The organism is Nonomuraea sp. NPDC049378 (genome assembly GCF_055586745.1).
This window is the reverse complement of sequence record NZ_JBVJHP010000006.1, coordinates 141,233-195,795: the sequence shown is the minus strand read 5'-3', so window position 1 is coordinate 195,795 and position 54,563 is coordinate 141,233. Positions and strand designations below refer to the sequence as shown.

General features: G+C 72.2%; 54 protein-coding genes (2 of these 54 running past the window's edge). 31 read left to right on the top strand and 23 right to left on the bottom strand.

The window, feature by feature from the left end:
- Both ACZ6SA_RS15230 and ACZ6SA_RS15225 read left to right on the top strand, forming a co-directional pair.
- Positions 1-153, top strand: partial view of a TIGR02611 family protein gene (locus ACZ6SA_RS15230; protein WP_347642479.1) — the final stretch only. The gene continues 309 nt to the left of window position 1, outside the view; the window shows 153 of its 462 coding nt (coding positions 310-462); its start codon lies beyond the left edge, outside the window; it ends in the stop codon at positions 151-153.
- 47 nt (positions 154-200) lie between these two features.
- Entirely contained in the window at positions 201-1,175 is a 975-nt protein-coding gene (locus tag ACZ6SA_RS15225; RefSeq protein WP_465828374.1) for a hypothetical protein, read from the top strand.
- On the opposite strand, the gene ACZ6SA_RS15220 is transcribed toward ACZ6SA_RS15225, so the two are convergent.
- Entirely contained in the window at positions 1,170-1,490 is a 321-nt protein-coding gene (locus tag ACZ6SA_RS15220; protein WP_181958388.1) for a GroES family chaperonin, read from the bottom strand. The genes ACZ6SA_RS15225 and ACZ6SA_RS15220 overlap by 6 nt on opposite strands.
- Before the next feature lie 85 nt (positions 1,491-1,575).
- Here ACZ6SA_RS15220 and ACZ6SA_RS15215 point away from each other — a divergent pair, with 85 nt between their 5' ends.
- The gene (locus ACZ6SA_RS15215; RefSeq protein ID WP_347642481.1) at positions 1,576-1,980 is read left to right on the top strand and encodes a DUF1349 domain-containing protein; all 405 of its coding nucleotides are present in this window, start codon (positions 1,576-1,578) and stop codon (positions 1,978-1,980) included.
- Between the two features lie 60 nt (positions 1,981-2,040).
- On the top strand, positions 2,041-3,294 hold the full coding sequence (locus tag ACZ6SA_RS15210; protein ID WP_347642482.1) for an ArgE/DapE family deacylase: 1,254 nt from the start codon (positions 2,041-2,043) through the stop codon (positions 3,292-3,294).
- A gap of 12 nt (positions 3,295-3,306) precedes the next feature.
- Here the strand turns inward: ACZ6SA_RS15210 and ACZ6SA_RS15205 are convergent, their stop codons facing one another.
- On the bottom strand, positions 3,307-4,314 hold the full coding sequence (locus ACZ6SA_RS15205) for an ABC transporter substrate-binding protein (protein WP_465828372.1): 1,008 nt from the start codon (positions 4,312-4,314) through the stop codon (positions 3,307-3,309).
- 87 nt (positions 4,315-4,401) lie between these two features.
- Here ACZ6SA_RS15205 and ACZ6SA_RS15200 point away from each other — a divergent pair, with 87 nt between their 5' ends.
- The 3 genes from ACZ6SA_RS15200 to ACZ6SA_RS15190 are packed head-to-tail and all read left to right on the top strand — an operon-like array spanning position 4,402 to position 7,312.
- Positions 4,402-5,475 carry a FecCD family ABC transporter permease gene (locus ACZ6SA_RS15200; RefSeq protein WP_443151957.1) on the top strand — a complete coding sequence of 358 codons (1,074 nt, stop codon included), beginning with the start codon at positions 4,402-4,404 and terminating at the stop codon, positions 5,473-5,475.
- Positions 5,472-6,479, top strand: coding sequence for a FecCD family ABC transporter permease (locus ACZ6SA_RS15195; RefSeq protein ID WP_347642485.1), 1,008 nt, complete (start codon positions 5,472-5,474; stop codon positions 6,477-6,479). Before ACZ6SA_RS15200 ends, ACZ6SA_RS15195 begins: the two co-directional genes overlap by 4 nt.
- Before the next feature lie 32 nt (positions 6,480-6,511).
- Positions 6,512-7,312: an ABC transporter ATP-binding protein gene (locus ACZ6SA_RS15190; protein WP_465828369.1), complete on the top strand. Its 801-nt coding sequence runs from the start codon at positions 6,512-6,514 to the stop codon at positions 7,310-7,312.
- 111 nt (positions 7,313-7,423) lie between these two features.
- Here the strand turns inward: ACZ6SA_RS15190 and ACZ6SA_RS15185 are convergent, their stop codons facing one another.
- Complete coding sequence (locus tag ACZ6SA_RS15185) at positions 7,424-9,853, bottom strand: helicase-associated domain-containing protein (protein ID WP_347642487.1); 2,430 nt, start codon at positions 9,851-9,853, stop codon at positions 7,424-7,426.
- An 80-nt stretch (positions 9,854-9,933) separates the two neighbouring features.
- The gene (locus tag ACZ6SA_RS15180; RefSeq protein ID WP_465828367.1) at positions 9,934-10,437 is read right to left on the bottom strand and encodes an ATP-binding protein; all 504 of its coding nucleotides are present in this window, start codon (positions 10,435-10,437) and stop codon (positions 9,934-9,936) included.
- Between the two features lie 222 nt (positions 10,438-10,659).
- Between ACZ6SA_RS15180 and ACZ6SA_RS15175 the strand changes: the two genes are divergently transcribed.
- The 3 genes from ACZ6SA_RS15175 (at position 10,660) to ACZ6SA_RS15165 (ending at position 12,124) form a co-directional block, all read left to right on the top strand.
- On the top strand, positions 10,660-11,481 hold the full coding sequence (locus ACZ6SA_RS15175; protein WP_347643127.1) for a helix-turn-helix domain-containing protein: 822 nt from the start codon (positions 10,660-10,662) through the stop codon (positions 11,479-11,481).
- Complete coding sequence (locus ACZ6SA_RS15170) at positions 11,482-11,718, top strand: DUF397 domain-containing protein (RefSeq protein ID WP_043632079.1); 237 nt, start codon at positions 11,482-11,484, stop codon at positions 11,716-11,718.
- A gap of 88 nt (positions 11,719-11,806) precedes the next feature.
- Complete coding sequence (locus tag ACZ6SA_RS15165; protein ID WP_347642489.1) at positions 11,807-12,124, top strand: hypothetical protein; 318 nt, start codon at positions 11,807-11,809, stop codon at positions 12,122-12,124.
- On the opposite strand, the gene ACZ6SA_RS15160 is transcribed toward ACZ6SA_RS15165, so the two are convergent.
- Positions 12,081-12,680, bottom strand: a complete 600-nt coding sequence (locus ACZ6SA_RS15160) for a histidine phosphatase family protein (protein ID WP_465828626.1) — start codon at positions 12,678-12,680, stop codon at positions 12,081-12,083. The two genes, ACZ6SA_RS15165 and ACZ6SA_RS15160, sit on opposite strands and share 44 nt — an antisense overlap.
- Before the next feature lie 182 nt (positions 12,681-12,862).
- Between ACZ6SA_RS15160 and ACZ6SA_RS15155 the strand changes: the two genes are divergently transcribed.
- From ACZ6SA_RS15155 to ACZ6SA_RS15130, 6 genes are all read left to right on the top strand, one after another.
- Positions 12,863-13,720, top strand: coding sequence for a Gfo/Idh/MocA family protein (locus ACZ6SA_RS15155; protein ID WP_465828366.1), 858 nt, complete (start codon positions 12,863-12,865; stop codon positions 13,718-13,720).
- 199 nt (positions 13,721-13,919) lie between these two features.
- Complete coding sequence (locus ACZ6SA_RS15150; RefSeq protein WP_465828364.1) at positions 13,920-14,885, top strand: ABC transporter substrate-binding protein; 966 nt, start codon at positions 13,920-13,922, stop codon at positions 14,883-14,885.
- A 2-nt stretch (positions 14,886-14,887) separates the two neighbouring features.
- Entirely contained in the window at positions 14,888-15,922 is a 1,035-nt protein-coding gene (locus ACZ6SA_RS15145) for a FecCD family ABC transporter permease (protein ID WP_347642492.1), read from the top strand.
- Positions 15,919-16,692 (top strand): ABC transporter ATP-binding protein, encoded by a 774-nt coding sequence (locus ACZ6SA_RS15140; protein WP_347642493.1) that lies wholly within the window; start codon positions 15,919-15,921, stop codon positions 16,690-16,692. Before ACZ6SA_RS15145 ends, ACZ6SA_RS15140 begins: the two co-directional genes overlap by 4 nt.
- Positions 16,689-17,327, top strand: a complete 639-nt coding sequence (locus ACZ6SA_RS15135; protein WP_465828363.1) for an adenosylcobinamide amidohydrolase — start codon at positions 16,689-16,691, stop codon at positions 17,325-17,327. The genes ACZ6SA_RS15140 and ACZ6SA_RS15135 overlap by 4 nt, the downstream gene beginning before the upstream one ends.
- Positions 17,328-17,390: 63 nt before the next feature.
- Positions 17,391-17,996 carry a Uma2 family endonuclease gene (locus ACZ6SA_RS15130; RefSeq protein WP_465828361.1) on the top strand — a complete coding sequence of 202 codons (606 nt, stop codon included), beginning with the start codon at positions 17,391-17,393 and terminating at the stop codon, positions 17,994-17,996.
- Here ACZ6SA_RS15130 and ACZ6SA_RS15125 read toward each other — a convergent pair.
- The 3 genes from ACZ6SA_RS15125 to ACZ6SA_RS15115 all read right to left on the bottom strand — a co-directional run bounded on the left by ACZ6SA_RS15125 (position 17,990) and on the right by ACZ6SA_RS15115 (position 20,761).
- A complete protein-coding gene (locus ACZ6SA_RS15125) occupies positions 17,990-18,451 on the bottom strand; it encodes a hydantoinase B/oxoprolinase family protein (RefSeq protein ID WP_465828360.1) in 462 nt (153 codons plus the stop codon). The two genes, ACZ6SA_RS15130 and ACZ6SA_RS15125, sit on opposite strands and share 7 nt — an antisense overlap.
- A 101-nt stretch (positions 18,452-18,552) precedes the next feature.
- Positions 18,553-19,737 carry an RNA-guided endonuclease InsQ/TnpB family protein gene (locus tag ACZ6SA_RS15120; RefSeq protein WP_465828358.1) on the bottom strand — a complete coding sequence of 395 codons (1,185 nt, stop codon included), beginning with the start codon at positions 19,735-19,737 and terminating at the stop codon, positions 18,553-18,555.
- A 97-nt stretch (positions 19,738-19,834) separates the two neighbouring features.
- Positions 19,835-20,761 carry a hydantoinase/oxoprolinase N-terminal domain-containing protein gene (locus tag ACZ6SA_RS15115; RefSeq protein ID WP_465828357.1) on the bottom strand — a complete coding sequence of 309 codons (927 nt, stop codon included), beginning with the start codon at positions 20,759-20,761 and terminating at the stop codon, positions 19,835-19,837.
- A gap of 106 nt (positions 20,762-20,867) precedes the next feature.
- Between ACZ6SA_RS15115 and ACZ6SA_RS15110 the strand changes: the two genes are divergently transcribed.
- The 5 genes from ACZ6SA_RS15110 (at position 20,868) to ACZ6SA_RS15090 (ending at position 27,996) form a co-directional block, all read left to right on the top strand.
- Positions 20,868-22,331, top strand: a complete 1,464-nt coding sequence (locus ACZ6SA_RS15110; RefSeq protein ID WP_347642496.1) for a zinc ribbon domain-containing protein — start codon at positions 20,868-20,870, stop codon at positions 22,329-22,331.
- Positions 22,331-24,112 (top strand): serine/threonine protein kinase, encoded by a 1,782-nt coding sequence (locus ACZ6SA_RS15105; RefSeq protein ID WP_465828356.1) that lies wholly within the window; start codon positions 22,331-22,333, stop codon positions 24,110-24,112. The genes ACZ6SA_RS15110 and ACZ6SA_RS15105 overlap by 1 nt, the downstream gene beginning before the upstream one ends.
- 97 nt (positions 24,113-24,209) lie before the next feature.
- On the top strand, positions 24,210-26,300 hold the full coding sequence (locus tag ACZ6SA_RS15100) for a DUF6421 family protein (RefSeq protein WP_347642498.1): 2,091 nt from the start codon (positions 24,210-24,212) through the stop codon (positions 26,298-26,300).
- Positions 26,297-26,926: an SDR family NAD(P)-dependent oxidoreductase gene (locus ACZ6SA_RS15095; protein WP_347642499.1), complete on the top strand. Its 630-nt coding sequence runs from the start codon at positions 26,297-26,299 to the stop codon at positions 26,924-26,926. Before ACZ6SA_RS15100 ends, ACZ6SA_RS15095 begins: the two co-directional genes overlap by 4 nt.
- On the top strand, positions 26,908-27,996 hold the full coding sequence (locus ACZ6SA_RS15090) for a threonine aldolase family protein (RefSeq protein ID WP_347642500.1): 1,089 nt from the start codon (positions 26,908-26,910) through the stop codon (positions 27,994-27,996). Before ACZ6SA_RS15095 ends, ACZ6SA_RS15090 begins: the two co-directional genes overlap by 19 nt.
- Positions 27,997-28,071: 75 nt before the next feature.
- Here ACZ6SA_RS15090 and ACZ6SA_RS15085 read toward each other — a convergent pair whose 3' ends face one another.
- Together ACZ6SA_RS15085 and ACZ6SA_RS15080 are read right to left on the bottom strand one after the other, a co-directional pair.
- The gene (locus ACZ6SA_RS15085) at positions 28,072-29,469 is read right to left on the bottom strand and encodes a phytoene desaturase family protein (protein ID WP_347642501.1); all 1,398 of its coding nucleotides are present in this window, start codon (positions 29,467-29,469) and stop codon (positions 28,072-28,074) included.
- A gap of 4 nt (positions 29,470-29,473) precedes the next feature.
- Positions 29,474-30,115: a DUF305 domain-containing protein gene (locus tag ACZ6SA_RS15080; protein ID WP_347642502.1), complete on the bottom strand. Its 642-nt coding sequence runs from the start codon at positions 30,113-30,115 to the stop codon at positions 29,474-29,476.
- 121 nt (positions 30,116-30,236) lie between these two features.
- Between ACZ6SA_RS15080 and ACZ6SA_RS15075 the strand changes: the two genes are divergently transcribed.
- Positions 30,237-30,947, top strand: coding sequence for a DUF3105 domain-containing protein (locus tag ACZ6SA_RS15075; RefSeq protein ID WP_465828353.1), 711 nt, complete (start codon positions 30,237-30,239; stop codon positions 30,945-30,947).
- A gap of 6 nt (positions 30,948-30,953) precedes the next feature.
- Here the strand turns inward: ACZ6SA_RS15075 and ald are convergent, their stop codons facing one another.
- Complete coding sequence (gene ald, locus ACZ6SA_RS15070; protein ID WP_465828352.1) at positions 30,954-32,069, bottom strand: alanine dehydrogenase; 1,116 nt, start codon at positions 32,067-32,069, stop codon at positions 30,954-30,956.
- A 149-nt stretch (positions 32,070-32,218) separates the two neighbouring features.
- On the opposite strand from ald, the gene ACZ6SA_RS15065 reads away from it, so the two are divergent.
- Positions 32,219-33,154, top strand: coding sequence for an excalibur calcium-binding domain-containing protein (locus ACZ6SA_RS15065; protein ID WP_465828350.1), 936 nt, complete (start codon positions 32,219-32,221; stop codon positions 33,152-33,154).
- Here ACZ6SA_RS15065 and ACZ6SA_RS15060 read toward each other — a convergent pair.
- The 3 genes from ACZ6SA_RS15060 to ACZ6SA_RS15050 are packed head-to-tail and all read right to left on the bottom strand — an operon-like array spanning position 33,151 to position 37,002.
- The gene (locus ACZ6SA_RS15060; RefSeq protein WP_347642506.1) at positions 33,151-34,557 is read right to left on the bottom strand and encodes an NCS2 family permease; all 1,407 of its coding nucleotides are present in this window, start codon (positions 34,555-34,557) and stop codon (positions 33,151-33,153) included. The two genes, ACZ6SA_RS15065 and ACZ6SA_RS15060, sit on opposite strands and share 4 nt — an antisense overlap.
- 29 nt (positions 34,558-34,586) lie before the next feature.
- Positions 34,587-34,820 carry an EF-hand domain-containing protein gene (locus tag ACZ6SA_RS15055; RefSeq protein WP_347642507.1) on the bottom strand — a complete coding sequence of 78 codons (234 nt, stop codon included), beginning with the start codon at positions 34,818-34,820 and terminating at the stop codon, positions 34,587-34,589.
- A complete protein-coding gene (locus ACZ6SA_RS15050; RefSeq protein WP_465828348.1) occupies positions 34,804-37,002 on the bottom strand; it encodes a molybdopterin cofactor-binding domain-containing protein in 2,199 nt (732 codons plus the stop codon). Before ACZ6SA_RS15050 ends, ACZ6SA_RS15055 begins: the two co-directional genes overlap by 17 nt.
- Positions 37,003-37,096: 94 nt before the next feature.
- Here ACZ6SA_RS15050 and ACZ6SA_RS15045 point away from each other — a divergent pair, with 94 nt between their 5' ends.
- On the top strand, positions 37,097-38,665 hold the full coding sequence (locus ACZ6SA_RS15045) for a helix-turn-helix domain-containing protein (protein WP_347642509.1): 1,569 nt from the start codon (positions 37,097-37,099) through the stop codon (positions 38,663-38,665).
- A gap of 4 nt (positions 38,666-38,669) precedes the next feature.
- Here ACZ6SA_RS15045 and ACZ6SA_RS15040 read toward each other — a convergent pair whose 3' ends face one another.
- A complete protein-coding gene (locus ACZ6SA_RS15040; protein WP_465828346.1) occupies positions 38,670-41,468 on the bottom strand; it encodes an AfsR/SARP family transcriptional regulator in 2,799 nt (932 codons plus the stop codon).
- Between the two features lie 435 nt (positions 41,469-41,903).
- On the opposite strand from ACZ6SA_RS15040, the gene ACZ6SA_RS15035 reads away from it, so the two are divergent.
- From ACZ6SA_RS15035 to ACZ6SA_RS15020, 4 genes are all read left to right on the top strand, one after another.
- Positions 41,904-43,187, top strand: a complete 1,284-nt coding sequence (locus ACZ6SA_RS15035) for a helix-turn-helix domain-containing protein (RefSeq protein WP_347642512.1) — start codon at positions 41,904-41,906, stop codon at positions 43,185-43,187.
- 76 nt (positions 43,188-43,263) lie between these two features.
- On the top strand, positions 43,264-43,860 hold the full coding sequence (locus ACZ6SA_RS15030; protein ID WP_465828344.1) for a copper resistance CopC family protein: 597 nt from the start codon (positions 43,264-43,266) through the stop codon (positions 43,858-43,860).
- The gene (locus ACZ6SA_RS15025; protein ID WP_347642514.1) at positions 43,857-45,833 is read left to right on the top strand and encodes a bifunctional copper resistance protein CopD/cytochrome c oxidase assembly protein; all 1,977 of its coding nucleotides are present in this window, start codon (positions 43,857-43,859) and stop codon (positions 45,831-45,833) included. The genes ACZ6SA_RS15030 and ACZ6SA_RS15025 overlap by 4 nt, the downstream gene beginning before the upstream one ends.
- A 208-nt stretch (positions 45,834-46,041) precedes the next feature.
- Positions 46,042-46,431, top strand: a complete 390-nt coding sequence (locus ACZ6SA_RS15020) for a sensor histidine kinase (RefSeq protein ID WP_347642515.1) — start codon at positions 46,042-46,044, stop codon at positions 46,429-46,431.
- 18 nt (positions 46,432-46,449) lie between these two features.
- Here the strand turns inward: ACZ6SA_RS15020 and map are convergent, their stop codons facing one another.
- The gene (gene map / locus ACZ6SA_RS15015) at positions 46,450-47,298 is read right to left on the bottom strand and encodes a type I methionyl aminopeptidase (protein WP_347642516.1); all 849 of its coding nucleotides are present in this window, start codon (positions 47,296-47,298) and stop codon (positions 46,450-46,452) included.
- Between the two features lie 32 nt (positions 47,299-47,330).
- Between map and ACZ6SA_RS15010 the strand changes: the two genes are divergently transcribed.
- Positions 47,331-47,507 carry a hypothetical protein gene (locus ACZ6SA_RS15010; RefSeq protein ID WP_347642517.1) on the top strand — a complete coding sequence of 59 codons (177 nt, stop codon included), beginning with the start codon at positions 47,331-47,333 and terminating at the stop codon, positions 47,505-47,507.
- Here ACZ6SA_RS15010 and ACZ6SA_RS15005 read toward each other — a convergent pair.
- Both ACZ6SA_RS15005 and ACZ6SA_RS15000 read right to left on the bottom strand, forming a co-directional pair.
- Positions 47,504-48,148 carry a cyclase family protein gene (locus tag ACZ6SA_RS15005; protein WP_465828341.1) on the bottom strand — a complete coding sequence of 215 codons (645 nt, stop codon included), beginning with the start codon at positions 48,146-48,148 and terminating at the stop codon, positions 47,504-47,506. The two genes, ACZ6SA_RS15010 and ACZ6SA_RS15005, sit on opposite strands and share 4 nt — an antisense overlap.
- Before the next feature lie 13 nt (positions 48,149-48,161).
- A complete protein-coding gene (locus tag ACZ6SA_RS15000; protein ID WP_347642519.1) occupies positions 48,162-48,740 on the bottom strand; it encodes a hypothetical protein in 579 nt (192 codons plus the stop codon).
- Between the two features lie 175 nt (positions 48,741-48,915).
- Here ACZ6SA_RS15000 and ACZ6SA_RS14995 point away from each other — a divergent pair, with 175 nt between their 5' ends.
- Both ACZ6SA_RS14995 and npdG read left to right on the top strand, forming a co-directional pair.
- Complete coding sequence (locus ACZ6SA_RS14995) at positions 48,916-50,058, top strand: lipase family protein (protein ID WP_465828339.1); 1,143 nt, start codon at positions 48,916-48,918, stop codon at positions 50,056-50,058.
- Positions 50,059-50,155: 97 nt separating this feature from the next.
- Positions 50,156-50,809: an NADPH-dependent F420 reductase gene (gene npdG, locus ACZ6SA_RS14990; RefSeq protein WP_347642521.1), complete on the top strand. Its 654-nt coding sequence runs from the start codon at positions 50,156-50,158 to the stop codon at positions 50,807-50,809.
- A gap of 29 nt (positions 50,810-50,838) precedes the next feature.
- Here the strand turns inward: npdG and ACZ6SA_RS14985 are convergent, their stop codons facing one another.
- The 5 genes in view from ACZ6SA_RS14985 to ACZ6SA_RS14965 are tightly spaced (at most 45 nt apart) and all read right to left on the bottom strand, a layout consistent with a single transcriptional unit that may run on beyond the window.
- Positions 50,839-51,444: a response regulator transcription factor gene (locus tag ACZ6SA_RS14985; RefSeq protein WP_443151926.1), complete on the bottom strand. Its 606-nt coding sequence runs from the start codon at positions 51,442-51,444 to the stop codon at positions 50,839-50,841.
- Positions 51,441-52,523, bottom strand: a complete 1,083-nt coding sequence (locus ACZ6SA_RS14980) for a sensor histidine kinase (protein ID WP_347642523.1) — start codon at positions 52,521-52,523, stop codon at positions 51,441-51,443. Before ACZ6SA_RS14980 ends, ACZ6SA_RS14985 begins: the two co-directional genes overlap by 4 nt.
- Positions 52,524-52,531: 8 nt before the next feature.
- Positions 52,532-53,251 carry an ABC transporter permease gene (locus ACZ6SA_RS14975; protein WP_465828337.1) on the bottom strand — a complete coding sequence of 240 codons (720 nt, stop codon included), beginning with the start codon at positions 53,249-53,251 and terminating at the stop codon, positions 52,532-52,534.
- Positions 53,248-54,135 (bottom strand): ABC transporter ATP-binding protein, encoded by an 888-nt coding sequence (locus ACZ6SA_RS14970; protein ID WP_347642525.1) that lies wholly within the window; start codon positions 54,133-54,135, stop codon positions 53,248-53,250. Before ACZ6SA_RS14970 ends, ACZ6SA_RS14975 begins: the two co-directional genes overlap by 4 nt.
- A gap of 45 nt (positions 54,136-54,180) precedes the next feature.
- A protein-coding gene (locus ACZ6SA_RS14965) for an alpha/beta fold hydrolase (RefSeq protein WP_347642526.1) crosses the window boundary here: on the bottom strand, positions 54,181-54,563 show its 3' portion. It continues 307 nt past the right edge of the window; the window shows 383 of its 690 coding nt (coding positions 308-690); its start codon lies off the right edge, out of view — the gene reads right to left on this strand; the stop codon is at positions 54,181-54,183.

Here is a 54,563-nt window from a genome sequence, read left to right as displayed (position 1 = left end):
GCCTGGACGGAGTGGTACAAACGGCAGGGCTGGACGGTGCGCATCGTGGTGCTCGCCGTGACCCTGGCCGCAGCGGGTCTGATCGTCTATCTCGGCCTGCGCACGGTCGGCTTCGACGTCATCGGGTTCGCGCTGAACTACGTGCATACCTAGTCGGCATCACGCCGGAATTCCCGCGGATTCGTGCCTATTCTGCGGGCGTGATCGCCACCATCGCCATCGCGCTGTCCCTGACGCTTCCCACCCCCATCGCGGCGCCGCCCACGCCGGCCGCGTCCCTGCCCGCACCGGCAGCCGTACGGGCAGACCTGGAGCTTCCCGGCACAGGCGGCATGAATTATCGCGAAAAAGCGGGCGATCCCGTACGGCTCACCGCCTACGGCCTCGGCACCCGGGACACCTATCTGAAATCCGCCACCGGCAACGCCTTCGCCCGGCAGAAGACCCTCTCCGAGGTGTCGGTCTCGCCCGGCGGACGGCTGGCGGCGGGGGTGCCCAGGGCGTACCGATCCGGCCACGACGCGCTCCTCGTCACCGACCGCGCCACCGGCGAGACCACCACGATCCGCACGGTCAAGAAACCCATGACCGCCTCCTACGCCTCCTGGTCCCGCGACGGCAGGCAGGTCGCGCTCACGGTCGAGCAGAAGGTGAGCGGCACGTGGCGGGTGCTCGGCTTCGCGGTCGTGGACGTGGCCGCCAAGACCGCCCGCACGGTCAGGATCGCGGGCCTGAGCGCGAACGCCGGCTTCTGGTGGAGCCCCGACGGCCGGCTCGTGTCCAGGCACGGCGCCGGCCTGCGCGTCTATCGGGCGTCCGACGGCGCGGTCATGCGCACGTACGCGGACGCGGGCCCGCCGACCGGCCCTGAGGACGCCTTCTCCCCATCCGGCAAGCGGCTGGCCACGTGGTGCCCCGAGCGTTTCCGGGAGCAGCTCTGCCTGATCGACTCCGCCACGGGAAAGGTCGCCGCACGGGTCGGCGCGGCGCCGCGCGCGGTGTGGGGCTGGTGGGACGACGAGCATGTCATCGCCGTCCTCGCGCACGAGGACGCCTATCGCCTGGCGGTGCTCGACCTCAAGGGCAAGGTCACCCGCGTGCTGGCCGACGTGCCCGCGAGGACGTGGGACGCCGACCTCTGGCTCTCCTTCGTCAGGACGTCGCCGGCGTCATAGATAGAGGCCGGTGCCGTGGTCGGTCTCCTGGGTGGCCACCGCGTGCAGGTCGCGCTCGCGCATCACCAGGTAGACCCGCGCGTGCACCTCGACCTCGGACTGGTCCTCCGGGTTGAACAGCACCTTGTCGCCGACCTTGACCGAGCGCACGTTCGTGCCGACGCCGCAGACCTCGCCCCAGGCCAGGCGGTTGGCCATCTTGACCGTCGCGGGGATGACGATCCCGGAGCCGCTGCGCCGCTCCCCGGCCTCCTGCTCCATGCTGATCATGACCCGGTCGTGCAGCATCTGAATCTCGAACTTGGGCTCTTCCACAGGCCCAAGTTTACGATCCGCCGGACGCCCGATTTCCAGGTCGGCCGCCGCCCGCCACGGGGGCGCTTACCGGGGCGCCCGGATCGTGGCGCCCGGCGACCTGCTGCTCTCCGTCACGTTCACCGGTGACTACGCCGAGCAGTACGACCAGGCGGGCGCCGTGCTGCGGATCGACGAGCAGCACTGGATCAAGGCCGGCGTGGAATACGTCGACGGCGGCTTCCACCTCAGCACGGTCGTGACCAGGGAGTTCTCCGACTGGTCGGTGCTCCCGCTCGGACGCGCGGCGCAGCGGGTGACGGTCACGCTCGAGCGCGCAGGCGACGCGGTCACCGTGCGTTACGGTCTCGACGGCGACCCGCCGGAGACCATGCTCCGCCTGGCGCACTTCCCGCCCGGCCGGCCCGCGATGGCCGGCGCCATGGCCGCCGCCCCCGCGGGCGAGGGCTTCGCCGTGCGCTTCAGCGACGTGCGGGCCGAGGGCTGCTGAACGCCGCCCGCAGACGAACACCCCGAACGAGACAACACGGGCGGCATGCGACAATGCAGCGTGCACGACGTAGAAGCCCGCGTACTCGACGCCATCGACACGGCGGAGACGGTCAACCTGCTGGCTGAAGCCGTCAGGGTCCCCAGCGTCACCGGCACCGACGCCGAGTCGGACCTGCAGCACCACTACGCCCGCCTGCTCGCCGGCACGGGCATGGACGTGGACGTGTGGAAGCTGGACCTCGCCGAGCTCGGCGACCGCCCCGGTTTCCCCGGCACCGAGGCCCCGCGAACCGAGGGGTACGGCGTCGTGGCCGTGACCGAGGGGGAGGGCGTCCCCGCGCTGGCGCTCCAAGGTCACGTCGACGTGGTCCCCACCGGCGACCTCGCCAAGTGGGAGGGCAGCGACCCGTTCGCCGCCAGGATCAGCGGTGACGTGCTGCACGGCAGGGGCGCGTGCGACATGAAGGCCGGGCTCGTCGCCAACCTGGCCGTGGCCAGGGCGATCCACCGGGCCGGGATCCGGCTGGTCAGGCCGCTGGCCGTGCACTGCGTGATCAGCGAGGAGGACGGCGGGCTGGGCGCGTTCGCCACCCTGGCCAGGGGTCACACGGCCGAGGCCGCGGTCATCAGCGAGCCGACCAGCGGCGCGGTCATCACCGCCAACGCGGGCGCGCTGACGTTCCGGCTGGAGATCGCCGGGCTGGCCGCCCACGGCGCCACCCGCCAGGAGGGCGTCAACGCGGTCGAGGTGTTCTGGCCGGTGTTCGAGGCGATCAGGCGGCTGGAGGCGGCGCGCAACAACGACGTGCCCGGGCTGTTCCGCGGCACCGCGCTGCCGTACCCGATCGAGATCGGCACCGTGCGCGCGGGAGACTGGGCCAGCACCGTGCCCGACCTGCTGGTCGCGGAGGGGCGGCTCGGGGTGCGGCTGGACGAGGACCCGGCCGCGGCGCGGGCGGTGTTCGAGGAGACGGTCGCGCGGGTCGCGCACCCCTGGCTGCGGGCCAACCCGCCGGTGGTGACGTGGCCGGGCGGGCAGTTCGCCAGCGGCCGGCTGCCCGCGGGGCACGAGCTGCTCGGCGAGGTGAGCCGGGCGGTCGCCGACACGACGGGCGCCGTGCCGGTGGAGTCGGCGGCGCCGTACGGCAGCGACCTGCGTCTCTACGCGGCGGGCGGCATCCCGACGCTGCACTACGGCCCCGGAGACGTGCGGTTCGCGCACGCCCCCAGGGAGCAGGTCGCGCTGGGCGAGCTGCTGGACGTCACGCGCGCGCTGGCCCTGCTCGCGGTGCGCCGCTGCGGAGCGCGCTGACCCCCGGCGGGGCTAGCCGAGCGGGCGGGCCTTCTTCAGGTTGGCCACCAGCTCCTCGAGGAACGCCGCATAGCCCTGGTAGCTGAAGGGCACCTCCGCGCGCCACGGGTAGAACTGGCCCGCCTTGACCGCGGGCAGCTTGGCGAAGGTGGGCTTCTTCAGCATCTCCTCCGGCTTGAGCGACTGGGTGCGCGTGTCGTAGAGGATCACGTCGGCGTCGTAGGTGTCGGCGTTCTCCCAGCTCAAGGTCTGGAAGAAGCCGCCGTCGTCCACCTTCGACGGCGTGACGACGTCGAGCCCGGCCGCGGTGAGGTGCACGATGTCCGGATATTCGGGCGGGTTGACCACCCACATCTGGTCGGGGCCGCCGGACATCATGAGGATCTTGAGGTCCCTGAACCGCGCGAGCTCCTCGGTGGCGGCCTCCATGCGGGCCTTGGCCTCGGGCACGCCCGACATGTCCGCGCCGAGCGACGTGGCCAGCTCCTCGTACGTGCCGATCACCTCGGTGGCGCTCCTGCCGGTGAGCATGATGCCCGCGGTCGGGGCGACCTGCTCGACGGTGTCCTTGGACTTCTCGGGCACGTACCAGAGGGTGCCCTTGACGTACATGCTGCTGACCAGGAGTTCGGGCTGGAGGGAGATGTACTTCTCGACGTTGAACTCGTCCCACACGTTGCCCAGGCCCTCGACCTTGGTGATGTCGACGTTGCCGACCTGCGGGTCCTTGGTGCCGTCCTTGAGCTTGTGCGGGCCGAAGACGGCGATGGGGCGCACGCCGAAGTCCCACAGAGCCGCGGCCGAGCCCACCTGGGCGACGATCCTGGCAGGTGGCCGGGCCAGCTCCAGCTTCTTGCCGCGGTCGTCGGTGAACGACCAGCCCTGGCCGGACGGCGCGGAGGAGCCCGCCGCGGTGGGGGCCGTCTCCGTGCCGCCTCCGCACGCCGCGAGTGTCAGGGCCGCCGCGAGGCCTGCCGTGGCCGACAGGAAACCCCTGCGCGGCAGTACGGGTCCCGACATCTGCATCTCCTCCGTGGTTAGGCTTGCCTTGTTTACAGGCCATTAGATTAGCCTTGCCTAAGTTTGACCGCTACGAGAGGGGGCCGGGTGCGTCCGGCTGAAGACACGGCCGTACCGGTCGCCGGGGCCGGTGAGGAGGCGAGCGCCGCCCGCGACCGCAAAGGGCGGCCCGCGATCCTGGCCACCGGGCTGGTCGTCGCGGTGGGGGTGCTCGCACTGATGGCGATGGCCAGCGTGGCGCTGGGAGCGCGCGGCGTGTCGTTCGGCACCGTGATAGACGCCTTCCTGGCCCCCGACGGTTCCAACGACCACACGGTCATCCGCGAGCTGCGCGTCCCGCGCACGCTGCTCGGCATCGGCGTGGGCGCCACCCTGGGGCTGGCGGGCGCGCTCATGCAGAGCCTGACCCGCAACCCGCTCGCCGACCCCGGGCTCCTGGGCATCAACGAAGGCGCCGCGCTCGGCGTCACGCTGGCGCTCGGCCTGTTCGGGCTCTCCGACCCCGCCGTCTACGTGTGGTTCGCGTTCGGCGGGGCGGCGCTGGCCTCCGCCGCCGTCTACGCCCTCGCCTCCTCCGGCCGCTCGGGCTCCAGCCCGGTACGCCTGACGCTCGCGGGCGTCGCGTTCGGCATGGTGTGCACGGCGATCGCCTCGGCCATCCTGCGCATGGACTCCCAGACCTTCGACCGCATGCGCTTCTGGCTGACCGGCTCGCTGGCCGGGCAGACGGCCGACACGCTGGCGCGGCTGGCGCCGTTTATGGCCGCCGGCCTGGTGCTCGGCCTGATGCTGGCCCGGCCGCTCAACACGCTCGCCCTCGGCGACGACGCGGGCAGGGCGCTCGGCGTCGCCGTCAACCGCACCAGGATCCTCACCGGGGTCGCCGTCACGCTGCTGTGCGGCGCGGCCACCGCCGCCGCGGGGCCGCTGTGGTTCGTCGGGCTGATCGTGCCGCACGCCGTGCGCGCGGTGGTGGGGCCCGACCAGCGGTGGGTGCTGCCGTACTCGGCGCTGGCCGCGCCCGTGCTGCTGCTGGCCGCCGACGTGGCGGGCCGGCTCATCGCGCGGCCGGGAGAGGTCCAGGTGGGCATCGTGTGGGCGGTGATCGGCGCGCCGATCTTCATCATGCTGGCCAGGCGGAGGCGGGTGGCGGCGCTGTGACCATCCGCGTCGGATCCTGGTCCGTACGGCTCGCGCCCCGCGCCCTGCTCGTCGGCGCCGCGCTGGTCGTGCTCGCCTGCGCGGTGAGCGTGGCGGCCCTGGCGACGGGCGAGTACACGGTGCCCGTACCGGACATCGTCACCGCGGTCTTCGGCCAGGGCACACCCGTCGCCGAGCTGATCGTCGGCAAGCTCCGCGCCCCGCGGGTGGTGACGGGGCTGCTGGTGGGGGCGGCGTTCGGGCTGAGCGGCGCGATCTTCCAGAGCCTCACCAGGAACCCGCTGGGCAGCCCCGACTTCATCGGCTTCACGGCCGGGGCGTCGACCGGCGGCATCATCGCGGTGGTCGCCGGCGGCTCCGCCATGACGATCGCCGGCGGCGCCCTGGCGGGGTGCGTGGTCACCGCCGTGCTGGTCTACGCGCTGGCCTACCGGGGCGGCGTGCAGGGCTACCGGCTGGTGCTGGTCGGCATCGGGGCGAACGCGTTGCTGCTCGCGGTCAACTCGTACCTGCTGACCCGGGCGAACATCAACGACGCCGCCACCGCGGGCGCCTGGCTGACGGGCAGCCTGAGCGGGCGCGGCTGGGACCATGCGGGGCCCGTGGCGCTGGCGCTGGCCGTGCTGCTGCCCGTGAGCGCGTACGTGTCGCGGCCCATGCGGATGATCGAGATGGGTGACGACGCGGCCAGGGCCATGGGGATCAGGGTCGAGGCCGTGCGCGCGGTGGCGATCGCCGCGGGGGTGCTGCTGTCCGGGGTGGCCACGGCCGCGGCGGGCCCCGTCATCTTCGTCGCGCTCGCCGCGCCCCAGCTCGCCCGGCGGCTCACCCGCTCGCCAGGCGTGACGATGGGCGCCTCGGCGCTGACCGGCGCCGTCCTGCTGACCGCCGCCGACCTGGCCGCGCAGCGGCTGCTGGCGCCCACGCAGCTGCCCGTCGGCGTGCTGACCGCCGCCATCGGCGGCACCTACCTCGTCCTGCTCCTGCGAAAGGACCGCCACTGATGGCCACCGCCCCGGCGAAAGGATCTCCGCTGATGGCCTCCCGCCTGTCCGGCACCAGCCTCACCCTCGCGTACGACCAGCGCGTCGTGGCCACGGGCCTGAACGTGTCGATCCCCGACGAGTCCTTCACCGTGATCATCGGTCCGAACGCCTGCGGCAAGTCCACCCTGCTACGGGCGCTGGCCAGGATGCTCAAGCCCAGGACGGGCGCCGTGCACCTCGACGGGAGCGTCATCACCTCGCTGCCGTCGAAGGAGGTGGCCAGGCGGCTCGGCCTGCTGCCGCAGACCTCGATCGTGCCCGACGGCATCACCGTGGCCGACCTGGTGGCCCGCGGCCGCTACCCGCACCAGCGGCTCATGCGGCAGTGGTCGAAGGCCGACGAGAGGGCGGTGACCGAGGCCATGCGCGCCACCGACGTGACCGAGCTAGGCGACCGGATCGTGGACGAGCTGTCGGGTGGCCAGCGGCAGCGGGTGTGGCTGGCCATGGCGCTGGCGCAGGAGACGCCGATCCTGCTGCTGGACGAGCCGACTACGTTCCTGGACATCTCCCACCAGATCGAGGTGCTCGACCTCTGCGCCGACCTGCACGAGGCCGGGCGGACCATGGTGGCCGTGCTGCACGACCTGAACCAGGCCTGCCGCTACGCGACCCACCTGATCGTGATGCGCGGTGGCGAGATCGTCGCCGAGGGGGAGCCGGGCGACGTCGTCACGCCGGAGCTGGTGCGGCAGGTGTTCGACCTGCGCTGCGAGATCATCCAGGACCCGCAGACGGCCACGCCGCTGATCGTCCCGGAGGCCCGCCGCCGCGTCACCGCCTCCGCCTGACAAGCGCCTTCGGCCGCCGCCTCCACCAGGTGCGCCGCCTTTCGCCACCGCCTCTGCACCGCCTCTGCACCGCCTCTGCCCGGCGCGCCGGCGGCCTCAGTGCGCGCACCGTCAGTGCGCGCCTCTGACCTCGACGATCTCGGCGAGGGGGAACTCCAGGTAGTCGCCCGCCTCCTCGCACCACGCGTCGAGCGCGCCGCCCTTGAGCTCGCCGTGGCTGATCGTGGCGGTCAGCCCGTCGGTGAGGGTGATGCCGGCGCGCACGCCGCGGTCGACCACGAAGCCGAGCAACGACTGCTGGGCCGTCGGCAGCCTGGTGGCCATCCGGCCGATGACCGCCCAGGTGCGGCCGCCCGAGCCGGCGTCGGCCCGGCTGGCGACGATCAGGCGGCGGGCGTGCTCGAAGGGGTCGGGCGGCGGCTCGGCCAGCATGTAGGGGGGCGCTTCGAGTTCGGTGATGCCGGTGAAGTCGGACAGCTCGGCCACCTGGCCGCCGGGCAGCAGGATCAGCTTGCCGTTGTGCGGCTCGTCCAGGTGGGTGGACCTGGCCCGGTGGATGGTGATCTCGCCGGTGTCGGCCACGGGCACGGGGGAGTAGCCGACCTCGCGCAGCGCGGCGAGGGTGCGCTCGGCGGGCGCGGCGCTGACGAGCACCGTGGGGGCGAGCAGCCGCAGGCCCAGCTTGCCCAGCCGCCGGTGGGCGGCGATCTCGGCCAGCAGCGTCGGGTCGGCGGCCTGGACGACGCAGCCGACCGTGGTGACCGTCACCTCGCCGTGCCGGCGCGCGGTGTCGCGCACGAGGTATTCCAGCGGCTGGGGGATGGTGCCGACCCCGGCCAGCTCGTCGAGCAGCTCGTCGGGCTCGTGGCCGCGGTCGAGCGCGCGGCGCACGCTCTCCGTGGTGAACCGCCACACCGAGGCGGCGCCCCGCGACTCGCGCTCGGCGGTCCGGTCGAGCAGCTCCGCCAGCTCGGCCGACGGCGGGCCGGTCACGACCGCGGTGAGGTCGGGGCCGAACAGGGCGCTCCTGCGGACGCTCGCCAGCGCCCTCGTGGCCGCCTCGGACAGCACCGGGTCGTGCTCGACCATGGGCACGGCGGCGTCGTTCTCGTCGCCCGGCCTGGCGGTCAGGCCCGCCAGCGCGCGGCCCAGGTCGGTGAGCGCGTTGTTGGCCAGCAGCCCCAGCAGCCTGGCCTCGTCGAGCACGGCGGGGGCGCACTCCCGCAGCAACTCCAGGTCGATCAGCGGCGCGTGCCAGTGCACGCTGCCCATGAGGCTGTCGCGGCCGGCGAACGCCGTGCCGGCGGGCAGATGGGCCAGCACCGACAGCACGGCCCGGCGAACCCTGGCCACCGCGCTGCCGGTGGGGTCGTCGCCGAGCACGGTGCCGTACTTGCCGTCGACCCTGCGCAGCGACGAGCGCTCCATGCGCCACCACGCCGACAGCAGCACCCTGAGCCTGGCCGAGCCCTCGTCGAGCCGCCACCGGTCGTAGCGTTCGGTGGGGATCATGCCGCCGGACTGCTCGTCCCAGGCCAGCAGCCTGGCGACCGCGCAGATCTCCAGCAGCAGCCGCGTCTCGTCCTCGTCGCAGCCGGTCTCCTTGGCGATCCTGCGCACCTCGCGCACGCCCACGCCGCCGGTCTTGAGCAGCGGTAGCGGCGTCTTCGCGGTGTTGTCCAGCAGGGCCGCGCACCGCTCCACCACGTGCGGCGCGGCCAGCGTCATCAGATGGTCGACCTCTTCGGGGTCGACCGGGATGGTGGCGACCTCGGGCGACTCGGGCATGTAGGGCGGGTGGTAGCCGGGGCCGCGCAGGCAGATCGCCACCTCGCGGGGGATCTCGGCGACGTGCCAGCTCGGCCGGAACAACAAGCCGTGGTCGGCGCACCACTTCTCCGGCGTGCCGGGGATGACGAAGCGGCCTCCGTCGACGTTGAGCGTGGGGCCCTCCCACGCGAACCGGTCGAGCAGCGGGACGGTGCCCTCGGGGGCCTCGGGCAACATCGCCCGCACCCGCTCGCCGTCGCCGAGCGCCTCGGTGACGCGGGCGATCGCGCGGCGTTTGTTGCCCTGCGCGGGCAGGCCGAGGTTGCGGGCCAGGGCGTGCAGCGCGTCGTTGCTGATCGTCCAGGAGTTGAGGTAGTGGTCGAGCGGCTCGCCCAGGCTCAGCGGCGCCGACCACCAGCGCGTCACGCCCTCGGCCAGATGGATCACACCGTCGTCGCCAGGCCAGGCCAGCGCGTGGTCGTAGAGGTGTTCGAGCCAGGGGGTCACGTCGTCGACCCGGGCGTCGACGAATGTCGCCAGCCGGTCGGCCGTGGGACGGCTCATGGCCAGGGCCGCCTCGGCCAGTTGCAGGCAGGGGAGCGGGAGCCTTCGCAGGGTCTCCATGACGGCGAAGCCGTTGCCCAGTCGCTGGGCCAGGGTGTCGAGCCGCCGGGGCCAGGGCGCGGCGATGGCGTCAGGCCTGTTGGCCAGGACGCGGCCGAGCCGGTCTTCCTCTAGTGTTCGCAGCCAGCCGAGCAGGTGATCTTCCATCTGTCAGCACTCTCATGGGGTCGCGCGCAAGGGACTCACCGTGAGCCATGACCATCCACGGTAATGCAGATCACCCCCGGTCAGGAGAGGACTGCCCAGACGATCTTTCCGTGAGGTGCGAGTGCGGACCAGCCCCAGCGGAGGCTGAGTGATTCGACGATGTGGAGTCCGAGGCCACCGGTGTCAAGGGGGCCAGGGTATCGCAGCACCGGCACCGATGACCCTGGATCGGTGAAGGCGCTGGTCACGAGCGGCCCGCGGCGCACCAGGGACATGTGGACGGCGCGTTCGCGGCGTGGGTCGTCGAGGCAGAGGCCGTGGCGGAGGGCGTTGGTGGCCAGCTCGGAGACCACCAGTTCCATGTTCTCGACGAGTTCGGTCAGCCCCCAGCCGGTCAGGACGCCGGCGCCGAAGCTGCGGGCCGAGTGGACCGAGGAGGCGGTGGGCGGCAGCACGAACGTGGCGCTCGTCGACGGGCCAGGGGCCAGCAGATCGCGGGCCGCCTCCGGCCACCAGCCGACCGGAGGCCACCAATCGAACGTCGTCCACTGGCCGGGCGCCGTGGTGGATTGCACGTAGATCATTCTGCGTCAAACTCTCGTGCAACTGCAAGAGCGAATGCACGTGCAGACAACGCGTGCACGCGCTACGGTTTCCCCCAAAAGGTCAATATGGGGGAAAGGGGATCTTGTCCGCGGCCCATGATCTTTGGGCCGTGAAGTGACAGACTGAGTCGCAAGGAAACGACCAAGGAGCGGCACGTGTCCATTGATCCGCCCGGTTCCGGCTCGACCGTTCGGCGCATCATGCTGGGGGCGAGTCTCAGGCGCCTGCGTGAAACCAGCGGCCTGGACCGTGCTCAGGCCGGATTTCACATCCGGGCGTCCGAGTCCAAGATCAGCCGCATGGAGCTCGGGCGCGTCGGCTTCAAGACACGTGACGTGGAAGACCTGCTCACCCTGTACGGCGTCGTCGACGATGCCGAGCGCCGTGCCCTGCTGGAGATGGTTCGCGAGGCCAACACCCCCGGGTGGTGGCACAAGTACTCGGCGGAGTTGCCGACGTGGTTCACCACGTACGTGGGCCTGGAGGAGGCCGCCAGCGTGATCCGCACCTATGAGGTGCAGTTCGTGCCGGGCCTGCTGCAGACGGCCGCGTATGCGCGTTCGGTCTTCCAGCTCGGCAACCCCGACGCGAGTCCGGAGAGAATCGAGCGCCGCGTGCACATGCGCATGCAGCGCCAGGAGCGCTTCACGCAGAAGGACGGGCCCCGTCTGTGGGCCGTCGTCGACGAGGCGGCGCTCAAGAGGACCATCGGCGGGCGGGAGGTCATGGCCGAGCAGCTCCAGCATCTGCTGGAAGTCGCTGCCCTTCCCAACATCACCCTTCAGGTGATGCCCTTCAGGTTCGGCAAGCATGCCGCTGAAGGGGGCGCGTTCAGCATCTTGCGGTTTCCCGAGTCCGACTTGTCGGACGTTGTCTACGTCGAGCAGCTCTGGGGTGCCCTGTACCTGGACAAGCGTGAGGACATCGATCCGTATCTCACGGCTATGGAGCAACTGTGCGTGGAGAGCACCACGCCAGGGGGCACCGTCGAGCTCATCGGCGGTCTTCTCAGAAAGATGTAGATGAACCAGACCTACAACGGCATGCCCGCGGCGGACCTGACCCAGGTCGCCTGGCGCAAGAGCCGCTACAGCAACTCGCAGGGCAACTGCGTGGAGCTCGCGGAGCTTCCCGATGGAGGGATCGCGGTGCGCAACTCGCGGTTCCCCGACGGCCCTGCCCTCATCTATACCCGCGACGAGATCCGGGCCCTGGTGCTCGGGGTGAAGGACGGAGAGTTCGACGGACTGCTCGTGTAACACCGTGTTCACCTGCGGCTCGCCCGCTTAACGGGGGCGAGCCGGAGGTGTAACCGCCCCGCCTCCCGCCGGGGTGAGGATCGGGGTCATGCTCGACCAGATGACGTGGTACCCGATCGCCGACGACGTGTTGTTCGCGCCGGGCGGCAAGGTCGTGATCCGCACCTACGGCGTGGCTCCCGCCACCGCGGGCGCCTCCGTCTCCTACCGGACCTGGGTGACCGGCATCCGCGACCAGCCGCGGTACTGGCACTGGGGTCACTTCGAGGACGCCGCCGCCGGGCACCGCAGGGTCCTGGAGTGGCTCACCGGGCGCGGCCCGCGGCCTTCCCCGGCGCCGGCCGACGCCGGACCGGGCGCGGTCAGGACGCCTGGAGGCAGTCGGCCGGGGCGTTCCACGTCATGAGCACCGGCTCGGCGTGCTCGAAGCCGAGCCCCGAGTAGGTGCCCGTGTCGAGCCTGAACAGCCGCCCCTCCGCGGGGCCGAGCCCCAGCCAGCGGGCGGCCAGGACGCGCAGGAAGTGGCCGTGCGCCACCAGCGCCACCCGTCCCTCCGCGGCGCGCGCCCGTTCGATCACCCGGTCGGCGCGGGCGGCGACCTCCTCGGCGCTCTCCCCCGGGTGCTCGGCGTCGCCGGGGATCACGCCGTCGCGCCACAGGTACCACCCGGGGCGGCTCTCGCGGATCTCGGGCGTGGTGATGCCCTCGTAGCCGCCGTAGTCCCACTCCCACAGGTCGGCGTCCACCTGGTAGCCGTCGAGCCCGGCCAGGTCCGCCGTGCGCCGCGCGCGCTGGGCGGGCGAGACCAGCACGAGGCCGAACTCGCGCCCCTTGACCAGCGGCGCCAGCGCCCTGGCCTGCTCCTCGCCGTCGCCGGTCAGCGGCAGGTCGGTGCGGCCGGTGTGCTTGCCTGCCTGGCTCCACTCTGTCGCGCCGTGCCGGAGCAGCAACATCTCGTCCATGCTGTCCATCATCCGGTACGGCCCGTCGCGGCCCGGCGCCAGGTGGCGAGCGCGCGCAGGCACGGTTGTGGTGTCCGGATATAGCGGCAAGCGTCGTTTTCGGGGTGATATGGGAGCTTAAGAGCGCTACTAGAGGGTTAGATGTCCAATATCGCGGGTTTGTAGAGGTCAAGGAGGAACGCATGGAGCCGGTGGCGGTCGGGCTGGTCGGAGCGGGGCCGTGGGCGGAGCTGGCGCACGCGCCGATGCTGGCCAGAGGGCCGCACACGCGGCTGGCCGGGGTGTGGGCCCGCAGGCCGGAAGCGGCGGCCAGGTTCGGCGCGCCGGTGTTCGAGCGGGTGGAGGACCTGTTCGACGCCTGCGAGGCCGTCGCGTTCTGCGTGCCGCCCGCCGTCCAGGCCGAGATCGGCGTCCGCGCGGCCCGCGCGGGCAAGGCGCTGCTGCTGGAGAAGCCGCTGGCCGACTCGCTCGAAGCCGCCGAGCGTCTGGCCGGCGCCGTGGCGGAGGCGGGCGTCGCCTCCCAGATGGTGCTCACCATGCGGTACGCCACCCAGACCCGCATCTTCCTCGCCCGGTGCGCCGAGATCGAGGCGTTCGGCGGCCACGCCGCCAACATCTCCGGCGCCCTCCTCGGCGACCACCACTTCGCCACCCCGTGGCGGCTCGAACGCGGCGCGCTCCTGGACGTCGGTCCGCACGTCATCGACCTGCTGGACGCCGCGCTCGGCCGGGTGACCGGCGTGCGCGCGCACGGCCACCCCCTCGGCTGGACCGGGCTGCTGCTGGAGCACGAGAACGGCGCCGTCAGCGAGGCGTCCCTGTGCATGACCGCCGTCGGCGACCTGCCCCCGTCGTCGTTCGCCGTGTACGGCCGCACCGGCAACGCCGTGCTGCTGCCGTTCGACGACGACCCCCTCGAGAACGTGGCCGCGGAGTTCGCGGAGACCGTGCGCGACGGCGGCGGGCACCCGCTCGACGCCGCCCACGCGCTCCGGCTCCAGCGGATCATCGCCGAGGCGGAGGCCCAACTGGCCCCTTGACGCCCGGCGCCATCGGGGGATTGATAGCGTTTGTCCGACGCGCAGCGTTGCAGCGAAGTCCGGTGCGAATCCGGCGCTGTCCCGCAACTGTCATAGCCAGGTCGCCTGCCGCTGCGCCGACGTCATCAGCCCTCGTGGAAAAGGGTGATCCGTCGCTCCATGCGGGTCTCTCGGTTCCGACAGTGTGAAAGGACTACTCGTGAGGCCCGTACGAACGGCCTTCGCGGGCGCGCTGCTGGGAACGCTCGTCCTGGCCGGCTGCGGCCAGGCCGGCACGACAGCCACCCCCTCCTCCGCCCCCGCGTCCTCGGCCCCCGCCGCCCCCTCGGGAGAGTTCCCCGTCACGATCGAGGCCGGCAACGGCCAGGTCACCATCGGCAAGAAGCCGGAGCGCATCGTCTCGCTGTCGGCCACCCACACCGAGACGCTCTTCGCCATCGGCGCGGGCCCCCAGGTCGTCGCCGTGGACAACCAGTCGAACTACCCGCCGGAGGCCCCCAAGACCGACCTGTCGGGCTTCGAGCCCAACGTCGAGGCCATCGTGGCCGAGAAGCCCGACCTGGTCGTCGTCTCCGACGACCTCAACAAGATCGTCGCCGAGCTGGGCAAGGTGAACGTGCCCGTCCTGGTGCAGCCCGCGGCCACCGAGCTCGACGACACGTACGAGGAGATCCTCGAGCTCGGCGCCGCCACGGGCAACAAGGCCAAGGCCGAGGAGGTCGTCTCCGGCATGAAGACGGCCATGGACAAGCTGGCCGCCGAGGCGCCGAAGGACACGAAGCTCACCTACTACCACGAGCTTGACCAGACGCCGTACGCCGCGACGTCGAAGACCTTCATCGGCCAGATCTACGGCATCTTCGGCCTCACCAACATCGCCGACAAGGCGCCCGCGTCCGCGGGCGGCTACCCCAAGCTCTCCGCCGAGTTCGTCGCCCAGGCCGATCCTGACCTGATCTTCCTGGCGGACGTCAAGTGTTGCGGGCAGAGCAAGGAGACGCTGGCCAAGCGGCCCGGATGGAAGAACCTGGCGGCGCTCAAGAACGACCAGGTGATCCAGCTCGACGACGACATCGCCTCCCGCTGGGGGCCACGCGTCGTCGACCTGGCCGAGGCGATCGGCGCAGCCGTGACCGAAGCGGGCGCGGGGAACGGCACGAGCTGACCGTGACCACGCAGGCCCGCCCGTCCAGGGCCAGACCCGCCTGGGTGGCGAGCGCCCTGGGCGTGCTGGCCGCCACCATGGTCGCCGGGCTGCTCGACGGTGCCGCCGACATCTCGCCGTGGCAGGTCGTGCTGCAGGTCGCGGACTGGCTGCCGCTCGTCCGCGTCGACTCCGGGCTCGCCCCCGTCGAGCAGGGGCTGCTGTTCGAGCTGCGGCTGCCCCGGGTCCTGGTCGCCGCCGTGGTCGGCGGGCTGCTGGCCATGGCGGGGGCGGGGTACCAGGGCGTGTTCCGCAACCCGCTCGCGGACCCCTACCTGCTGGGCGCGGCCGCCGGCGCGGGGCTCGCGGCGACCGCGGCCATCGTGCTGCTGCCCGCCGCGGAGGGCAGCGTGCCGATCGCGGCCTTCGCCGGGGCCGTGGGCGGCGTCTTCCTGGCGTACACGCTGGGCAACGCCGCCGGGCGCGCGGGCGGCACCGCCACGCTGGTGCTGGCCGGGGTGGCGGTCACGTCGTTCCTGACCGCGATCCAGACGTTCGTCCAGCAGCTCAATGTCGAGGAGCTGCAGCGCATCTACTCCTGGATCCTCGGCGACGTCGGCGGCGGGTGGGACCAGCTCTGGCTGGTCCTGCCGTACGGCGCCGTCTCCGCCGTCCTGCTCCTGCTGCACGGGAGGATGCTCGACGTGTTGTCCGTGGGCGACGAGGAGGCCACCAGCCTCGGGGTGCGCGCGGCGAGGGTGCGTTTCACGGTGTTGCTGGCGGCGTCGCTGGCCACCGCATCGGCCGTGGCGGTGAGCGGGCTGATCGGGTTCGTGGGCATCGTCGTCCCGCACGTCGTGAGACGGCTGGCGGGCGGCTCGTACCGGAGCGTGCTGCCGCTCTCGCTGATCGGCGGCGCGGCCTTCCTGGTGCTGGCCGACCTGGTCGCGCGCACCGTGCTGGCGCCCGCCGAGCTGCCGATCGGCGTGGTGACCATGTTCGTGGGAGCGCCGTTCTTCGTCGGCATCCTGCGCGTGACCAGGCGGGCGGCCACATGATCGGGGTCAGCGCCGTCTCCGTGCTGCTCGGCGGGCGCGACGTCGTCGCGGACGTCGGCCTCGACGTGCGCCGCGGCGAATGGCTGGCCATCATCGGGCCCAACGGCGCCGGCAAGTCCACGCTGCTCAAAGCGGTCATGGGACTGGTCGCGCACCGGGGCGAGGTCACGATCGACTCCCGGCCGGCCGCCGCGCTCAAGCCCCGCGCGCGGGCCAGGCTGGTGGCGTACGCGCCGCAGTCGCCGGCCCTGCCGCCCGACATGTCGGTCTTCGACTACGCGCTGCTCGGGCGCACCCCGTACATCCCCTACCTCGGGAGGGAGAGCGGGCACGACCGGCGGGTCACCGCCTCCGTGCTCGACCGGCTCGACCTGACAGGGCTGGCCACCCGCCGCGTCGGCGAGCTGTCCGGCGGGGAGCGGCAGCGCGTCGTGCTGGCCAGGGCGCTCGCCCAGGAGGCGCCCGTGCTGCTGCTCGACGAGCCGACGACGGCGCTCGACCTCGGGCACCAGCAGCAGGTGCTGGAGCTGGTCGACCGCCTGCGCAGGGCCGACGGGCTGACCGTCGTCACCACCCTGCACGACCTGACCGTGGCGGGGCTCTACGCCGACTCCCTGCTCCTCATGGCCGGTGGCCGCGCGGTGGCCGCGGGCAAGCCCGCCCAGGTGCTGACCGAGGCGCTGGTGGGACGGCACTTCGACGCCCAGGTCAAGATCGAGCCCGGGCCCGACGGGCGGCCCGTCGTGCATCTGGTCAGGGGAGGACCGTGAAGCTGACGTACCGCGTGGAGGAGGACGCCCGGCTCGGGTCGCTGCTGTGGGAGTTCGGGCCCGGATGGCGGATGATCTCCTCCGCGATGCTGGGCGGCGGGATCGGGACCCGCGCGTGGGTGCTGAACGCGCAGGTCGTGGCCGGCTACGCGCGGATGGACCCGGCCGAGCACCTGCGGTCGTTAGGCCCTCCGGGTGACGGGGTCGGGATGATGACCGCCGCGTCCGTCGACCGCTACACGCGCGCCGCGGACGGTGGAGCGGAGGCGGTGGCCACCGTCGGGCTGCGGGTGCCCACGTGGGCCGCCGCGCCGGAAGGCACCGAGGATCCCGAGCTCGCGCCCATGCGGGTGGGCACGGTCAACATCGTCACCGTGCTGCCGGTGGCGATGACGGACGCCGCGCTGGTCAACACGGTCATGACGGTCACCGAGGCGAAGACGCAGGCGCTCATCGAGGCCGGGTTCCCCTGCACGGGCACGGCCTCTGACGCGGTCTGCGTGGTCGTGCCCGCCGGCGGGCCGCGCGAGGTGTTCGGCGGACCGCGCTCGGAGTGGGGGGCGCGCGTGGCGCGCGCGGTGCACCAGGCGGTCCTGAGCGGCGCCGAAGCGTGGTGCCGCCATCACTCAAAGTGAGGTTTTCCGGGGAAGTAGCATGTGGGCGAGGGCGTGACTCCCGATACTGGGTGGGTGACCGCAATGGCGACGATCGAACCGAAGAGCGGAACGGCCGCGCAGGAGCCGACCACGAGGCGCACGGTTCTCCCGGGTGCGCCGCCGTTCACCGTCGACGACCTGCTCGAGTTCCCCGACGACGGGAACCGATACGAGCTCTTCAACGGGAGCCTACTAGTGAGCCCTGCCCCCACCCCCCTGCACCAGATCGCGATCTTCCGCTTGCAGATGGTGTTGTTCCAAGCGGTGCCGTCTCATCTGACGGTGCTGTCCACCGTCAACCTGCGAGGGTCGGACGGGGACTTCTACATCCCTGACCTCGTGGTGGTCCCGAAGGAGAGAGCCCGGTCGGTGAAACTGATGTTCGCGCCCGAGGACGTGCTCCTGGCCGTCGAGGTGGTCAGCCCGACCACCAAGATCCGCGACAGGGCGACCAAGGCCGCCGCATACGCGGCGGCGGGCATCCCCGCCTACTGGCGCGTCGAGCTCGACGAAGGACCGGCGCTCTACGTTCACGAGCTCGACGAGGGCTCCTACCGAGGGCCCAGCACTCACCAGGCCGGAGACAAGGTCAGCCTCTCCGCTCCCTACCCCGTGAGCTTCGATCCCGCCGACCTGACCGACTACTGAACACCGAACCCGTAGTCCTCGGCCGCTCCTCGAGGGGTGACGCGCCCCTCGTCGAGGTCGGCCAGGATCGCCTGGCTGTCCCGCTCGCCCGGCGGGCCGATGCCGCCCCCGCCCGTGGTCTCCACGATGAACGCCTCGCCCGCCGCGAACCGCACGTTGTTGACCTTCGACGCCAGGCGCTCCACGGTCCCGTCCGGATGACGCTTGAAGAACCCGCCCAGCCGCCCCGGCAGGCCGCCGTCGCGGCCCGGCCGCGGCAGCCGGAGCCGGTCGCCGCGGGTGGTGACGTGGCACTCGGCCAGGAAGCGGTAGACGGTCCGCGATCCCAGCCCGCCCCTGTGGCGTCCCGGGCCGCCCGAGTCGGGGATCGTCTCGACCGACTCGACGATCAGCGGGCAGCGGCTCTCCACCGGCTCCGCCTGCGGCACCGAGTTGCGGCCGATCCCGAAGTGCACGCCCGTCGCGTCAGGCCCGTCCGGGCTCCGCCGGGCGCCCACGCCTCGCCGAAGTCGTACGAGAGGTGACTCCTCCGCTCCCTGGAGGGAGTGGCTTCTCGCTAAGCCGCTTGCGCAGCCTGGCGAAGGGTAAGCCCTGCCCTGAGGATGTTGATCGCCGCGTTGACGTCGGCGTGCGCGGCATGCCCGCACGCCGTGCAGGCGAAGTCGGCCTGGGTGGCGCGGTTCTCCCGTGCGCTGTGCCCGCAGTGCGAGCAGGTGCGGGAGGTGCCGGCGGGGTTCACCGCGATCAGCTTGCGACCGGCGCTTTCAGCCTTGTGCGCGAGGATCGTCAGGAACACCCCCCAGCCCGTGTCCAGGATCGACCGGTTGAGTCCGGACTTGGCGGCGACGTTCCGGCCGGGGGCTTCGGTCGTGCCGGATGCCGAGCGGGTCATGTTCGCGATCCGCAGGTCCTCGTGCACGATCACGTCATAGGCGGTCACCAGGGCGAGCGCGGCCTTGTGCGCGCCGTCCAGACGTTGCCTGCGCACCCTGGCGTGCAGCGCGGCCACGCGGGCCACCGCCTTGCGCCGCCGCTGGGAACCCCGCTTCTTGCGGGCCAGAGCCCGCTGCGCGGCGGCCAGCCGGTCAGCGGAGGCGGCCAGGGGGCGGGGGTTGCTCGGATGCTGTCCGTCGGAGGTGGTGACGAGGGACGCCACGCCCATGTCGATCCCGGCGACCGCGCCGGTGGCGGGCAGCGGCTCGGCGGGCACGTCGTCGCACGACAGGACCACGAACCAGCGGGAGCCCTCGCGCGTGACGCTGATCGTCTTCACCTGGCCGCGCACGGGCCGGTGCCGGTGGACGCGGACGTGCCCGATGCCCTGGAGCCGCACGTAGGTGGCGGTGGGGTGGCCGGGCTGAGCATCCCTCCGGCAGCCGTCGCCGTCCTTGGGCCACTCGACGGTGTCGAACCGGCCGCGCCCCTTGAACCGGGGGAAGCCCGGGGTGCGACCCGCGCGGACCCGCTTGAAGAACGCGGCGAACGCCTTGTCGAGCCGTCGCAGGGTGGCCTGCTGGGAGGAGAACGACCAACGCGCCTGCCCGTCCGGGTCGTCGGCGCGGATGTGTTTCAGCTCGGCCGACTGATCGCCGTACCGGACGCTCACGCCCGCCTTGGCGTAGGCGGTGCGGCGGTGCTCCAGAGCGGCGTTGTAGAGCTGGCGGTGGTCCTCCAGGCACGCCGCCAGCGCCGCCGCCTGCCGGGCGGTGGGGCGCAGCAGGAATCGGAACGACCTGCGCACACCCCACCCCCCATTACGCTCGGTAATGACACCACCACAATACCGGCTGGCGCCGACAAAATCAGGAAGGACATCCGTGATGCGCGGACCCGACCGGTCAGGGCACGCTCGGGCCTTGACGGCCCTCCCGCTCCCGATTCACCCGTCGCCTCAAGACGACGGTCCCCTCGGGAGACTCTGATGGGCACGCCGGTGCCCGCCCGGCGCCCGCCGCGGCCAGCACTCCCGTGGCGGGGCCCGACTCGATCGTGGCCACCGCCCGCCGGGCGGCCAGCTCGGCGGAGATGACGCCGCCGCTGGACTCCATGACGTGGATGGGCGCGTCGATGCCGATTCCGGCCAGCCGTTCGCGGAGCCGCGAAAGGTAGGAAGCCATCAATGGGCCGATATAAGCGGACATGATGGTGGTGGTGGCGCGCTCGTACTCCCGGATCTCCGGCCAGACGTCCGAGGACGTCACCACGTTCGGCACCGATTCGCGCAGGATCGCCGCCACCTGCCGCTCGTGCGCAGGATTGGCGTACGCATGCAGCAGGCACACCGCCGCCGACCCGATGCCGCGCCGGACGATCCCGGCGGCGGCCGCTCGTACGGACTCCGGGTCCAGCGGCGTCAGCACGGCGCCGCGCGCGGACATGCGCTCCACCACCTCGAAACAGTCGCCCGGGGCCACCGGCGGGGGAGGCGGCGTGAAGCGGAGGTCGTAGCGGTCCTCCTCGACCCGGGCGTACCGGCCGAGCGGGACGGTGGCGCGAAAGCCCTGGGTGGTGACGAGAGCCACCCGTACGCCTGTGCGTTCGAGCACCGCGTTGGTCGCCGGCGTGGTGGCGTGCACCACCCGTTCGACCTGAGCGGGGTCGCGGTCGCCGAGCGCGCGCGTAACGCCGGCGAGGATTCCCGCGATGGGGTCGTAGTGGGTGCTCAATACTTTGGCCACGGCCAGCGTGCCGCGCCGGGTCTCCTTGGCGCGAAGGACCACGTCGGTGAAGGTGCCACCGACATCGACGCCGATCACGAACCCCATCCGCGTACGTCACGTCCCCTAGCAAGCGCTTGTCTACGTAGTCGTCTATTGACTTACGGCACCCGATTGGGACCCTGGTCTTAATCCAGCCTTTGGGAGCGGAGAGATGGCGCGCCTCAGAGCACTTGCCAGTGGCGTCGCGGCGGCGCTCGTGCTGGTCGCGATGCCGGTCGCCGCACACGAGCATCCGAGCGGGATCACCGACCTGGTGAGCCCCGCCGTGGTACGGCTGGAGGCCGTGTCCCACGTGGAGATCACCCTGCTCGACCACGTCGGCCGGCTCAAACATGTGGAGCGGTCCTACGACTTCCCGTTCGCCGAGGGAACGGGGACCGTCGTCAACCCCGACGGGAGCGTCGTCGCGCTCCGCCGCCTGGCGGTGAACGACGACGACGTCGCCGTACGCGCCGCGAACAAGATCTTCGCCGAGCACCACGACGTCGAGATCCCGGCCGACGACAAGAAGCACGAGCTCTCGAACGAGCTGCTCGACCGGCACCTGCAGGACTGCTACCCGCCCAGGAGCGACACGGCCACCTGCATCATCAACGTGACCACGGAGATCACCGCCTTCCCCAACGTGTCGCCGGCCAGCGCCGACGGCTACCAGCTCAAGCTCGCCAAGGCGGGCGGGAAGGCCGACAGCCCCGCCGTGCTGGTGCCGCTCGACCCCGTGGCGGGAAGCGTCGGCATGCCCACCGCGCCGCTCGCGGACAAGGTGCCCGACCAGCAGGGCGCGCCCACCAGCGTGGCCGGATTCCTGGGCCGTCCCGGACCGAAGACCACCCACACGGTCGAGATCGCCCACCTGGGCCGGGGCGGCACGTCGGGCGACGCCGGCAGGCCCTTCACCGACCCCGACAAGAAGGTGAACGAGCCGGTGAAGCTCGGCGGCCTGGCCGACAGGGGCATGATCGGCGCGCCGGTCATCGGCGACAAGGACGGCCACGTCATCGGCCTGCTCGCCGGCGGCGGCGACGACGCCAGGATGATCGGCGTCAGGGAGATCACCAAGGCCCTCACGGAGGCCGGCGTGGAGCCGCGCAGGGGCGCGATCGACACGGCGTTCGAGGCGGCGCTGACCCGCTACCACACGAAATACTTCACCGAGGCGGCGCCGGGCTTCCAGCGGGTGCTCGAGCTCTACCCGGGCAACGTGGTGGCCGCGGAACTGCTCAAGACCTCGCTGGCCAAGCGGGGCGGCCCCGAGGACCAGGGCACGCGGCAGGCGGCGGCCGAACCGGCCGGCTCCACACCGCTGTGGCCGTTCCTCCTGGCGGCGGGGATCCTCTTCCTGGCTGCGGGCGGCGGAGCCTATCTGCTGTGGCGCCGCCGCGCTCCCGAAGAACCGACCACACCGGCGCAGCCGCTCGCGGCCGGTCCACCGCCCGACGACGGCGCCCACCAGACCGTGGTCGTACGGCGCTCCCAGCCGTTCCACGTGGCCCCGCGGCAGCAGCAGGTGATGACCGCGCCGGACCCGGCGATCACGTACTGCACCTCGTGCGGTATGAAGCTCGGCCCCGCGCATCGTTTCTGCGGCTACTGCGGCCACCCCATCGAGACGTGATGCACGTGAACGAAAGATCGCTCATCGGCCAGGAGGTGGCCGGATACTACATCGAGGACATCGTCGGCAAGGGCGGCATGGCCGTCGTCTACCTGGCGCTCGACCCCCGGTTGAGCCGCCGCGTGGCGCTGAAGATCCTCAACCCGGTGCTCAGCGTCGACGACCGGTTCAGGCAGCGGTTCATCCTGGAGTCCAGGACGGTCGCCAGCATCGAGCACCCCAACATCATCCCGATCTACGAGGCCAACGCCGACGCCGACGGCGTGCTCTACATCGCCATGCGCTACGTCGACGGCCTCGACCTGCGCCGCCTCATCTACGACCGCGGGCCGCTGCCGCTCGGCCCGGCCAACCACATCTTCGCCCAGGTCGCCGCCGCGCTCGACGCCGCCCACGCGCACGACCTGATCCACCGCGACGTCAAGCCGGCCAACATCCTGCTGGCCGGCGACCACGTCTACCTCACCGACTTCGGCATCACCAAGCACCGCTCGTCGATCTCCGGGCTGACCCAGACCGACCAGTTCATCGGCACGCCCCGCTACATGTCGCCCGAGCAGATCAACAAGGAGACCATCGACGGCCGCTGCGACCAGTACGCGCTGGCCTGCGTCGTCTACGAGGCGCTGTCGGCGCGGCTGCCGTTCCAGCGTGAGAACGACATCGCGCTGCTCTGGGCCCACCTGGCCGAGCAGCCGACGCCGCTGTCGCAGCTCAGGCCCGACCTGCCGCCGCAGGTCGACGCCGTGATGATGCGGGCGCTGGCCAAGGCGCCCGAGCAGCGCTACGCGACCTGCGCGGAGTTCGTGACCGCGCTGCGCGGGGCGATGAGCGGGCGCCAGGGGGAGCCTTCGCCGGGAGGGTCCTCGGGGCCGCATCTCGTGCCCCGCCCCACACCGGGCTCGGGCCCGCACCCCGTACTCCGGCCAGGGCGGCACGCCGCCCACCCGGGCCCGCACCCGGGCCAGCAGTCCGGTTCGCACGCCGACCCCCACCCTGGACCGCACGGGGATCTCCGCTCCGGTTCGCCTGGGGGCCCTCGTTCTGGTTCGCCGGTGGATCCCTACTCCGGTTCGCCCGCGGATCTCCGTTCCGGGCCGCAGGCGGACCCCTACTCCGGTGCGCCCGCGGGTTCTCCGGGCGGTGCCGCGCCCACGCAGCCGTCCGCGCCGAGGCGTCCCGGACGCGTCCCGATCGTGGTGGCCACGCTGGTCGCCGCCGCCGCGGCGCTCGCCCTGGTCGTGATGATCGTCGTGAACCACCAGGGGGAGACCTGGTCCCGTTACAAGACCAGCTCCGCCGCGCCGCTCACGTTCGAGTACCCCGGCGACTGGGCCGTACGCACCCATCAGGACCTGTTCGCGGTGGCCTCGCCGCATGCCACCGAGTTCGAGAAGTTGTTCGTCGCCGGCCCCGCCGCCGACTGGTCGACGGTCTCGGAGATCGTCGCCGACGAGCCCGAGAGCGCCTCCGGTCTGTACGTCCAGGTCTCCGACACGCTCGACGCCGGCGGCACCTCCGAGCAGATGAAGGCCAAGATGGACGCCCTGCTGCCCGGCCAGGTCGACGTCGGCAGGCCCGTGCCGGACCAGGCCGGCAACAGCCCCGCGACCCGCTTCGACGGCGCGCTGCGCGACCCGGTCACCGGCACCAGGCTGGGTTTCGTCAGCTACGTGATCGACCGCGAGCCGAAGACCATGCTCATCATGTACTTCTGCGCCAAGGCCACCTGTGACGACGCCACCCAGGCGCGCATCAGGCAGAGCGTCCACGTGTCCTGACGGCCGGCCTGTCTCATCATTCGGGAGGCTTTGGCGAAGTATGCCGGATCTGTGTGTATATTTTGCGCCTGAAAGCGGTAGAAGCAGGAGATCTTTCATGCATGCGTTCCCCCGGGTGTTGTTCGACGAGGCCCACAACGAGTCGTGGACCGTCCGGCGCGAGGTGGCCGAGGCCATCAACCCGGCCCATCCCGACGACAACAGCTACGCCCGCGCGGCCGGACTGCTGCGGCACCTGGGGCACACGGTCGCGGCGCACACGGCCGGAGCGCTCGGCCCCGAGGTGCTGGCGGACCAGGACGTCCTGGTCATCGCGCACCCGTCCGGGGAGCGGTGGGAGCGGACGACCGGCCAGGGCAGCCCCGTCCTCACCGCCGCCGAGCTGGACGCCGTCCAGTCCTTCGTCGCGGCGGGCGGCGGCCTGGTGGTGCTGGCCGAGGAGGAGCAGGACAAGTACGGCAACAACCTGAACGAGCTGCTCGCACGGTTCGGGGCGGGCGTCGAGCACACCACCGTGCGCGACCCGAAGCGCGCCCACCGGGACGTGGCCACGTGGGTGCTGGCCGAGCCCGCCACCTCGGGCGGGCTGCTCGCCGGCGTCGGGACCGCCTGCTTCTACCGTTCCGGCGCGCTCACCGTGACCGCCGAGGGCGGGCTCGCGGGGGGCGCGACCGTGTTGTTCGCTAGCTCGCCGAGCGCCGACCCCGCGGGCGCGCCGCTGGCCCTCGCGCTCCGCTACGGCCAGGGCCGCGTCGTCGTGTTCGCCGACTCCGACCTGTTCGGTGACGACTCCATCGACGACTACGACCACCGCACGCTCTGGGGGAACGTCGTCACCTGGGCCGCCCGCGTCCCGGCTCCCGGTGCGGGATCCGCGCGTGAGGAGGCCCGTGGCGGAAGGGCGGCGGTGTTCGGCAGGCTCAAGGAGGCCGTCGAGGAGCTCAGGCCGCTGCAGGTCAAGGACGGCTCGGTGCCGGAGCAGTCGAAGGGCAGGGCCGGCGAGCTGGTGGAGGCGATCGCGGGGCACCTGGGCGAGCTTTCGCCGTACTTCCCGCATGACGCCGCCTACCTGCGGGCCGTCCAGGCCGACCTGGCCACGTGGGCCGAGCAGGGCCTCGGCGTGCCCGACTTCCTCGACTCGCTCGACCTGTTCCACCCCGACCGCCAGCGCGAGGACGGTCTGGAACACGTCGTCGTCTTCCCCATGTACACCCAGAACGGCAACCCGAACCGCAACCTCGAAGCCGTCTGGATCCGCACGATCTGGCCGGGATGGCTGGCCGAACTGGAGGCGGACGGCTACGACAACCCGATGTTCGTGCCGATCGCGTTCGAGGACTTCACCTCCGGCTACGACACCCACTCCGCCGTGCTGTTCCCCGAGACGGTCGCGGTGCGGACGGCGCCCGAGCGGTTCACCTGGGGCGGCATCTTCGCCGACCGGGAGGCCGCCAGGTTCCGGCGGGTGTCCAGGGCCGCGACCGAGACGCTCCGGCTGGACCTGCCGCCCGACGCCGCCAGGCTGCTGGAGTCGCAGCGGCTCGCGCAGGACACGTTCGTGCTGTGGGACCTGGTGCACGACCGCACCCACAGCCACGGCGACCTGCCGTTCGACCCGTTCATGATCAAGCAGCGGATGCCGTACTGGCTGTACTCGCTGGAGGAGCTGCGCTGCGACCTGACCGCGTTCGGGGAGGCGGTGAAGCTGCAGGCGCGGGGAGTTCCGTACGCCCGGTACGTGCAGCTCGCGATCCTGTTCGACCGGCTGTTCAGGTTCCCGATCACGGGGGAGCGGGTGCGGAACTACGACGGGCTCGGCGGGCAGCTGCTCTTCGCGTACCTGCACCGCAACGACATCGTGCGGTGGACCGACAACCGGCTCACCATCGACTGGGAGCGGGTCGCCGACGGCGTGGCCGACCTGCGGGGCGAGGTCGAGAAGTTGTACCGCGACAGCATCGACAGGTCCAAGCTGGCGCACTGGCTGGCGGCGTACGAGCTGGTGAGCGCGTACGTGCCGCCGCACCCCGCCTCGACCTGGGCGCAGGGGATCCAGGCGCTGCCCGAGGAGCAGAAGGCCAAGGTGGACGCGGTGCTGCCGGACGAGTTCCCCCTGAGCATGTTCTACGAGGCGCTCCGCCGTAAGCTGGCCGACGTGGTCGAATCGACTAAGGGACTCCGAGCATGATCATTCTGGTGACCGGGGCCGGCGGGCCCACCGGCGAGGCAGTTACCGGATATTTCCGGAAGAATGGGCACACCGTGATCGGCGTGGACAAGCAGGACGTCGACCTGCTCGACCGCGCCGCCGTCCACGACCTGGCCGGCCGGATCGACCGTGAGCACGGGCGCGTCGACGGCGTGGTGCACCTGGTCGGCGGGTGGCGCGGGGGCGGCTCGTTCGCCGACACCGACCTCGCCGACTGGGACGTGCTGCACGACCTGCTGATCCGCACGCTGCAGCACGTGTCGCTGGCCTTCGAGCCGCTGCTGCGCCGCAGCGACAACGGCCGCTTCGTGATCGTCTCGGCCAAGGCGGCCCAGAACCCGGAGGCGGGCGGCGCCGCCTACGCGGCGGCCAAGGCCGCGTCGGAGGCCTGGACGCTCTCCCTGGCCGACGCGCTCCGCGGCACCTCGAGCGCGGCCACCATCCTGGTGGTCAGAGCCCTGGTGAACGACGCCATGCGCGCGGCCAGGCCGGACGCCGCGTTCGCCGGCTTCACCGACGTCGACGACCTGGCCGCGGCGGTCGGCAGCCTCTACGACCGGCCCGCGGCGGAGATCAACGGCACGCGATGGGACCTGACTTCTTGATTCCCCGGCACGACCCCCAGCTCATCTCGTTCGCCAGCGACAACTACGCCGGCGTGCACCCCGAGATCCTCGAAGCCGTCGCGGCGGCCAACGGCGGGCACCAGATCTCCTACGGCGACGACGTCTACACCGAGGCCCTGCAGGACACCTTCCGGCGGCACTTCGGCGAGCGCGCGCAGGCCTGGCCGGTGTTCAACGGCACGGCCGCGAACGTCGTCTCCCTGCGCGCCATGACCGCCCACTGGGAAGCGGTCATCTGCGCCGAGAGCGCCCACATCAACACCGACGAGGGCGGGGCGCCCGAGGTGGCCGGCGGCATCAAGCTGCTGACCGTCCCCACACCCGACGGCAAGCTCACCCCCGAGCTGATCGACCGGCAGGCGTGGGGGTTCGGCGACGTGCACCGCGCCCAGCCGCGCGTCGTGTCCCTGTCCAACACCACGGAGCTCGGCACCGTCTACACCCCCGACGAGATCGCCGCCCTCTGCGCCCACGCCCACGACCTCGGCCTGCTCGTCCACCTCGACGGCTCCCGGCTCACCAACGCCGCCGCCGCCCTCGACGTACCGATGCGGGCCCTCACCACGGACGCCGGGGTCGACGTGCTGTCGTTCGGCGGGACCAAGATCGGCCTCTTGTACGGCGAGGCGGTCGTGGTGCTCAACCCCGACGCGGCGCGGGGCGTCGACTACATCCGCAAGACCTTCATGCAGCTGTCGTCGAAGATGCGGTTCGTCTCGGCGCAGTTCGAGGCGCTGCTGGACGGCGACCTGTGGCTGCGCAACGCCCGCCAGGCCAACGCCATGGGCCGGCGGCTCGCCGAGGCCGTGCGCCCCATCCCGGGGGTGCGGGTGCCGCGCCCCGTCGAGGCCAACGCCGTGTTCGCCGTCCTGCCCAAGGACGTCGTCCTGCGGCTGCAGAAGCGGTTCCGTTTCTACATGTGGAACGAAGCCGTGGGCGAGGTGCGCTGGATGTGCGCGTTCGACACGACGGAGGCGGACGTCGACGCCTTCGCCGCCGCGGTCGCCGAGGAGATGACCGCCGCCTCCTCCTCCCGGCCCACCACCTGACACCACACTGTTCCGGACCCGCCCCGGCGCGCGCGGGGTCCGGTCCGGAACGTCGACGCCGGTCGGGCGCGGAGGTCAGGGGCGGAGGGCGAGGCGGGCCGCCTGCCAGCCTCCCATGCCGTGCGCGCCCGGCCCCGGCGGCGTCGACGAGGAGCAGAGGAACACCCCGGGCAGCGGTGTACGCCAGGGCGCGGGCGACCAGACCGGGCGCCTGACGAACTGCCCCAGGCTCGCCAGGCCGCCGCTGATGTCGCCTCCGACCAGGTTGGGGTTGGCCGCCTCCAGCGCCGCGGGCCCCATGGCGTGGCGGGCGAGGACGCGGTCACGGAAGCCCGGGGCGTACCGTTCGATCTGGCTCTCGACGGCGTCCGTCATGTCGACGTCCGAGCCGTGGGGGACGTGGCAGTAGGCCCACAGCGTGTGCCCGCCCCGCGTGGGGTCGGCCGCGTACGGCTGGACGAGCAGCACGTACGGCCGCGGCGAGTGCCGCCCGGCGGCCGTCTCCGCCTCGCTGAGCACGATCTCCTCCAGCGTCCCGCCCAGGTGCACCGTGCCCGCGCCCGCCACCGCGGGATCCCGCCACGGCACGGGCCCGTCCAGCGCCCAGTCCAGCTTGAACACCCCGGGCCCGTGACGGAAGCGGCGCAGGCGCCGCAGGTAGCCGCCGGGGAGGTCGGCCATCGACATGAGCTGCCGGGGCGTCACGTCGAGCACGATCGCGGGCGCGTCCAGCTCCGCGAGCCGGTGCACGCGGTGGCCGGTGACGGCCTGCCCGCCGAGGGAGCGCAGCTCGGCGACGAGGGCGTCGGCGAGGACCTGCGACCCGCCCCGTACGAGCGGCCAGCCCACCAGGTGGGCCAGGGACGCCAGCAGCAGGCCGTAGCCGGCGGTGATGGGTGAGCGCAGGTCGAGCACGGAGTGGGCGGCCATGCCGGCGATCACCGCCCGTCCTTCCACGGTGCTGAACGCGCGCCTGGCGAAGGTCGTCGCGGGCAGCGCCGCCATCGTCCCGAACCTGGCCGCCCGCGCGAACGTGGACGGCGGGACCGTCCACGGCCCGAGCGGTTTGAGCAGCAGCTCCACCAGGGGAAGCCCGGCCCTGGCGGTCGCCCCCGCGGTCGCCAGCCACGCGCCCGCGTCGCGCCCGAGCCCTTCGGCGGTGCGGCGGGCGTCGCGGTGCACGAGTACGGCGGGACGGTCGTCGAACGGATGGGCGGCGGCGACCGGCGGATGGGCGAACTCGACGCCCTGGAGCCGGAGCTCGCGGAAGGCGGGGGAGGCCAGGGTCATGGCCATCACCGTCGCGCCGAGGTCGTGCACCCGGCCGGGGAGCGTCAGCTCGCCGGAGCGCAGCCCGCCGCCGAACCGGTCGGCGGCTTCGAGCAGCAGCACCCTGCGCCCGGCGCGGGCCAGCAGGACGGCGGCGACGAGCCCGTTGGGCCCGGACCCCACGACGGCGACGTCGGGGCTCATGGCCCTATCGGGGGGTCAGGATCGACGGGTAGGGCCGCGCGCCCCGCTTCTCGAGCAGCTTGGTCATGAGCTCGATCTCACCGCTCTGGCTGGCGACGATCTTCTGGGCCATGTTGACCACCTCGGCCCGCGTGGAGAGCTTGAGCAGGCCCTCGGCCATCTCCACGCCGCCCTCGTGGTGGCGGATCATCAGCTGCAGGAAGAACACCTCGGCGTCCTTGCCCTGCGCCTGCCTGAGCTTGGTCAGCTCCTGCGGGCTCGCCATGCCGGGCATGGTCCCGGGGGCGCCGGGAGCGGGTGACGCGCCGCCGTGTCCGTGACCGCGCATCCAGGTCATCGCGGGCTGGTCGGTCGACTGCGTGAGCTCCCACTGCTGCAACCACCCCAGGAACATGCCGCGCTGGTTGGCCTGGGTGTTGATGATGTCGAAGGCGAGGCTGTCGATCTCGGGGGCGGGGCCCTTGTCCCTGATCTTGAACGCCATGTCGACGGCCTGCGCGTGATGGGTGGCCATGTCGCGGGCGAAACCGGCCTCAGGGGAGGTGTCGCCGGGGGTGCCGCCGCGGCCGAACAGCAGGAACGCCGCCACGGCCAGCACCAGCACGCCGGCGATGGCGAGCAACGATTTCCGCGCGGGCGTTTCCATGGTCAGTACAGCGTACCCACCTGGGGCAGCGCCCGTGATCGGACCCGTATGGAGCTCTTATTACCCCCATACGCCCGGAGGGCATAGGGTGACCGGAGTTTGGTACGCCGATGGAGGAACGATGGCCAAGGAGAAGGCGCAGGCACGGCGCGAGCATCTGGACAGGATGCGGGCCGAGCAGCGGCGCAAACAGCGCCGCGCAGCGCTGCTCATGTGGGGCACCGGCGGTCTCATCGTCGTGCTGCTCGTCGGCGTGGTGGGCTTCTACCTCGTCAAACAGGCCCGTGAGACCTCGCTCGACGCGGTGACCAGCGCGAAGTACGAAGGCGGCCAGCACGTGTGGGCCAAGGTCGCCTACAAGGAGACGCCGCCGGTGGGCGGCCAGCACCACAACAACTGGCAGCAGTGCGCGATCTACGACAAGCCGATCCACAGCGAGCACGCGGTGCACTCGCTGGAACACGGGGCGATCTGGATCACCTACCGGCCCGACCTGCCGAAGGCGCAGCTCGACGCGCTGACGGAGGTCGCCTCCTCCACGGGCCAGCAGGACTACATGCTGATGAGCCCGTTCCCCAACCTGCCGTCGCCGATCGTCGTCTCGTCGTGGGGTCACCAGCTGAAGCTGACCGACGCGGGCGACCCGAAGCTCGGGGCGTTCATCAAGAAATACCAGAACGGGCCCGACACTCCCGAGCTCGGCGCCACCTGCGGCGGCGAGGCCGCCGTCACCACCACGGCCGACCAGGCGCCCCTGCCGCCCGAGCCCACGGGCCAGCAGCAGTCGCCGATGGAGACCACCTCCCCGGCGCCCGGCGAGTCCCAGCAGTAGGAGCGCTCAGGCGAGCACGTCCTCCGGCGGCGTCCACTCCAGCGCGTGCGCCTCGGCCACGGGCCGGCTGGTCAGCCGGCCCTCGTGGGTGCTCAGGCCGAGCGCCAGCGCCGGGTCCTCGCGCATGGCCCGCTGCCAGCCCCGGTCGGCGACGGCCAGCGCGTACGGCAGCGTGACGTTCGTGAGCGCGAACGTCGAGGTGTGCGGCATCGCGCCCGGCATGTTGGCCACGCAGTAGAAGATCGAGTCGTGCACCCGGTAGGTGGGCCGCTCGTGCGTGGTCGGGCGGGAGCCGGCGAAGCAGCCGCCCTGGTCGATCGAGATGTCCACCAGCACCGAGCCCGGCTTCATCCGGCTGACCAGGTCGTCGCTCACCAGCGTCGGCGCCTTCGCGCCGGGCACCAGCACGGCGCCGATGACGAGGTCCGCCTCCAGCACCGCGCGCTCGACCTCCAGCGTGTTGGAGGCGATCGTCTGGCAGTGGCCCTGATAGATCAGGTCGGCCTGGCGCAGCTTGTCGATGTTCTTGTCCAGCAGCACCACCTCGGCCTGCATGCCGAGGGCGATGGCGGCCGCGTTCATGCCGGACACCCCGGCGCCGAGCACCACGACGTGTGCCGCCCGCACGCCGGAGACGCCGCCCATCAGCACGCCTCTGCCGCCCTCCGAGCGCATCAGGTGGTAGGCGCCGACCTGCGGCGCCAGCCGGCCCGCGACCTCTGACATGGGCGCGAGCAGCGGCAGCGCGCCGCCGGGCGTCTGCACGGTCTCGTAGGCGACCGCGGTGCAGCCCGAGTCGATCAGGGCTCGCGTGCACTCCTTGTTCGCCGCCAGATGCAGGTACGTGAACAGCACCTGGCCCTTGCGCAGCCGGTGGTACTCCTCCGGCATCGGCTCCTTGACCTTCATGACCAGGTCGGCCGCGGACCAGAGCTCGTCGGCCTCGGGGACCAGCACGGCGCCCGCCGCGGCGAAGTCGGCGTCGGGGATGGACGAGCCGGCGCCCGCGTCGCGCTCGACGTAGACCTGGTGGCCGTGACGGACGAGCTCGTGCACCCCGGCGGGCGTCAGGGCCACGCGATATTCGCTGTTCTTGACCTCTCGGGGTACACCGACCTTCATAAGACAACTCTTTTCGCCAATATGGTGATTTACCCTCAGTCTTCCTTCTATAGCGATGAGAAGTGAGGATTGTTCGGCTGATTACCTGCGTGCCGCCCGTCCTCGATAAGCTCACCCGCATCCCGAACATCAGGATGAGGTCGCCATCGATGGACAAACCCGAAGAGCCGCCACCCGCGGACCCGGGAGAGCCGCAGGCCAGCAGGCTCACCACCATCGTGCTGATCGTCTCGCTCGTCCTCGTCGTGCTCGTGGCAGGTGTGCTCGGCACGGTCGCGGTCCTGATGACCCGCAGTCCCGACACCCCGCTGTTAGGCGGCACGCCGCCCACGCGGCTGTCCGTGCCGATCCACTTCGCCCCCGTCAGGGAGGCCAAGCCCGCCCCCTGCCCCGGCGACCCCGCCGTGCTCGACGCCGAGCAGACCACCTGCTACCTCCTTGAGGACGGCGTCACGGTCGGCGCCGTGCAGAAGATCGAGCCGGTGCGCGAGAGGGACGGCCAGTACTCCGTGCGCATCGCGATCGCGCCGGCGTTCAAGGAGCGGCTGGTCCAGCTCATCGACGAGCAGGTGCCCGAGCAGCGGCAGGTCGCCGTCGTGCTGGCGCCGGAGAAGCCCGAGGTGCCCAAGACCGTGCTGGCCGCGCCCATCGTCACGCAGCACATGGACGGCGACAGCATGAGCATCGCGGGATACACGAAGGAGGATGCCGACGCGCTGGTGGCGCGCCTGCTGGGCGGCACGCCGAGCGCGACCCCGTCCGGCCCCGCCTCCAGCGATCCCGTTCCGACCGGCCCCGCGTCCACGGGCCCCACCTCCACCGGGCCGACCTCCACCGGGTCCACCTCCACCGGGCCGACCTCCACTGGGCCCACCTCCACCGGCGTTCCGCGGACGACCCAGACCGGCGGCACCGGCACGACGCAGACCGGCGCAGCGCGCTCCACCGACCGCCGCTACGCGAGCTGCAAGGAAGCCGTGGCCGCCGGCGACGGCCCCTACTACCAGGGCACGCACGCCGAATACGGCTGGTACACCGACGTCGACCGCAACGGCGTGGCCTGCAACAGCGCCGACATCCGTTAGGTGAACAGCTGCTCCAGCCCGTCGATGGCGAAGTAGGCCAGGAAGACCAGCGAGACGATCCAGAGCAGCCACGGGATCTCCGAGAAGCGGCCCCTGGCCGCCTTGATGAGGGTGTAGACGATCACTCCGGCGCCCACGCCGTTCGTGATCGAATAGGTGAACGGCATCAGCGCGATCGTCAGGAACGCCGGCACGGCGAGGTCCGGATCGTCCCAGGGCACGTTCCTGCTCTGCATCATCATCAGCGCCCCGACCAGCACCAGCGCGGGTGCGGCCGCCGCGGCGGGCACCACCCCGGCCAGCGGCGTGAACAGCAGCGTCACGCCCAGCAGCGCCCCGGTCACCACGCTGGCCAGGCCGGTCCTCGCGCCCTCGCCGACGCCGGCGGCCGACTCCACGAAGACGGTGTTCGCCGAGGCGCTGGCCGAGCCGCCCACCATGCCGGCCACGCCGTCCACGGTCAGGATCCGGCCCAGCCGGGGCACCTGCCCGCGCTCGTCGATCAGCCCGGCCTCGTCGCTGACGCCGATGATCGTGCCCATGGCGTCGAAGAAGCCGGACAACACCAGCGTGAACAGCACCACGGTCGCCGTCAGCGCCCCTGCCCTGGCGAAGCCGCCGAACAGGTCGAACGCGCCGACGAGCCCGAAGTCCGGCGCCGAGACCAGCGACTCGGGCACACGCGGCGCGACCACGCCCCACGCCTGCGGGGGGATGGTGGCCAGCGAATTCACCACGATGGCGAGGACGGCGGTGACGGCGATGCTGATGAGGATCGCGGCCGGGGTCCTGCGGACGTACAGGACGATCATCAGGAGCAGGCCGAAGCAGAACAACGTGACCGGCCAGCCCGCGAGGTGGCCGGTCGCGCCGAGCTGCACGGGCGTGCCCTCGCCCGCCGCCACGAACCCGGCGTCCACCAGGCCGATCAGAGCGATGAACAGCCCGATCCCCACGCTGATGGCGTGCTTGAGCGCGAGCGGGATCGCGTTCATGATCAGCGTGCGCAGGCCGGTCACGGCCAGCACGATGATCACCAGGCCTTCCAGCACCACCAGGCCCATGGCCTGCGCCCACGTCATGTGCGGCGCGGCCTGGTAGGCGACGACCGCGTTCAGCCCGAGTCCGGCGGCCAGGCCGAAGGGGGCGTTGCCGACGACGGCCATCAGCAGCGTGGAGACGGCCGCGGCCAGGGCGGTCGAGGTGGTCAGCTCGGCGATCGAGAGCCGGGCGCCCGTGACGTCCCTGGCGCCGGCCAGGATGATGGGGTTGAGCAGGATGATGTAGGCCATGGCCATGAACGTCGTGAGCCCGCCACGCACCTCACGGCCGACGGTGGTCCCCCGCCCGGTGAGCTCGAAGAACCTGTCGAGCACGCCATCCCCCCAACGATCAGGGGGCATGCCGGGCCATTACCCGGCGGGGGACGAGATCACGCCTTCTCGTGCCGCCCGTGGCCTACCAGGCCGACGAACTCGTCGAGCCCGATCGTCCCGTCGCCGTCGTTGTCGGCGGACGCGATGAACGCCTCGATCTCGCTCTCGGACGCGCCCAGCCCGCCCAGAGCCTCGTTGGCCTGGCGGATCTCGGCGGCGGTCAGCAGGCCGTCGCCGTCGGCGTCGAAACGCCGGAACTCCGCCTCGGCCGCCTCACGTGCGCTTGCCATGAGAAACCTCCCCGTTGTCGAACAAGGCGATATCTTCTGGCCTAATCGGAACGCGAGTCAACCGGAGGCCGGTCGCCGCGCGCACCGCCGCCGCGATGGCCGGGGTGGAGGAGAGGGTCGGAGGCTCGCCGGCGCCGCGCAATCCGTACGGGGCCGCAGGGTCTGGATTTTTCAGGATTTTCATCTGCATGGGCGGCATGTCGAGGATGGTGGGGATCAGGTAGTCGGTGAAGGACGGGTTCAGCACGAGGCCGTCGCGGACCTGGATCTCCTCCATCAGCGCCAGCCCCAGCCCCTGCGCGGACCCGCCGTGGATCTGGCCCTCCAGCGCCTGCGGGTTCAGCACCCGGCCCACGTCCTGCACGGCCGCCAGCTCGACCACCTTGACCAGGCCCAGCTCCACGTCCACGTCCACGACCGCCCGGTGCACGCAGAGCGCGAGCTGCGTGTGCGAGTCGCCCTGCCCCGTGACCGGATCCATCGGGTACGTGGGGCGGTGCCGGTACTCACGCGTCTCCTCGATCGGCCCGGACCTCTCCAGCGCCTCCCGGGCGGGCCGGCCGCCGAACCGTTCCCGCACGGCCTCGCAGGCCGCCCGCACCGCGCCCCCGGTGACGTACGACTGCCGGGAGGCCGACGACGAGCCGGCCGAGCCGACCGCGGTGTCGGCGGTGGCCACGGTGACGTTCTCGATGCCCAGCTCCGTGCGGGCGATCTGCGCCTGGAGCGTCACCAGGCCCTGGCCCACCTCGGCCGCCGCCGTGTGCACGGTGACGTGCGGCTCGCCCCCGACCAGCTCGGCACGCACGCGGGCCGTGGAATAGTCGTCGAAGCCCTCCGAGAAGCAGATGTTCTTGATCCCGACGCCGTAGCCGACGCCCCGGCGCACCGCCTCGCCGTGGGTCGTCTGCGAGACGCCGCCCGGCAGCGCCCGCAGGTCCGTGGCGGGCGGCCCCTGCGGCAGCGGCATCGACTCCAGGTCGCGCAACATCGCGGCCAGCGGGGCCGGAGCGTCGATCAGCTGGCCGGTGATGAGGCGCGAGCCCTGCGCGACGGCGTTGCGGACGCGGATCTCGACCGGCGACAGGCCGCACGCCTCCGCCAGGCGGTCCATCTGCGACTCGTACGCGTAACACGCCTGCACCGCGCCGAACCCGCGCATCGCGCCGCACGGCGGGTTGTTGGTGTAGACGCCGGTGGCGTCCACACGCACGTTCGGCACCTCGTACGGCCCCACGCCCAGCGAGGCGGCGTTGCCCACGACCGCGGGTGAGGACGAGCAGTAGGCGCCGCCGTCCAGCAGGATGTCCGCCTTGACGTAGACGAGCCGGCCGTCGCGGGTGGCGCCGTGCTCGTAGCGCATCAGGGCCGGGTGGCGGTGCACGTGGCCGAAGAACGACTCCTCGCGCCCGTAGACGATCTTCACGGGGCGGTTCAGCCGCAGGGCCAGCATGCAGGCGTGCACCTGCATGGAAAGGTCCTCGCGCGCGCCGAACGCGCCGCCGACTCCCGACAGCGTCAGGCGTACCTTGTCGTGCGGCAGGCCGAGGCAGGGGGCGAGCTGGTCGCGGTCCACGTGCAGCCACTGGGTGGCGATGTACAGGTCGACGCCGCCGTCCTCGGCGGGCACCGCCAGCCCCGACTCCGGGCCGAGGAAGGCCTGGTCCTGCATGCCGACCTCGTACTCGCCGGAGACGACGACCTCCGCCTCGAACGTGTCGCCCCGGCGTACCGGCTGGTGGCGGACCACGTCCCTGGCCTGGCGAGGGTCGGTGACCGCCTCGCGTACCTCGTAGTCCACCACGATCGCCGCAGCCGCCCTGCGGGCCGTCTCCGGATGGTCGGCGGCCACCAGCGCCACCGGCTCCCCCTGGTAGCGGACCTGGTCGATGGCCAGCACCGGCTGGTCCCTGCGGTCCAGCCCGAAGAACCTGGCGCCCGGCACGTCCTCGTGCGTGAGCACCGCCAGCACCCCGTCGATCTTCAGCGCCGGGCCCGCGTCGATCGAGCGGATCCACGCCGACGGGTGCGGGCTGCGCAGCGTCACGCCCCACACCATGCCGTCCAGCCACAGGTCAGAGGCGTAGGCGAACTCGCCGGTCACCTTGAGTACGGCGTCCGGCCGCCGCGCGCTCTCACCGACGCCCTGTCCCGCGGTGGTGGTGCTCGCCGTCTCCGTCATCTTCCGAGTAGAGCACCGCCGCCGGTTCCGTCCTATGCGCCCGGCGTCAAATCCGGGTCAGCGGTTGTGCACACCTGCTTGTATATTCCTCCAAATGCGGATCTCTGACCTGCTGGCCATCGAGGAGCTGCGCCTCACGCTGCTCGCCGGCGACCCCGCCCGCGAGTTCAGCACCGTGCACATCACCGACCTGCCCGAGCCCGGGCGCTACCTGGGCGGCGGCGAGCTGGTCCTGACCGGGCTCATGTGGTGGCACGAGCCCGGCGACTCGGCGCGTTTCGTGGCCGCGCTGGCCGAGGCCGGCGTCGCCGCGCTCGGGGCCGGGCAGGCCTGGCTCGGCCACGTGCCCGGCGACCTGGTGACCGCCTGCAGGGCCGCCGGGCTGCCCCTGGTGGAGGTGCCGACCGAGGTGTCCTTCCGCACGCTGGCCGAGCTGGTCGTGCCCCGCCTGTCCGGGGACGTCCGCGAGGCGCTCGGCAGCCACCGCAGGCTCGTCGCGGCCATGGCCGAGGGCGCGGACCTGCCCGAGCTGTTCCGGCTGACCGCCGCCGAGCTGGGCGTCACCGGCGCCGTCGTGTCCGCGTCGGGCGAGGTCCTCGTCGGCGCGGCCGACGACCCGGTGCGCCTCGCGACGGCGTACCTGACGGCGCCCCGGCTGCCCGCGCTCGCCGGCGCCACCACGGTCTTCGCGGTCGGGCGCGGCCACCGGGCCGCGGGCTGGGCGCTGGCCTGCGACGGCGACCTGCTCGGCCGGGCCGACGTCGGCTACGAGCTGGCCGCCTGCGTGGCGCTCGAACGCAGCCGGATGGAGGAGGGGCGCAGGGTGGAGCGTCGCCTGGTCGAGCAGCTCGTCGCCGCCGCGCTCGCCGGGGCCGGCCTGCCGGAGCTGAACGCCAGGCTGCGGACGTGCGGCATCGGCGCGGCGGAGCCGTACACGATCGTGAACGCCACCGTGTCCGGGCGGGGCGTCCCCGGCCCGTCCGCGCTCGGCGGCCGGGTCGTCGAGGAGCTGCTCGGCCGCGAGGCGGTCGCGGCGGTGGTTCCTGCGGTGGACCCGGGGGCGGAACCAGGGGTGGGGCCGGAGGCGGACCCGGGAGTGGACCCAGCGGTGGATCCTGCGGCGCGGGCGGAGGGCGCGGTCGCCGTGGTGCCGCTGCGCGAGCGCACCGCCTCCGAGGTCGCCGGCCGGCTGCGCGCCGGCGTCCGGGTGCTGTCCGCCCTGCCGGACACGCGCGTCAGCGTCGGGCTGAGCGGCGCCCTGACCGGTGCCGCAGCCGTCAAGGGCGGCGTCGAGGAGGCCCGGCACGCCAGACGGCTGGCCGAGGCCCGCGCCGGCGGCGTGGTGACCAGCGACGAGATTTACACGCACGCGCTGCTGCTGGCCACCGTGCCGGCCGACGTGCGCCGCTCGTTCACCGCCCGGCTGCTGGCGCCGCTGCTCGACTACGACCGCACGCACCAGTCGGAGCTGGTGCGCACCCTGCGCGTCTACCTCGACTGCGCCGGCTCGTGGAACGCCTGCGCCGAGCGGCTGCACGTGCACGTCAACACCGTCCGCTACCGCGTCCGCAGGATCGAGGAGCTGACCGGCAGGGACCTGTCGGCGATGGCGGACCGGGTCGACTTCTTCCTCGCGCTCAGGGACACGGGCCCGCCGCGCTAGCGGATCAGACCTGGTGCAGCGCCTCGTGCACGGCCGCCTGCTCCTCCGCGAGCCGCCGCTCCCAGCGCGGGTTGCCGAGCGCGCCGCCGAAGCCTGCGGCCTCGGTCACGCAGGCCAGCGCCCGGTCCGGCCGCCCCATGACCCGGTGCGTGTACGACAGCCCGACCAGGCAGCGCAGTTTCCCGATCCGGTAGCCGACCAGCGTCATGAGCTCGGAGGCTCGTACGAGCTGCTCCAGCGCCTCCTCCGGCCGGCCCATGGCGAGATGGGTCTCCCCGAGCCCCATGCGGATCTGCGCCTCATGGGTGAGGTCGCCTGCCTCCTGGGCGTCGTCGAGCGCCGCGTGGAGGGGCTCGCACGCCTTCTCGGGACGCCCTGCGCCGCAGTGGGCGTTGCCCGTCATCAGCAGCGCGTAGCGGATGCCCACCCGCGAGCCGATGCTCCTGGCCAGGGCGAGCTGGCGTTCCGCCCACGGGAGCGCCTCGTCGAAGCGCTCGCCCGAGATGTTCACGACGGCGAGGTTGCCCATCGCGCGCTGCTCGCCGAAGGCGTCGCCGCGGCGTCTGGCGATCGCCAGCGAGGCCCGCAGATGGGCGACGGCCTCGTCGGTGCGGCCCGTCATGCGCAGCGCGTTGGCGACGTGGTCGTGGGCGAGCTGCGCGTTCGTCTCGTCGCCGAGCCGCTCGCTGACCCGCAGGGCCTGCGTGTTCAGCGCGAGCATCGTCGTCATGTCGTAGGTCCGCTGCTGGTGCCAGGCGAGGCCGAACGCGAGGTTGATCCCCAGCCTGGCGATCGCCTCGTCGGGAGAGCCCATGGCCTGGGCGGCCGCGGCGACCAGGATGGGCTCCTCCTCGTAGAGCCACGCCTTGGCCTCCTCGAAGCCGGAGACCTGATGGGGAACCGCGTCCACGGGGGCGGCGGTCTGCACGCGGTGCGGGTCGATGACGCTGCTCGCCAGCCGCGCTGAGGCCGCGTAGTAGGAGAACACGCGGATGAGCGCGTCCGTGGCGCCGTCCGGCCGCAGCTCGCCCGCGAAGAGGCGGACGAGGTCGTGCAGCTGGTAGCGGCCGTGGCCGGCGCGGTCGAGCAGGTGGGCGTCGACCAGGCGTTCCAGCCCCGGCTCCGCCTCGGCGGGCGGCACGCCGAGCAGCGCGCCCGCCACCTCGGCGGTCGCTTCCGGTACGTGCAGCAGGCCGAGCAGCGCGAGGATGCGCGCGGCCTGCCGGTCGACGGCCCGGCGGCCGCGTTCGAGCGCGGTGTGGCCGGCCGCCAGGCTGGACCGCACCGCCAGGTCGCCCACGGCGAGCTCGTGCAGGCGCCGCCGCTCGTCGCTGAGCCGGGCGGCCAGCGTCGCCACGGTCCAGTCGGCACGGGCGGCCAGGCGCGCGCCCGCGATCTTCAGGGCCAGCGGCAGGCCCTCGCACAACCGGACCAGGCTCGCCGTCTGCCCAGCGTCCGCCGCCACCCGGCCCGCGCCGGCGAGCCCGGCCAGCATCGTGGCCGACTCCGCGTGGGACATGCGGTCCAGCTCCAGCTGGAAGTAGTCGTCGCCCCACGTCATGGTCTCGCGGCTGGTCACCAGCAGCGAGTTGCCGAACGGCGTGGCCAGCAGCGGCCGGATCTGCGCCAGGTCCCCGGCGTCGTCGAGCAGCGCCAGCACCCGCCGGCCGTGCAGGCGGCTGCGCCACACGGCGGCCGCCTCGTCGAGGTCGGAGGGCACGGCGTGAGGCGGCACGCCGAGCGCGCGCAGGAAGCGGCCGAGCACCTCCAGGGCGGTGAGCGCGGGCAGTTCGGGCGTGGCGGCCCGGCAGTTGACGTAGAGCTGGCCGTCGGGGAACCGCTCCTCCACCAGGTGGGCGACCTGCACCGCCAGCGCCGACTTGCCGACGCCCGGCGAGCCCGTGATGATCACCAGGGGAGCGGGCGGCGCGTCGTGCCCGGGCGCCAGCCGCTCCTTCAGCCGGCCGGTCTCATCCGCCCTGCCCACGAACACCGCCAGCCGCCGGGGCAGCTGGTGCGGCGCCGGCGGCGAGAGCGGGGCCGTGTCGGCGCGCAGCACCATCTCGTGGCACCTGCGCAGCCCCTCGCCGGGGGACAGGCCCAGCTCCTCGGCGAGGACGGCGCGGCCCTCCTCGAAGGTCTCCAGGGCCTCCGCCTGGCGCCCCGAGCGGAAGAGCGCCGTCATGAGCAGCTCGCGGGCCCGCTCGCGCAGAGGGCGCTGGCGGGTCAGGTCGCGCAGCTCCTCGATGATCTCCGCGTGGCGGTCGAGGCGCAGCAGGCTCTCCGCGCGCTGCTCGATCGCCGACACCCTGAGCTGCTCCAGGCGGTCGCGTTCCTGCTCCACGAACGGGCCCGACAGGCCGCTCAGCGCGATGCCGCGCCACATCCGCAGGGCCTGGTCGAGAGCGCGCACGGCCTGCAGGTCGTCGCCGCTCCGCTGCGCCTTGCGTGCCTCGGCGACGCGCTCGCCGAACAGCACCGCGTCCACCTGCCCTGGCCGCAGTCGAAGCACGTATCCGGCGGACGTGCCCGACAACAACCGCGAGGGCTCGCGGCGGCCGCGCGAGGGCTCGAAGGCGCGGCGCAAGCCGGAGATGTAGGTGTAGACGCTCTGCTCGGCGTTGCGCGGGGCGTCGTCGCCCCAGATGCCGGAGACGAGCCGGTGCATCGGGACGGGCCTGGCGGGGACGGAGGCGAGCAGTGCGAGTGTGACCTGTTGCCGGGCGGGGCCGAGATCGATGGGCTCGGCCTGCCGCTCACCGGTGACCGCGCCGAGCAGGCGGATGTAGATCTCTTCGCTCACGCGACCTCCCCGCTCCTTGATCGCCCCGAGCCGGCGTCGTCGAAGCGATCACTGTAGATCAAATGTAGACGGCGCCGGATAAAATCCTGGATCAAGGCCGGGCTGGAGGAACACTTCGGAGCGGGGTCGAGGGGCACACATGACGAGGGCGTGCCTCATGGTCCCGGGGAGTTGTCGGGAGCGAGGTGCGGTGTACGCGCCCCCGACGCCGGGAGTGTGCCCCTCTGGCCGGGCGACCTCAGCAGCAGTCGCTGGAATCCTGATTGGCTCCGACGGGGGACATTTCGGCACTCGCGGCCGTAACATTGCCCGCAAGGGCCGCAGCGACCATCATCGCGGTGACCAGTGCCGACAGGGCAATACGCATACGCATGGGGGTTCTCCCTCGCCTATGTGGGGGTTGCTCGGACTATATCTTCTCAGGGAGCGACGACTGTGACCACATCTGACCTGGTCGGACTCCGCATCAAGACAGTTCGGCGACAACGCGGCCTGTCACAGGCACAGCTGGCGCATCCCGAGTTGTCGGACAGCTACGTCTCGTTGATCGAGAGTGGCAAGCGTACCCCGACTCCTGCCGTTCTGGAGCTCTTGGCCCAGAAACTGGAGTGTTCGTTGTCCTATCTGATCAACGGTGTGACCGCCGAGCAGATGGAGGACATCGAGCTGGCTCTCGGTTACGCACGGTTGGCGCTCGAGAACGGCGAGGTCGCCGAGGCCCGCACCCGGTTCCGCGAACTGCTGGCCAACAGCAACCTGACAGGATTGCCCACACTTCGTCAAGACACCGAATTCGGGCTGGCCCTCGCCACCGAGGCGGCCGGCGACCTCGACGAGGCGATCTCCATCCTCCTCGGGCTCCGCGAGGAGGAGCTGTCGCCCGAGCGGCGCATCGAGGTCGCCATGGTGCTGTGCCGCGCCTACCGCGACAGCGAGCGGCTGACCGAAGCCGTCACGGTGGGGGAGCAGATGCTGGGCGGGAGCGCCCGCCTGCCGTGGACCGATCCGCTCGTCGAGCTGGCCGCGACCCTGCTGTCGGCCTACATGCACCGGGGCGACCTGCTCCGCGCCCGCCAGTTCGCGGCCGAGCTGCTCAACGCGGCCGACGCGCTCGGCACGCCACGCTCCATTGTGGCCGCCAACTGGATGGCGTCCAACGTCGCCTACAACACCGGCCACAACGAGGAGGCGCTGTCCTTCGCCGAACGGGCCATGGCGGTGCAACTGGAGAACGGCCATCCGCGCAGCGTCGCCAGGATGCGCCTCGCGCTCCTGCAGCAGCGGCTCAAGGCACGGCCCGCCGAGGCCGGCGCCGTGCGCGACGAGCTGCGCGCGACGGTCGCCGAGTTCGAGCAGACCTCCACCAGCACGATCGACAAGGCCCGGGTCCACGTGGAACTGGCCTACGCCGAATACATGACCGGCGACCTCGACAAGGCCGTCGAGCACGCCAAGATCGGCAGAGGCCTGGTCCCCGAGTACGGGCACGTGCTGGGCGCCGAGGCCAACCTCCTGCTCGGCCGGGCCTACGGCTCCGTCGGGCGCTCCGCCGAGGCCGCAGGTCACGTGGCGTCGGTGCGCGACTGGCTGACCCCGCTGCCCGACTCCCGCCGCTCCGCCTCCACCTGGCTGGCCACGGCCGAGACGATCGAAGAGCTGGGCGACGCGGAGGGGGCCGTCGAGGCCTACCAGCGGGCGCTGGCCTGCGCGGGTCTGTAGGCGGCACCGGCCCGTCCAGCGGGCCCATACATCGGGGTCCGGACCGGGCAGCGGCGTCGGTAGCCTTGAAGGTGCCATGAAGAGATCCTCGTTCGCGGCGCTCGCCGCGATTCTCACCGCCGCCCTGCTCGTGTCCGGCGCCGCTCCCGCCCTGGCCCACGACGCGCTCAAGAGCAGCTCGCCGGCCAAGGGCGCCGAGGTCAAGGCCCTCGACGAGGTCGAGCTCGAGTTCACCGCCAAGGTGCGCATGCCGTTCGTGATCGTGCGGGGGCCCGGTGACGACCAGCACCAGCTCGGCAAGCCCGAGCTGGACGGCGCGGTCGTGCGCCAGGCGGTCAAGGGTCCGCTGCCCGACGGGAAATACACGATCGCCTATCGCGTCGTGTCCTCCGACGGCCATCCGATCGAAGGGGAGATCCCGTTCCGGGTCGAGGGGGCGCAGACGCCGTCCCCCGGTCCCAGCCCCAGCCAGGAGGCGGCGACGAGCCAGGCGCCCGCGCCCGCGAGCAGCGTCGCGTCCGAGCCCGCCGCGCCCGCGGCCTCGTCGCCGGACGCCGAGCAGGCGTCGGCCGGGCAGGACGCCATGTTCCCCGTCTGGCTGATCATCGTGATCGGCGCGCTCGTCGGCATCGGCATCGGCTTCCTGCTCAGCGCGCGGAAGAAGAAGCCATGAGCCGGGCGGCGCGTCTCGCGCTCGCCGGCGCGGGGGCCGCGATCGCCGCCCTGGTGATCGGCATGATGGCCGGAGGCAGCGCCTTCCCCAAGATCATTCCCGGGCTGCCCGACGCCGGCGCGGTCGTCAGGTGGGGGCTGCCGCTGTCCAAGCTCCTCATGGACGCGTCCGGAGTGCTCACCGTCGGCCTGCTGCTGATGGCCGCCGCGCTGCTGCCCAACGACAAGGGCGTGCTCGGCGGGACCGCCGTCGACTACGTCAAGGCCAGCTCGTGGTCGGCGCTGGCATGGGCCGGGTCGGCGTTCCTCGCGATCCTCTTCGGGGCCGCGGAGTCCATCGGCAGGACCGTGCCGCAGATCCTCGAGCGCACCATCCTGACCAGCTACGCCACCCAGACCACGCAGGGTGTGGCGCTGACGCTCGTGGTGCTGTTCGGGGTGGCGATCGCGCTGTTCTCCCGCGGCGCCATCACGGCGGGAGCCGCCGCGGGACTGCTGGTGTTCGCGCTGGCGACGATGTTGCCCGCGCCGCTGACCGGGCACAGCGCCTCCTCGCCCAACCACGACCTGGCCACCTCGTCGGTGGCGCTCCACCTGCTCGCCCTCGCCCTGTGGGTGGGCGGGCTCGTCGTGCTGGCCGCGCACGCGCTGCGCCGTCAGCCGCAGCTGGAGGTGGCCGCCGCCAGGTTCTCCCGGATGGCGGTGTGGTGCTACGTCGGCGTGGGGTTGTCCGGGCTGTTCAGCCTGGTGGCGCGGCTGGGCGCGGTCTCCGACCTGTGGACGTCCGAATACGGCCTGCTGGCCGTGGCCAAGATCGTGGCGTTCGTGCTGCTCGGCTACGTGGGCTACTGGCACAGGCAGCGCACGCTGGCCGACCTCGCGGCCGGCCGGCCCCGGGCGTTCACCCGGCTGGCGGGCGGCGAGACGCTGCTCATGCTCGCCACCGTCGGGCTGGCCGTGGCGCTGTCGCGCACGCGGCCGCCCGAGGTCGTCGTGCCCGCCGACCGGGCGTTCGAGCTGCTGGGCTTCCCCATGCCGCCGGAGCTGTCGCTGGCGAACGTGTTCACGCTGTGGTGGCTCGACCTGTTCTTCGCCGTGGTCGCCGCGGTCCTGGCCGGGCTCTACGGAGCCGGCGTCTACCGGCTGGCACGGCGCGGTGTCGCCTGGTCGTGGGGCCGCACCGCGTCCTGGTTCTTCGGCGTGGCGCTGCTGGTGTTCGCCACGCAGAGCGGGCTGGCCCGCTACGCCAAGGTCATGTTCGACGTGCACATGATCGAGCACATGACGCTCTCCATGGTCGTGCCGATCTTCCTCGTGCTCGGCGGGCCGGTCACGCTGGCCCTGCGCGCGCTCAAGCCCGCATCGAAGAGGGGCGATCGCGGGCCGCGGGAGTGGATCACCACGATCCTGCACAGCCGGTTCACCAAGGTCGTCACGCACCCCCTGGTGGCGACCTCCATCTTCGTGGCGTCGACGTACGCGCTCTACTTTACGCCGCTGTTCGAGTCGGCCATGCAGGAGCATCTCGGGCACATCTGGATGACCCTGCACTTCCTCATCAGCGGGTGCCTGTTCTTCTGGGTGATCGTCGGGGTCGATCCGGGGCCCCACCGGCTCCCGCACGTCTGGCGGCTGCTGATGCTCTTCGTCACCATGCCGTTCCACGCGTTCTTCGGCATCGCGCTGATGATGATGGGCGCGGTGATCGCCTCCGGATGGTACGAACAGCTCGGCCGCCCCTGGGGCGACACGCTGCTGCAGACGCAGCGCGACGGCGGGGCCATCGCGTGGGGGTTCGGCGAGATCCCGACGCTGATCGTGCTGCTGGCCATCGCGGTGCAGTGGTATCAGGACGACGACCGGCAGGCACGGCGCACCGACCGCAGGGCCGACCGCTCCGGCGCCGGAGACCCGGAGCTCGACTCCTACAACGCCTATCTCGCCCGTCTCAACCGTGCTGACAAGGGCGAGTAGCCGTTCGGACACGGCCTTCTATCTTCTCCGTCCGCGCCACAGGACCGCCGGGTAGCCTGACTTCCAGGGGAGACGGGCATAACCTCATTCGCTGGCATACGCAACCTTGAGGGGGGATTGCGTGCCGCGCGGTTGGGAGCGCCGGAGTGGGGTGCGGCGCGAGCCCGGGGTGCCAAGAGAGGCGAGACCATTGTCGGAAGAGACGCGGATGCGCGGGGGGCAGAGCCTGGCCGAGGCGCTGGAGGCCTGCCTCATCGAGTGGTCGGAGCGCACGGGGATCGAGGTCGAGACCTGGGCGCTGCCCGCCACGGACGTGCCGTCGCGCGTGACACGCGGTGTCATGGCCGCGATGGGCGAAGCACTGTCGAACGTCGAGCGTCACAGCAGGGCCAAGACCGTCTCCATCGCCGTCACCGCGGGCAGGAGCGGGCTGCGCATGACGGTCAGCGACAACGGCAAGGGTGATCCCGCGCCGCTGACGGGGCGCGGGATCGCCAGGATGCGGGCGGCCTTCGCGGAGATCGGCGGGAGCCTGTCGGTCAACAGCGTGCCCGGAGAGGGCACCACGGTGACCGGGGTGGTGCCCATGCGCCGGTGACGGTGCCTCGGAGCGCGGTCAGGGCAGGGTGAGGATCTCACTGCCCGTGTCGGTGACGACGATCGTGTGCTCGAACTGGGCCGTGCGCTTGCGATCCTTCGTGACCGCGGTCCACTTGTCGGGCCAGATGTCGTAGTCGATGGTCCCCAGCGTCAGCATCGGCTCGATCGTGAACGTCATCCCGGGCACCAGCTCCACCCGCAACGACGGGTCGTCGTAGTGGGGGACCATGAGGCCGGAGTGGAAGCTCGTGCCGATGCCGTGGCCGGTGAAATCGCGCACGACGCCATAGCCGAACCGCTTGGCGTACGCCTCGATGACGCGGCCCACGACGTTGAGCTGCCGCCCCGGCGCGACCGCCTTGATCGCGCGCGTCATCGCCTCGCGCGTGCGCTCCACCAGCAACCGCGACTCCTCGTCGACCTCGCCCACGAGGTAGGTGGCGTCGGTGTCGCCGTGGACGCCGCCGATGTAGGCGGTGATGTCGACGTTGACGATGTCGCCGTCGCGCAGGACGGTGTCGTCGGGGATGCCGTGGCAGATCACCTCGTTGATCGACGTGCACAGCGACTTGGGATAGCCCTTGTAGCCGAGCGTGCTCGGATAGGCGCCGTGGTCGATGAGGAACTCGTGGCCGATCCTGTCGAGCTCGTCGGTCGTGACGCCCGGCCGGACGTTGTTGCCGACCTCTTCGAGCGCCTGGGCGGCGATCCTGCCCGCCACCCGCATGCGCTCGATCATCTCGGGGGTCTTCACGTCGGACTCGCCGGTGGTGGGGCGCTTCTTGCCGACGTACTCCGGCCGCTCGATGTGGGCGGGGACCTTTCGCATGGGCGAAACTCGCCCTGGCTGGAGCAGTGTCGTCATGAAACATGAGTCTACGGGGCAGAATTGACCTCGTGAGCGAAGGCCAGTGGTGGTTCTGCCTCAAGCACATGAGGGTCGAGCCCGACAAGGGGTGCCCCAACAAGGACCGGATGGGGCCCTACGCGTCCGAGCAGGAGGCCGCCGGGGCGCTGCAGCGTGCCGCCGACCGCAACAAGGCATGGGATGAGGCCGACGAGGAGGACGACTAGGGCACGACCGCGTAGGCCCTGACGGGGAACGTGCCGAGGCCGGCGACCATCGGCGGCGCGGCGTGGAAGCGGAAACCCTCGTCGGGCAGCGCGCCCAGCCCCGTCAGGTGCTCCACGACGGGGATCCCCGCGCGCAGCAAGATCGAGTGGGCGGGGCGTTCGCCGTGCGGCGGGGTGTCGTCGATGTTGAGCGAGTCGATCCCGACCAGCGCCGGGCCCTGCTCCGCCAGCCAGGCCGCCGACTCGGGGGCCAGGTGCGGGTGGCCCTGGGCGTAGGCGCCGGTGCCGAAGTGGCGGTCCCATCCCGTGTGGATCAGCACGGCCCGGCCGCGTACGTCGAGTGCCCGGTCGAGGGTCACCGCCCGCTGCCTTCCGGCCCGGATCACCAGGCCGGGAAGGTCGGCCAGTTTCGTCAGCGGCACCCGCGCGAGGTCGTCGCCGCCGGCGTAGCGGTGGTACGGGGTGTCCACGTAGGTGCCGGTGTTGGCGGCCAGCGTGATCACGCCGATGTGGAACTCCGTGCCCGGCGCGTACAAGCTGCGGGAGTCCTCCCGGCTCAGGTGCACCCCGAGCTTCGGAGCGGGGATGCCGGGATAGGTGGTCATCCCCTCGACGATGCGGTGGCTGAGCTCGACGATCACGCGGCGCCTCCTACTAGTCGGTCATCTGAGGGCCGCTGACCTTCTCCAGCAGCCGGGCCAGGCGTTCGCGCAGACCAGGACGCCGCTCCACCTCGCCGGCCGCCGCGCTCACCAGGTGCTGCGCGCCGTCGAACGACACCAGCCCGCCGCGCGGCACCGCGATCGCGTCATGGGCGAGGCCGGTCAGCTCGGCGTCGCCGCCCTCGATCGCCAGGATCGTCGCGCCCGTGCGCCGCGCGTCGTCGACGCGTTCGAGCAGCGGGACCGGGGCCTGCTCCTCGGCCAGCACGAACAACGTCTCGCCCCGGGCCGCCCGCTCCAGGCGGTCGAGGCCGACACGCAGGTGGGGAGGAGCGTCGGCCGGCGGTGTCCAGCGCACCAGGGTGGGTGAGAGCTGCGTCAGCCCGGAGTATCGGGCCTCGTCGCTGAGATGCGCCGTCAGGTGCCAGGGCTCGTCGTCGGGAGGGCCGACCAGCAGCAGGCCTCCGGGCGAGCGGGTGGCGCGCAGGGCGAGCCCCAGCTCGCGCGCGCGGTCGATCCAGCCGGTGTCGGTCAGGAGCTCGCGCAGGAGTGCCACCGATCCTGAGTCCATTCATCCATGGTGCCTGACGTCGTACTTCCGGGGTGGCTGATTCGGGAGTGGCGTGCGGACACGAGGTGGATTTATCGGTCGAATCGGGCCTTGACAGGGGGTTACTTGCGAGTAACGATCGGGCTCGCGGCGCCGCCGTCCCCGAGCGTGTGATCCTCAAGGAGAGGGGCGGCACATGACCTTTCGAGTCCGCGTCAGCATGTCAGTGATCCTGTTATCGATCATGTCTCTCATCGCCGCCCCCGCCCGCGCCGCGACCCCCGGCGACGTGGTCTCGGCCCAGCCCACCACCGTCTACCTGCTGCCGGGCAGGCTGCTCGAGGTGCCGGTCAACGCCTGGCACGTCCTCTACCGCTCCACCTCCGCCACCGGCTCGCTCAACACGGTCTCCGGCACGCTGCTCGTGCCGAAGGGCCGCTACCCGTTCGGCACGCGCCCGATCGTCGGGTACGCCGTCGGCACCCACGGGCTGGGCGACCAGTGCGCCCCCTCCGCCGCCATGAGCCAGGGCCGGGAGGCCGAGCTCGCGCTGGTGAGCCTGTTCCTGCTCAAGGGGTTCGCGGTGGCGATGACCGACTACGAAGGGCTCGGCACGCCCGGGCCGCACACGTACATGGCCGGGATCTCGCAGGGGCACGCCGTCCTCGACTCGATCAGGGCGGCCACCCGCGTCCCCGGCTCCGGGCTGTCGAGCCGGGCGCCCGTCGCCGTCATGGGCTACTCCCAGGGCGGCGCGTCCGCCGGCTGGGCCGCCCAGCTGCAGCCCGCGTACGCGCCCGAGCTGCGGCTCAAGGGCGTCGCGGCCGGCGGCGTCCCCGCCGACCTGCACGCCGTGGCGAACCACCTCGACGGCGGCGACGACTTCGGGCTGGCCGCGGCCGCCGGTGTGGGCCTCGACGCCGCCTACCCCGAGCTCGGCCTCGAGGCGGACCTCAACGACCGGGGCCGCGCGCTGCTCGCCGACGCCGCCGACGACTGCGTGGGCGACCTGGACAGGCTGGCCGGGCTCCGCTTCTCCGACCTGAGCCCGATCGACCTGCTCGGCCAGCCGAAGTGGCAGGCGCGCCTGGCGGAGAACCGGCTCGGGTCCGCGGCCCCGCAGGTGCCGATGTTCCTGTACCACGGCACCGGGGACGAGATCATCCCGCTGTCGGTGGGATCGACGCTGCGCTCGGCGTACTGCCGGGCCGGGGTGACCGTGCGCTGGGTGTCGCTGCCCGCGCCCGACCACGTCACCGGGGCCGTCGAGGGCGGGCCGCTGGCCATCGAGTGGCTGGCGCTGCGGATGTACGGGCTGCCCGCGTCCGGCAACTGCTGACCCGCCGGGCCGTGCTCACCGGCGCTCCTTCACGCCGGGCTCGCCTGCGGCGAGCCCGGCTGCCGGTCCGGCGGGGTGGAGCTGGCATGATCTGGCTATGACTGACGTTAACGGGCTTTCCATCGGCATCCTCGGCGGCACCGGCGACCAGGGCAAAGGGCTGGCGCGGCGGTTCGCGCTGGCGGGGCATCCGGTGCTGATCGGGTCGCGCAGCGCCCAGCGAGCCCAGGAGGCGGCCGGCTCCATCGGAGCGGGTGCGACGGGCGACGAGAACGCCGCCGTCGCCTCCCAGGCGGACCTCGTGATCGTCGCGGTGCCGTACGAAGGGCACAAAGCGCTGCTGGAGTCCCTGCGCGCCGAGCTGGCCGGCAAGATCGTGGTCGACTGCGTCAACCCGCTCGGGTTCGACAAGCAGGGGGCGTACGCGCTGCCCGTCGAGGAGGGCAGCGCCGCGCAGCAGGCCGCCGCGGTGCTGCCCGACAGCCGGGTGGTGGCGGCCTTCCACCACGTGTCGGCCGTCGTGCTGATGGACCCGTCGGTGGAGAAGGTCGACCTCGACGTGCTGGTGCTGGGCGACGACCGCGAGGCCACCGGCACCGTGCAGGCCCTGGCCGAGGCCATCCCGGGAGTGCGGGGCGTCTATGGTGGACGGCTGCGCAACGCCTGCCAGGTGGAGGCGCTGACGGCCAACATCATCTCCGTCAACCGCCGCTACAAGGCGCACGCCGGACTGCGCATCACCGACATCTGACCGGCGGCGGGCGCGCGCCGGGTTCCGGCTCAGAGCCAGCCGGCGTCCTCGGCGATGCGGATGGCGTCGATCTTGTTGCGGGCGCCCGTCTTGGTGATCGCCCCGGTCAGGTAGTTGCGTACGGTGCCGGGTGACAGGTGCAGGCGGGAGGCGATGTCCTCGGCGGACGCGCCTCCGGCCGCCTCTCTGAGCACGGTCGACTCCCTGGGCGTCAGCGGGCTCTCCCCGTATTCCATGGCCGACGAGACCAGCTCGGCGTCCAGCACGCGCAGCCCCGCGGCGGTGCGCCTGACGGCGTCCGCGAGCCGGTCGCCGGGGGCGTCCTTGACCAGGAACGCCTCGATGCCGGCGGCCAGCGCCCTGCGCACGTGCCCGGGCTGGCCCATGGCGGTGAGCACGAGGATCCGGCAGGACGGCAGGCGCTCCCGCAACGCCGCGGCGGCGGTGATGCCGTCGACGACCGGCAGGTCGATGTCGACGACGGCGACGTCGGGGCGGACCTCCATGGCCCTCGGCACGATCTCGTCGCCGCGGGTGACCTCCGCGACCACGTCGATGTCGGACTCGAGGCCGAGCAGGGCGGTGAGGGCGGCGCGGATCATGTGCATGTCCTCGGCCAGCAGCACCCTGATCATGCCGCGACCTCCACGGCCAGCAGGAAGCCGCCGGTGCCCGTCGAGGTGGCGGCGCAGGAGCCACCCGCCTGCGCGGCCCGCTCCGCCAGGCCCGTGAGCCCGCCGCCACGCGGCTCCGAGCCGGCCGGCGCGCCGTCGTTGGCCACTTCGAGGCGGAGCGTCCCGCCGTGCAGCGACGTGGTGATCGTGCAGGTCGTGGCCCTGCTGTGGCGCAGGACGTTGGTGACCCCCTCGCGCACCGCCCAGGCCAGCGCCTCCTCGGAACGCCTGGGGAGCGGTACGTCGGCCAGGTGCGCCTGCGCCGCCACCCCGGAGGACTCCAGCAGCGCCACCGCCTTGTCGACCTCACCGGCCAGCGACAGCGCCCGGTAGCCCTTGGCCACCTGCCGCACGTCCTTGGCCGCCTCCCTCGCCACCTGCACCAGCTGCCCCACCTCCGTGCGGGCCGAGCCGGGGTCGCGGTCCATGAGGCGGGCGGCCAGGTCGCCCTTGAGCGCGATCGCGGTGAGGCTGCGGCCGAGCCCGTCGTGCAGGTCGCGGGAGATGCGCAGGCGTTCCTTCAGCACCGCGGCGTCCGCCAGCTCGGCCCTGGCCTCCTCCAGCGCGACCGTCACCCGGACGAACCGCACCAGCGCGTACGTCATCGCGCCCGTCGTGGGCACGGTGACCACGTAGAAGGCGACGATCACGGGCACGGCCCCGCTGAGGGAGAGGACGGCGCCCTCGTACACCATCATGAGCCCCACCAGCGCGCCGCCCCAGCGCAGCGGCAGGAACACCAGCAGGGTTCCGGCCAGCATCGGGGCCGCCACGGCCGACCAGCCGCCGGGCAGCAGCTCGGGCAGGTAGGTGGCGACCGCCTGGAGGACGAGCGTGAGAGGGAAGAGCGGCGGGCGCCCATCGCGCAGCGCCGCCCGCATGTTGACGGAGTAGGTGGTGACCACGGCCGTGATCGCGATGGCGGCCAGCACGCCGTAGCCCGCGCCGTGCTGGAAGTAGAGCAGCGCGATCATGGTGTAGGCGCATGCGACGCCGACGATCAGCCCGGTCGCGAGCCGCCTGGCGGATGACGAGACCACGGGCACGATTATGACCTGCGCGGCTCCCAGCGGAACCACAGCCGGATCGCGGCCAGCCCGGCCAGCGTCCACCCGGCCAGGACCAGGAGGGGCACGACGAGGTCGCCGGTCCTGACGGCGTCGACGACGGCCGTGGTCGGCAGCAGGTCGAGGGCGGGACGCAGCCATGCGGGCACCGGGACGGGGCCCATCGCGCCCGCGGAGACGCCCGCCACCAGGAACACCGGCGTGGTGAACGCCGCCGCCAGCTCCGCCCGCGGGATCGCGGCCGTGTACGCGGCGCCGAGCAGGGACAGCACGGCCGAGCCCGCGATGGTGACGGTGGCGAAGGCGAGGGGGTTCGCGGGCATCGGAACGTCGGCCACGAGGTGGACGGCCAGCGTGCACAGCGCGATCACGGCCACGGTCTGGGTGGCGGTGCCGGCGATCTGGCCGGTGAGGATCTGCGCGTCGGTCAGCCGGGTCGCCCGCAGCCGTTTGAGGACGAGCTGGTCGCGGCGGGCGGCCAGGGCGACGGCGACGTTCATGAACGCGGTGATCGCCAGCAGCAGCGCGAGCGCGCCCTGGAAGATGTGGGTGGCGGCGGCGACGCCGCCGGAGGTCACGTTCCGCATGAGGGCGGGCATCCCCACGGCCAGCCCGACGGGCGTGATCACCGAGGCGAACACCATGGACTTGTCCCGCCAGAACAGGCGGGTGCCGAGACGGTAGGTGGCGGTCAAGCTCATCGGGCGCTCCCGGACAGGTCGAGGAAGAGGTCTTCGAGGGTGGCCGTGCGGACCTCCAGGCCGGTCAGGCGCACGCCGCGCGACGCGGCCCAGCTGAGCAGCGTCTGCGCGGCCAGGTCGGGATCCTCGGCGCGGCAGACGGCGTTGCCGCCCTCCAGGGTGACCGGCAGCGGCAGGTCCGCGGGACGGACCTGGGCGGGCATCCGGAACGCCACCCGCCCGCTCCGCGCCGCGAGAGTCTCGGCCATCCCGCCCGAGGCCACGATCTCGCCCCTGTCCATGATCGCCAGGGCGGAGGCCAGGCGCTGCGCCTCCTCGAGGTAGTGGGTCGTCAGCAGGACCGTGGTGCCCTGCCCGGCGAGGTCGCGGACGACCTCCCAGGTTCGCGCCCGCGCCTCGGGGTCCATGCCGGCCGTCGGCTCGTCGAGGAACAGCACGTCGGGGCGGCCCAGCAGGGCGAGCGCGAGGTCCAGCCGGCGCTTCTCGCCGCCGGAGAGCTGGCGCACCTTCGTACCGGACCTGCCCGCCAGCCCGGCCAGCTCCAGCGCCTCGTCGCGCGGGCGGGGCACGGCGGTGAAGTCACGCCAGATGTCGACGGTCCGGGCGACCGTCAGGTCAGGGAAGAACCCGGCCTCCTGCAACATGATCCCGACGCGCTGTCGCGCGGCGGCCCTGTCGGCCCAGGGGTCGAGGCCGAGCACCCGCACCGTGCCGCTGTCGGCGCGCTGGAAACCCGCGAGCACCTCGACCGTCGTGGTCTTGCCCGCGCCGTTCCTGCCGAGCAGCGCGAAGATCGCACCCTCGGCCACCTCGAACGAGACGTCCTTCACCGCGGGGAAACCCTGGTGGCTCTTGCTGAGCCCGGTCACGTCGATCGCTGTCATGGATCCGACTATCGCCGGACCCGATCGCGGACGGCAGTGAAGAATTCACGACTTTCCGGAGAGCTTGAGCAGCGCGTCGGTGACGCCCTCCGGGTCGATCACCTGGTGCAGGTGCCGGCCGGGCAGGCGGGTCACGGGCCAGCCGCGCCGCGCGGCCTCCTCGGCGATCGAGTCGTACGGCGGGCCGTACCACAACAGCGAGCACCTGACGTCGTCCCACCCCGCGGGCACGGGCAGGGACTGCGTGTAGTAGTCGAGCGGCAGCCGTGGTTGCTCCGCCGCGACCCGTACGCGTACCGCCGGATCGGGCAGCAGGGCCACCACGTCCTCTTCGTCCCACCAGTCGGTCCAGCGCGGAAGCATCCCGTCGGGGCCCGCGAGGTCGCGCAGGAACGGCAGGAACCCGTCCTCGGCGACCTTGACCGGCC

What these genes read in the sequence shown, in the direction of transcription:
- ACZ6SA_RS15205 (WP_465828372.1), bottom strand. Translation starts at nt 4,314, where the DNA reads ATGTCGGGACCCGTACTGCCGCGCAGGGGTTTCCTGTCGGCCACGGCA.
- ACZ6SA_RS15190 (WP_465828369.1), top strand. Translation starts at nt 6,512, where the DNA reads ATGGCCTCCCGCCTGTCCGGCACCAGCCTCACCCTCGCGTACGACCAG.
- ACZ6SA_RS15185 (WP_347642487.1), bottom strand. Translation starts at nt 9,853, where the DNA reads ATGGAAGATCACCTGCTCGGCTGGCTGCGAACACTAGAGGAAGACCGG.
- ACZ6SA_RS15180 (WP_465828367.1), bottom strand. Translation starts at nt 10,437, where the DNA reads ATGATCTACGTGCAATCCACCACGGCGCCCGGCCAGTGGACGACGTTC.
- ACZ6SA_RS15175 (WP_347643127.1), top strand. Translation starts at nt 10,660, where the DNA reads ATGCTGGGGGCGAGTCTCAGGCGCCTGCGTGAAACCAGCGGCCTGGAC.
- ACZ6SA_RS15170 (WP_043632079.1), top strand. Translation starts at nt 11,482, where the DNA reads ATGAACCAGACCTACAACGGCATGCCCGCGGCGGACCTGACCCAGGTC.
- ACZ6SA_RS15165 (WP_347642489.1), top strand. Translation starts at nt 11,807, where the DNA reads ATGCTCGACCAGATGACGTGGTACCCGATCGCCGACGACGTGTTGTTC.
- ACZ6SA_RS15160 (WP_465828626.1), bottom strand. Translation starts at nt 12,680, where the DNA reads ATGGACGAGATGTTGCTGCTCCGGCACGGCGCGACAGAGTGGAGCCAG.
- ACZ6SA_RS15155 (WP_465828366.1), top strand. Translation starts at nt 12,863, where the DNA reads ATGGAGCCGGTGGCGGTCGGGCTGGTCGGAGCGGGGCCGTGGGCGGAG.
- ACZ6SA_RS15140 (WP_347642493.1), top strand. Translation starts at nt 15,919, where the DNA reads ATGATCGGGGTCAGCGCCGTCTCCGTGCTGCTCGGCGGGCGCGACGTC.
- ACZ6SA_RS15130 (WP_465828361.1), top strand. Translation starts at nt 17,391, where the DNA reads ATGGCGACGATCGAACCGAAGAGCGGAACGGCCGCGCAGGAGCCGACC.
- ACZ6SA_RS15115 (WP_465828357.1), bottom strand. Translation starts at nt 20,761, where the DNA reads ATGGGGTTCGTGATCGGCGTCGATGTCGGTGGCACCTTCACCGACGTG.
- ACZ6SA_RS15110 (WP_347642496.1), top strand. Translation starts at nt 20,868, where the DNA reads ATGGCGCGCCTCAGAGCACTTGCCAGTGGCGTCGCGGCGGCGCTCGTG.
- ACZ6SA_RS15105 (WP_465828356.1), top strand. Translation starts at nt 22,331, where the DNA reads ATGCACGTGAACGAAAGATCGCTCATCGGCCAGGAGGTGGCCGGATAC.
- ACZ6SA_RS15100 (WP_347642498.1), top strand. Translation starts at nt 24,210, where the DNA reads ATGCATGCGTTCCCCCGGGTGTTGTTCGACGAGGCCCACAACGAGTCG.
- ACZ6SA_RS15095 (WP_347642499.1), top strand. Translation starts at nt 26,297, where the DNA reads ATGATCATTCTGGTGACCGGGGCCGGCGGGCCCACCGGCGAGGCAGTT.
- ACZ6SA_RS15090 (WP_347642500.1), top strand. Translation starts at nt 26,908, where the DNA reads ATGGGACCTGACTTCTTGATTCCCCGGCACGACCCCCAGCTCATCTCG.
- ACZ6SA_RS15085 (WP_347642501.1), bottom strand. Translation starts at nt 29,469, where the DNA reads ATGAGCCCCGACGTCGCCGTCGTGGGGTCCGGGCCCAACGGGCTCGTC.
- ACZ6SA_RS15080 (WP_347642502.1), bottom strand. Translation starts at nt 30,115, where the DNA reads ATGGAAACGCCCGCGCGGAAATCGTTGCTCGCCATCGCCGGCGTGCTG.
- ACZ6SA_RS15075 (WP_465828353.1), top strand. Translation starts at nt 30,237, where the DNA reads ATGGCCAAGGAGAAGGCGCAGGCACGGCGCGAGCATCTGGACAGGATG.
- ald (WP_465828352.1), bottom strand. Translation starts at nt 32,069, where the DNA reads ATGAAGGTCGGTGTACCCCGAGAGGTCAAGAACAGCGAATATCGCGTG.
- ACZ6SA_RS15065 (WP_465828350.1), top strand. Translation starts at nt 32,219, where the DNA reads ATGGACAAACCCGAAGAGCCGCCACCCGCGGACCCGGGAGAGCCGCAG.
- ACZ6SA_RS15060 (WP_347642506.1), bottom strand. Translation starts at nt 34,557, where the DNA reads ATGCCCCCTGATCGTTGGGGGGATGGCGTGCTCGACAGGTTCTTCGAG.
- ACZ6SA_RS15055 (WP_347642507.1), bottom strand. Translation starts at nt 34,820, where the DNA reads ATGGCAAGCGCACGTGAGGCGGCCGAGGCGGAGTTCCGGCGTTTCGAC.
- ACZ6SA_RS15050 (WP_465828348.1), bottom strand. Translation starts at nt 37,002, where the DNA reads ATGACGGAGACGGCGAGCACCACCACCGCGGGACAGGGCGTCGGTGAG.
- ACZ6SA_RS15045 (WP_347642509.1), top strand. Translation starts at nt 37,097, where the DNA reads ATGCGGATCTCTGACCTGCTGGCCATCGAGGAGCTGCGCCTCACGCTG.
- ACZ6SA_RS15030 (WP_465828344.1), top strand. Translation starts at nt 43,264, where the DNA reads ATGAAGAGATCCTCGTTCGCGGCGCTCGCCGCGATTCTCACCGCCGCC.
- ACZ6SA_RS15025 (WP_347642514.1), top strand. Translation starts at nt 43,857, where the DNA reads ATGAGCCGGGCGGCGCGTCTCGCGCTCGCCGGCGCGGGGGCCGCGATC.
- ACZ6SA_RS15020 (WP_347642515.1), top strand. Translation starts at nt 46,042, where the DNA reads ATGCGCGGGGGGCAGAGCCTGGCCGAGGCGCTGGAGGCCTGCCTCATC.
- map (WP_347642516.1), bottom strand. Translation starts at nt 47,298, where the DNA reads ATGACGACACTGCTCCAGCCAGGGCGAGTTTCGCCCATGCGAAAGGTC.
- ACZ6SA_RS15000 (WP_347642519.1), bottom strand. Translation starts at nt 48,740, where the DNA reads ATGGACTCAGGATCGGTGGCACTCCTGCGCGAGCTCCTGACCGACACC.
- ACZ6SA_RS14995 (WP_465828339.1), top strand. Translation starts at nt 48,916, where the DNA reads ATGACCTTTCGAGTCCGCGTCAGCATGTCAGTGATCCTGTTATCGATC.
- npdG (WP_347642521.1), top strand. Translation starts at nt 50,156, where the DNA reads ATGACTGACGTTAACGGGCTTTCCATCGGCATCCTCGGCGGCACCGGC.
- ACZ6SA_RS14985 (WP_443151926.1), bottom strand. Translation starts at nt 51,444, where the DNA reads ATGATCAGGGTGCTGCTGGCCGAGGACATGCACATGATCCGCGCCGCC.
- ACZ6SA_RS14975 (WP_465828337.1), bottom strand. Translation starts at nt 53,251, where the DNA reads ATGAGCTTGACCGCCACCTACCGTCTCGGCACCCGCCTGTTCTGGCGG.
- ACZ6SA_RS14970 (WP_347642525.1), bottom strand. Translation starts at nt 54,135, where the DNA reads ATGACAGCGATCGACGTGACCGGGCTCAGCAAGAGCCACCAGGGTTTC.